Genomic DNA, 56,158 nt, shown 5'->3' on the forward strand with positions numbered 1-56,158 from the left:
GGTGAGGGCCGCAGACTGGGTGTCTGCGGCCCTCACCTGTGGCTGTGATGTCGTCAGCTGAGCTGGCGCGTGCGCATCAGATGTAGCGGATGAACTTCGCTCCGCGTTTGACCATCCAGTTGTAGCTGCGCTCGGATGTGCCGGTGCGGCGTGAACCGGCGTCGATCATCTTGCCCTTCTTGTCAGACACGATGCCGACGTGGCCGGGTGTCCAGATGATGTCGCCAGGCTTGGCTTCGGACGCCTTGACCACCTTGCCCGCACTGCGCTGAGCACCAGACACGCGTGGGATGTTGATTCCGTTCTGGCGGTACACGTGCTGGGTGAACCCTGAGCAGTCCCAGCCCTTTGTGGGGCTGGTGCCGCCCCACACGTAGCGGGTTCCGATGCCATTGCGCGCATGTTTGATGATGTTCTTGCGCAGTTGGGCTTCGGAAAGGTTTGTCGACTTCTTGGCCTTCGGAGCCTTCTTCTTGGCCTTCGGCTTCGGTTTGGGGGCCGATTTCTTCTTGGTCTTGGGCTTAGGTGCTGGTGAGGGCGCCTGCGTCGACGGCGAGGGAGCCTGTGTTGACGGTGTCGGCCGCGGAGCTTGCTTTGATGGTGATTCCGAAGGTGCCTGTGAAGTGCTGGGCTTCGGTGAGGGTTCAGAGCTCTGTTCCGGCGCGCTTTCGGCGGTGCCGCCGGGAGCGGGCTTCGGTGCGGGCGCTGCGGTCTCCTTGCGGCCGCCCTGGAAGTCTTGGGTGACGGAGCCGTCTTCGTGAACGACGGGAGCGTCGACCGGGTAGCCCCAGGAGCTGTCCTCGAAGCCGTTGGCGCGGTACTGCTTCCACATCTCGTCAACAACCGGCTGGGCACCCGTCACCGGCGAGAAGAACAGTGCACCTTTTGCAAAGGCCTGATAGCAGCCGTTGTGCTTGATAGTGCACTTGACTTCGCTGGTTGGCTTGCCGAGCAGCTGAGCGTGCTGCTTGGCTGCGGCACTCATCTGCGCCGGTCCGGCTTCTTCTGATTCAGTTTCTATCTGCGTACCACCCAGGCTGCTGGCCTCGCCAGTGTCTCCCTGGGAAGTAGCGGGGGCAGCGCTGACCGCGGGAGCGGATGCGATGCCCGTGCCGAATAGCATGACGGCCGCTGTTGCGGCGACCGTCACTTTATTCAAAAGAGACATGTTTCCCCGTATAAAACTAACGGCCCGACTCGAAGGAGGAAGAAGGTCGAAGCCTAGGCTGTTCAGTTCGAAAAACCATAATATGACAAAACTGCAACATTGTCACAATGACTTTATGAAACTGTCGGCGTGTCGACTTGAACTGCGCTGAAGGTCTGGAAGTTTTCGCTGGTCGTGGCGGGTTTGATCGTGTTGGGGTTTGTGGTGAAACCTCTTCGTAATCTTTTTGTGAACATGCTGCTGGCGGGTGTGTGGACCCTGCTTGGCTGGGCGGTCTGCACTGGCCCCGCTGGAGCGATTTGCATACGCGCACAGGGTGCTCTAGAGTTATGACTCGTGCTCGTGATGAGCACTATTCCTCCGTAGCTCAGTTGGCAGAGCATTCGACTGTTAATCGAAGGGTCGCTGGTTCGAGCCCAGCCGGAGGAGCGCATCAGCCCCGATCATCTGATCGGGGCTTTCTCGTCTTATCTTTTCCGTGCCGTCCTGCGGTTCTTTGTGCTGGCGAACGGCTTGACGCTGTACAGTGCTGGAGTGAACATTTGGGCAGCCTTGGGGTTTGCGCTGGTATCTGCGGTAGGACTTGCGATCGGAGCGGCTGTGCAGCACTCCGGAGTAACCACTTCGCATGAGTCGGAGCGCTTCGGCGTTCGCTCTTTTTTTCGGCTGTTCACATCGCCCAGGTGGCTGCTGGGCACTGCAGTCATGGGGATCGCCGTCACCGCCGGGGTGCTGTCGCTTGCTCTTGCTCCTGTGATGGTCGTTCAGCCGGTTGGCGCGATCTCTCTCGCCGTCTCCGTTCTCATAGCCCGCTTTGCTCGTGGCCTTATATTCAAGCGACGGGTCTACACCGCTGTTCTCCTCTGCTTTGTCGGCGTTGCCGGTTTTGTCGGCGTATCGTCGCTTTTTGCAGTGTCTCGGGTCAGGTACGGCACGGAGGCTCTTCCGATGGCGTGGGTGTCAGCTGCGCTTCTTGTGATCACTGTGATTGGTCGTCTTGTCCTGCGCCGACCACAGCAGCTTTTCAATGTGGTCAGCGCAGCCGTGCTGTTTGCCTGTGTGGCAAGCAACACGCATGTCTGCGCGGCCCAGTTTCTTGCCGGAGGGCTGCCTGCCATCACCTGGGTCAACCTCGCAAGCGTGGCCGCATGCGGTGGAGTAGGGGCATGGTTCGTCCAGGCAGCGTATGCGTCGGGTCCGCCTGAAATAGTCATTGCAGGGCTTACGGTGATTGACCCGATCGTTGCGGTTATCCTCGGCGCTGCTGTCCTCGATGAGGCCGCTGCTGCACCTGCGTGGGTTCCTGTGATCATGGTTGCGGCGGGGCTGGTAGCGTGCTTGGGAGTTATCGTCCTAGCCCGGTTCCACCCTGATGTGCTGGAGCGCCGAGCGCGCGACGGCAACATCCCGTCCCCGACCACACAGTGAACATGAACCGTCCCCTCACAATCGTCATCCCCGCCGAAACGTACGCTCCGGAAGTCAACGGTGCTGCAACATTTGCCCAGCAGCTGGCCCAAGGGCTGGCCGGGCGCGGTCACAGCGTCCACGTCATCTGCCCCTCACCAAGCGGCATGGCCTACCATCAGGCGGATGAACGCGGGGTGGAAGTTCACTACATCAAATCTCGGCGCTGGCCGCTTCACCCCACGTGGATGATCTGCATGCCGTGGAACGTCGCTCCTGCTTTTGACCGGCTCATCGATCAGATCCAGCCTGACATCATCCACACTCAGGCACATTTCGTCATCGGTCGGCGAGCGTTCACTGCTGCCCGCCGGCGCCGGATTCCCATTGTCGGAACCAACCACTTCATGCCGCAGAACGTTGTGCCGTATGTCACCGCTCCCTCCGCAGTCGTTGCCGCGGCAGAGAAAGCGGCGTGGTGGGATCTGAAAAAGCAGTATCAGTCTGCCGACTACATCACGGTTCCCACTCAGCTGGCCGCGGACCTTCTCCACGAACACGGCTTTGACGCCCCTATTCGCGCCGTTTCATGCGGAATCGATTTGTCTCATTTTCATCCTGGCCAGCCGGCAGACGATGGCAGCAGCGCATCGCCGACCGTTCTCTTCGTCGGTCGGCTGTCGGCTGAGAAGCACATCGAGGACATTCTCGAGGCAATCGCCAAAACTGATCCGAAACTCGGCCTGTGCGCCGAGATCATCGGTTCTGGCGAACAGGAAAAGATTCTCGCGGACCTGTCTGATGAGCTCGGAATAGCCGACCGCGTGGTTCTGCGGGGAAAAGTGAGCGATGCCCAGCTTGTGGCCGCTTATCAGAGGGCTGATGTCTTCTGTATGCCCTCAACCGCTGAACTGCAGTCGATTGCGACGCTGGAGGCCTTGGCGACGGGTGTTCCCGTCGTTCTTGCCGACGCAGTGGCCCTTCCACACCTGTGCGAGGACGGTGTCAACGGCAGGCTTATTCCTCCGCGGGATACCGACGGCTACGCTCAGGCCTTCACGGAGATTGCAACGGCATCAGCTCAAGCGCGACAAAGAATGAGCGAAGCGGCCCAGGCGATTGCAGCTCGTCACGACATTTCAGCGACCCTCGACAGCTTTGAAGAGATCTACTTCGGTCTCCTCGGAAACTGAGTTCCACCTCGGCGGCTGAAGACCATTGATTTTGAAGCAGACGATAGAAAGGCAGCACACAGCGTGAAGCCCGGAAAGCTGACACAGCAGCAGAAGCAGATTCTGTCAGTTGTGCTCATCCCGGTTTTCATGTCTCTGCTGAGCGTATCGATCGTCAACGTCGTTCTGCCGGCCATCGGCCGGGATCTTAACGCCCCGTCATCGGCACTCCAGTGGGTGCTGTCGGGCTACACGCTGTCTTTCGGCGTGCTTCTGGTTGCGGCCGGGCGTGCCGGTGACGTCTACGGTCGCGGCAGGCTGTTCGTCATCGGCGCGATTCTCTTCGGTGCGGCGTCGCTCCTAGCGGGTTTAGCGCCCAATGAAGTCGTACTCAACATCGCCCGCATTTCTATGGGCTTCGGATCGGGTCTGCTCAATCCGCAGACCGTCGGCCTTATCCAACAGTACTTTTCCGGTGCTGAGCGCGGTCGCGCATTCGGCTATTTCGGTTCGACGGTGGGCATTTCAGTGGCGATCGGCCCTGTGCTCGGCGGTGTGTTCATGGCCGGGTTCGGAGACAGCTGGGGTTGGAGGGCCTCATTCCTCATCAATGTGCCCTTTGCCCTCATCGCCGCTGCTGCGGCGCTCCGGCTGTTTCCGGACAGCGCGTGGAAGGGCACCCCGGAGACTGGGCGGGCGGCTGATCGCAGACAGTCCCGAGCCGATATGGACCCCGTCGGCACAGTCCTCTTTGCTCTGGCGATCCTGCTGGTCATGCTTCCCTTCATGGAAAGGGAGCTCGGAGCGTGGGTCTTCTCCCTTGTCGTCGTCGGCGTCGCGCTCATCGTGGTGTGGGCTTTCTGGGAGAAGCGATACAAGACCAGGGGTCGCGAGCCGATGGTTGATCTCAGCCTGTTCAAAATCCCAAGCTTCGCCAACGGCTCGCTGCTCATCGGTCTGTACTTCATGGGGACGACCAGCGTGTGGGTGGTGTCGGCCGTCTTCCTCCAGGGCGGCCATGACTTCTCGCCCCTCCACGCTGGACTCATCGGGCTGCCTGGTGCGCTTGGAACCATCTGGACTTCCGCCTGGGCGGGCCGCAAGGTTCTCGCCTACGGCCGGAGCTTGGTTCTTTGGGGCATGGTGATCGCCATTGCCTCGATTGCCGGTTCGATCGGTGTTGTGCTGCTGGCCGATGCGGGTGGGCTGAGCATCTGGTGGCTCATGCTCCCTCTGTCCGTGCTGGGTGCAGCACAGGGCTGCATTGTCAGCCCGAATCAGACTCTGACCCTGCTCGAGGTGCCGGTGCGGGATTCCGGTGCCGCCGGCGGGGTTCTGCAGACCGGTCAGCGGGTGGGCACGGCGGTCGGCATTGCGGCTATCACCGGAATACTGTTCACGGTCGAAGCAGCTTCGGGCTGGAATACCGCCTTCATCACTGCTTTCACGGTCATCGGAATCGTCATGAGTGCTGCTGCCGCAGTGGCTGTGTGGGACGTGGTCGTGTCTGGCCGAAACGGCGGCAATCAGACCCCCGGTCGGCAGACGGTGCCCTCCAGCTGAACCCTGCATGAGGACTCCGCCCGCATAAGATTTGTCTGATTGCGGCAGCGTGAATATGAGACACTTGCAGCGCCCGCAAAAGGAAAAGGGGAGTAACCTCAGTGTCAAACGACGTCAGCGCCGGCGAACGACCGGATCTTGAGGAGCTTGTGCGCTCCGGGGGAGTGCGCTCACTCTTTTCACCCGTCGTTGATGTCATCACAGGCACCGATGCCGGGTACCGCGTAAGCCACTGCGCACAGACAGATGGCAAGCCGATCAGCTCCCAGGAACTGCGCCGAGCGGTTCGTGCCTCGCACATGGTCGGTGACATCGATTCCTCAATTCGCGAGCAGACTCTCCGAGACGCAGAAACCGCGGGGCTTGCTTCTCACACACGGCTGTTCGTCAATTCCGAGCCCGAATCGCTCGTCACTCTTGAGGACCGCAGTGACCGCGATGCGCGGATCATTCTGCAGCTTGGACCTTCGAGCATTGCGGCTCAGCCCGGAACGGTGCTGCGCTCTGTGCGATCTGCGCGCCAGCTGGGCTGGTCAATCGGAATATCGGGTGTCGGCCTCGATTTGGCGACGACCGCGTATCTGCCTCTGGTCAATCCCGCTGTTGTCGCTCTCCACCCAGACGTGCTCAGAATCGAAGACAAAGAGCACTTGGCGAAGCTCAACGTTCTCCTTCGCGCGCACGCCGAACGCACCGGAGCTGTTGTTGTGGCAGAAGGCGTTGATTCAGACGACGACCTCATGATGGTCAATGCGCTCGGTGCACGATTCGCTACGGGGGAGCTGTATGCGTCTCCCACAGAGCGGCCGAACCCGGTGAACATTCCGCCCGAAGATGCGATGTCGGTCCACAGCACCCGCAATAAGCAGATTCAGGGCACCCCGTACTCGATTGCGCTGGGCCTGCAGGCTGATCCGCTGCTTGTCGACTATGACTTCATGATCGAACACATGGTGCAGCTGCTGGAGCGCGCTTCGGCGGTGGGTTCGTCTGCGATCGTCGTGGGTGTCTTCGGGGAAGAGGATCAGCTGCCCGAGAAGGTTGACAGCGCCTACCGCACTGTAGGCAGGACAGCGGGGCTGGCCGCTGTCCTGTCGGGTGGCTTCGATGAAGCGCCCATGCCAACCGTTCGGTCCGGCCCGGTGGATCATTCCGATGCTCTGCGTGACGAGTACGCGGTGATCGTCATCGGGCCCGACTGGTCGAGTATGGTCAGCGCACACCGTCGCAATGAACTCGGTGCTGACGGTCGGCGTGAATTCGACCTGTTCATCACTACAGAGCGCTACGCCAGCGTTGATGCTGCGCGCTCGGTGCTTTCGCGCATTCGCCTGCAGAAACGCTAGAAGAGCACACGGCCGCCTGACCCCATCGGCCAAGAGGCAGAACCGATGGAGTCAGACGGCAGAGTGCTCGGGTGAGCGCAGACTTCAGACGGCGCGCGACAGCCAGCGCACAGGGGCGCCTTCGCCGGCCAGCCGGAAGGCTTCGAGTTCGTCGTCCCACGCCTGGCCCAGCGCAAGAGACATTTCTGCCTGCATGCGCTCGGAATCGCCTCCGGAACGGGCCATGACAGCGCGAATGATGTCTTCGCCTACGACGATGTTGCCGTGGACGTCTGTCAGGGCATGAAAAATGCCGAGATCAGGGGTGTGGCTCCAACGTGCGCCGTCGAAGCCCGGGGATGCTTCCTCGGTGACTTCGTAGCGAACATTGGCCCACCCCTTGAGGGCAGACGCAATCTTCGCGCCGGAGCCTGCCGGTGCAGCCCAGCAGACCTCAGCGCGCAGCAAACCAGGCGCCGCCGGCTGCGGCGACCAATCGAACTTGGCTTGGGCACCAATCGCACCGCCTGCAGCCCATTCAATATGAGGGCACAGCGCACGCGGTGCGGAGTGGACGAACAGTACGCCCTGGGTGTTATTCACTTTGCCTCCTTGATCGTTCCGAAAACGTCTTCCCCACGAATCGAAACACCAAAGAGGTTCTCAGCCATAATAGTGCAAAACGCGCAGAAGAGAAATACCGCCACAGTGCGCGCACTGCTATGCTGACCATGTTCTGACCCCCTGTAGCTCAGCTGGTTAGAGCAGGGGACTCATAATCCCTTGGTCGCCGGTTCAAGTCCGGCCGGGGGGACTCTCATTCATATGGCCCATCACTGTGTAGCTCAACAGCAGGGCTGATGGCCAAAAGCTTCGGGGTGGGTATCGCAGCGATACCCACCCCGAAGCTTTCTGCAGCTGAAAGTCAGACGCTCTTGAACACGACGACGGCGTTGTGGCCGCCGAAGCCGAACGAGTTTGACAGTGCGGCAATCGGCCCGTCAGGAAGTTTGGCCGGCGTGTCGCGGACGATGTTGAGGTCGATCTTCGGGTCGACGTTTTCGATGTTGATCGTCGGCGGCGCCATGCGATTGTGCAGGGCGAGAACCGTGAAGATCGCTTCTACGGCGCCCGCGCCGCCCAGCAGGTGTCCCGTCATGGACTTCGTGCCAGTCACGAGAGCATCGTGCGTGTGTTCGCCGAGCAGAGCGTTGATTGCCAGCGATTCCGGCACATCGCCGACCGGGGTCGACGTTGCGTGGGCGTTGATGTGCTTGACCGCCTCGGGCTGGAGTCCTGCACATTCAAGAGCCTGGCGCATGGCGCGCAGGGCGTATTTGCCTTCGGGCTCGTTAGCGGTGATGTGGTGAGCATCGTTGGTGACGCCCCAGCCGCCGAGCTCTGCATAGATCTTTGCTCCCCGAGCTTCGGCGTGTTCTTTGGTTTCCAATACCAGAGCACCGGCGCCTTCGCCCATGACGAAGCCGTCGCGGTCGACGTCATAGGGGCGCGAAGCGGTTTCGGGCGAATCGGTGCGGCGTGAAAGGGCGCGCATCGATGAGAAGGCAGACATCGTGAACGGGTGAATAGCGCTTTCAGAACCGCCCGCAATCACAACGTCCGCACGGCCGGACCTGAGCACGTCAAAGGCGTGGCCGATGCTTTCGGTAGATGAAGCACAGGCAGATACGACCGTCTGCACGCCCGCGTGAGCGTGGTACTCCATGCCGATGGCGGCCGCGGGGCCGTTGGGCATGAGCATGGGGACGGTCAAAGGCATAACGCGGCGGGAGCCTTCTTCGCGCAGGGTGTCCCAGCCGTTGAGCAGGCTCCAGACGCCTCCGATGCCCGTGGCCCACGAAACGGCGAGCCGATCAGCATCGACTTCGGCTCCTTCTTCGCTAAAGCCGGCGTCATCCATTGCCTCTTTGGCGGAGATCAGTGCGAACTGGCTGGAAGGGTCGAGGCGCTTGGCCTGCACCCGTGTGAGTTTGTCTTCGACAACTGCCGGGTCAACGGCAGCTGCGAAGTTGACAGGGATGTCGTACTTGTCCTGCCAGTCGTTGTCGAGTGCTTTGACACCGGAGGTGCCAGCGAGAGCTGATTCCCATGTTTCTTCAGCGGTGCCGCCCAACGGGGAGACAGCGCCGATGCCGGTGACGACAACTGTGGAAGTCATGTGGTTACCTCGTCGAATCTTGGGGTAAGCCGCCGGGCTCGTGTAAGCCCGGCGGCTTAGGGAGATCAGGCCTGCTGAGCCTTCACGATGTAGTCAACAGCGTTCTGGACGGTTTCGAGGTCCTTGACGTCGTCGTCGGGGATCTTGACGTCGAACTTCTTTTCTGCGTTGACGACGATGGTCATCATCGAAATCGAGTCGATGTCGAGGTCATCGGTGAACGACTTCTGCGGTTCAACAGCGTCGACAGCGAGGCCGGTTTCTTCGTTGACGATTTCTGCGAGTCCTGCAAGGACTTCTGCTTCGGTGTTAGCCATAGTTTCCTCTTTCTCTTTGACTGCTTACAGTCGTGTGACATTGATTCGACGAATGCCCGAATCGATATTACGTCAGGAGGCGAGCCGTGTCGTCTGACTCAGCGTCCTCCAAGTCAATCAGGGGAGCTGAACGACCTGTGCGCCGTAGACCAGACCGGCGCCGAAGCCGATCTGCAGGCATAGGCCGCCGGACAGCTCCGGATTCTCCTTCAGCAGGCGGTGGGTTGCCAGCGGAATGGATGCCGCCGATGTGTTTCCGTTTTCTGCGATGTCTCGGCCGATCACGACGGAATCGGGAACGCCCAGCTGCTGTGCGAGGTTGTCGATGATCCGCATGTTCGCCTGGTGCGGGACGAATGCGGCAAGGTCGGAAGCCTTAACGCCGGCTGCGTCGAGCGCCTGCTTGGCGATCTCGACCATGTCGTAGACGGCCCAGCGGAAAACCGACGGTCCGTCCTGGCGCAGGGTGGGGAAACCGACTTCGGGGTTGTCGCGGTAGTCGAAGAACGACGCGTGCATTCTGATCGTGTCCCACTTCTGGGGGTTCGACCCGATAACAGACTGTGAAATGCCGGGCGTGTCGGACGACTGCACGACGGCGGCACCCGCCCCGTCTCCGAGGATGAAGGAAATCGACCTGTCTGTCGGATCGATCCAGTCGGAGAGCTTCTCGGCGCCGACAACGAGGACATTGTCGGCCATGCCCGAGCGCACGACAGCGTCGGCCTGCGCGATGGCGTAGCAGTATCCGGCGCAGGCTGCCGAAATGTCCCAGGCGGGTATCGGTCCGGTGCCCAGTTCGGCGGCCAGTTTGGCCGCGGCTGACGGCGTCGGATAGGGGAAGGTCACTGTTGCGATGATGATCGCGCCGATTTCCTCCGGCTTCAGCCCGGCGTTCGCGATTGCCTCCTTGGACGCCTCCAGGCACATGTCGATGAGGCTGGTGTCTTTGTCTGCCCGGCGTCGCGTGATGATCCCAGTGCGCTGTTGGATCCATTCATCAGATGAATTGATGGGCCCGACGATGTCGTTGTTGTGCACAACAACGTTTGAGCGCCCGGCGCCGATGCCGGCGATGCGGGAGAATCCCTGCGAGGTCGCGGTCTTGAGAGTTGCCACGTTCATCCCTTTCTTAGGCGTGGGAGGCGACGAAAGCGCGTGCTTCGTCCAGCTGATCGGCCGATGTGAGCGCGAAGGTTTCCACACCCTTCATGCCGCGGCGGGCGATCCCGGCCAGCGTGCCGCCGGGCAGCAGCTCGAGCAGTCCGGTGACCCCGGCTTCCACGAGAGTCGACTGACACAGGTCCCAGCGGACCGGCGAGGTGACCTGATTGACCAGTGACTGTACGTAGTCACGGCCGTTGTCAACGGGGAGTCCGTCGCGGTTGGACAGAATTGACACGGTCGGATCGCTCGGGTTGAGCGAGTCGGCCAGTTCCTGCAGTTCGGGCTGTGCCGAGGCCATGAAGTCCGTATGGAAGGCCCCGGCCACCTGCAGCGGGATGACCCGCGTGCGCTCCGGAGGGTTGTCTTTGAGCTTGCCGATGTTCTCAAGAGCGCCGGCGGCGACGATCTGCCCACCGCCGTTGACGTTGGCCGGCTGCAGGCCGGCAGCTTCAATGGCGTTGAGAACATCGTCCTGTACTCCGCCGATGACGGCGGCCATGCCGGTGGGCACGGCCTTTGAAGCCTGGGCCATGCCACGGGAGCGAACGCCGACGAAGTTCATGGCATCAGCGTCGGTGAGGACCCCAGCGAGCGCGGCAGCCCCGACTTCGCCCACCGAGTGGCCGGCGTAGTAGCTGGGGGCGGTTTCGCCGAGCACCTCTCGGGCCGACGCGATTGCGGACGCGACAAGCAGAGGCTGCGCAATGGCGGTGTCCTTGATGGTTTCGTCATCCGATGTGGTGCCGTGGGCGATGAGGTCAAGGCCCACCGCTTCGGACGCGCTGGCGATCGTCTGCTTGAAGCTGTCGATCTCAATAAAAGGCGTGAGGAATCCGGACTTCTGGGCGCCCTGACCCGGGCAGGCAACTACTAGCAAAGCTCTCCAACTTTCTCGACTGCGCAACGACGATAGTGTATTTGGCTGAAACCTCAGCGTGAATTGTCGTAGGTGTACAACTGTCCTGCGCTGTGCAGGTGGCCGTATACCAAAGCGATCCGAATGACGAACCCTGAGCGCGCCTCGGTCGGATCTATCCCAAGGGCCTCGGTAAGTTTCTTGAGTCGATAGCGCACGGTGTTCGGATGGACGTCGAGGGCGCGTGCGGTCGTTTCCAGCGCGCCGCCGTATTCGAGGTAGGCGGCGGCAGTGGCCAGAAGCTGACCAGAGCCGGTGGCCAGGGGTTCGTAGTAGGAGGACACGAGGGCATCGACTGCGCTGCGGTCACCGGCTATGGCCCGTTCGGGAAGAAGATCGTCAGCAAAGACCGGGCGCGGGGTGTCGGGTCGGGCGCGCGCGGTGCGCAGACCCCACACGGCGGCGGAAGCGCTTATCCCAGCCTGTGCGAAGGAACTGACCTCCGGGCCGATGACAATGTCGGACGGACCGAAGAACGGCGAAAGGTCCTCAGCGGCTGCTTCGACGTCAGATACTCCGCCGAGCACAATGAGAAGGCGGTCGGAGTGGATGCCGACAAGCGCGTCTTCTGCCCACTTCTTAGCTGTTGAGCGCACTTGCTCTATAGATGCGCGGTCTTTGCGACGGGGTGCCCGCCCCATGATCACGCGAATTGAGCCCTCCGAGTCCCAGCCGTAGGCAGCTGTTCGACTGGCAAGTTCGTCTACGGAGTCGCCCCGCACAAGCGCGTCGATGACCATCGCCTCGAGTCGGGCGTCCCAGCTGCCCCTGGCCTCAGCTGCTCGTGCATAGATATCGGCGGCAGCGAAGGCGATCTCGCGTGAATAGATGAGCACCGCCTCGCGAAGCTCAGCCTGTTCGCCGGCGCGGGCAAGGTCGCTCACCCGCTCCTCGACTACTTCGACGACAACGCGCAGAAGCTGCAGCGTCTGCTGCAGTGAAACAGAACGGACAAGCTCCTTAGGTGCAGATTTGAAGATGTCGTTGATCACCCGAAGGTGGCGGGTGGGGTTTCGGTACCACTCGATAAACGACGAAATTCCCGAGTTCGCCAGCACAACCACCCAGCCCTTGTCGGCAGAGGACAGCTGTGAGAACCAGCGCAGGCGCCCTTCAATGCGCTTGAGGGTCAGGTTCGACAGTGTGCGCTGACCAGCCTCGAGGCGGCGGATGGTGTCAGCGCGAGCAGCGTTCTTCGCGCTGGGCTTGTCATGGTCGGGCATGAGACCAACCATAGCGGTTGAATAACAAAAACCTTGTATCGGGAAAACAAAAGGGGGCCAGGGTGAGCACCCCGACCCCCTTCTATGTGCGGCCGAATCACCGCCGGGCGACTGTATTCGTCATGCGTCTCCGCCGGCAGTGCCGGATAGGCCCTTCCGGGGATCGTCAAGACCGTACTTCTTCGCAGCCTCCGCCGCCTTCGACATGTCGATCTCGCCGGTGTCGGCCAGGCTGATGAGAGCCTGAACGACAACGGAATGAGCGTCGATGAGGAAGTAGCGGCGAGCGGCTGGACGAGTGTCGGAGATGGCGTAGCCGTCCGCGCCGAGGCTCGTGAAGTGGTTCGGCACGTACTGGCGGATCATGTCCGGAACAGTCCGGGTGAAGTCGCTCGTGGCGATGACCGGTCCCTGGGAGTCCAGCAGCCTCTGCGTGACGTAGGGGACCCGGGGCTCTGCCTGCGGGTCGAGCAGACGGGCATCGTCAGCGGTCAGACCGTCGCGGCGCAGTTCCTGCCACGAGGTGACAGACCACACATCAGCACTGACGCCCCAGTCCTTCTCGAGGATTTCCTGGGCTTCGAGGATCCACGGAACACCAACACCGGAGGCCATGAGCTGAACCTTCGGGCCGTCCGTCTCATTGCCGTCTTTGAGCTTGTAGAGGCCCTTGATGATGCCGTCAGTGTCGAGGTTCTCCGGTGCCTTCGGCTGGACCATCGGCTCGTTGTACATGGTGATGTAGTACATGACGTCCGGGTCCTGGCGCGGATCTTCGGGATCGTACATCCGGTGCAGGCCGTCGCGAACGATGGTTGCGATTTCGTAGGCGTAGGCCGGGTCGTAGGACACGATCGAAGGGAAGGTCGAGGACAGAACGTGGGAGTGGCCGTCCCCGTGCTGCAGACCCTCGCCGGTCAGGGTGGTGCGTCCGGCCGTGGCCCCCAGAATGAATCCGCGCGTCATCTGGTCGCTGGCCGCCCAGAACTGGTCTCCCGAACGCTGGAAGCCGAACATCGAGTAGAAGATGTAGAACGGAATCATCGGCTCGCCGTGCGTGGCGTAGCTGGTGCCCGCAGCGGTCAGCGCGGTTGTCGAACCGGACTCGTTGATGCCCATGTGCAGCAGCTGACCGTCGCTTGCTTCCTTGTAGGACAGGAACAGGTCACGGTCGACAGAAATATAGTTCTGGCCGTGCGGGTTGTAGATCTTCTTCGTTGGGAAGAAGGAGTCCATGCCGAAGGTGCGGGCTTCGTCCGGGATGATGGGCACAACCCGCTTGCCGAACTCCTTGTCCCGCATGAGGTCCTTGAGAATGCGGACGAACGCCATGGTTGTGGCGATCTCCTGCTTGCCTGAACCGCGCATGCCCGGTTCGAAGGCCTTGTCGTCGGGAAGTTTGATGTCGACGTACTTCGAGCGGCGTTCGGGAGTGAAGCCGCCGAGTTCATGACGTCGGTCGAGCAGGTATTTGATTTCCGGAGCGTCGTCGCCGGGGTGGTAGTACGGCGGGAGCTCTGGATTCTCTTCGAGCTGCTTGTCGGAGATCGGGATGGAGAAGTGGTCGCGGGCTGCTTTGAGGTCTTCCAGCGCCATCGTCTTCATCTGGTGGGTTGCGTTGCGGGCCTCGAAGTGCGGCCCGAGCGAATAGCCCTTGACGGTCTTGACGAGGATGACGGTCGGCTGACCGGTGTGCTCAAGTGCAGCCTTGTAGGCCGCGTACACCTTGCGGTAGTCGTGGCCGCCGCGCTTGAGGTTCCAGATCTGCTGGTCGGTGTAGTGCTCGACCATGGCCTTCGTGCGCGGGTCTCGTCCGAAGAAGTTGTCGCGGACGAAGCCGCCGGACTCGCCCTTGTACGTCTGGTAGTCGCCGTCGGGAGTGGCGTTCATCAGGTTGACGAGAGCGCCGTCGCGGTCTTTGGCCAGCAGCGGGTCCCACTCGCGGCCCCAGATGACCTTGATGACGTTCCAGCCGGCACCTCGGAACCAGGATTCGAGTTCCTGGATGATCTTGCCGTTGCCGCGGACCGGACCGTCGAGGCGCTGCAGGTTGCAGTTGATGACGAAAGTCAGGTTGTCGAGCTCTTCGTAGGCGGCGTACTGGAGCATGCCGCGTGCTTCCGGTTCGTCCATTTCACCGTCGCCGAGGAAGGCCCAGGTGTGCTGCTGGCTGGTGTCCTTGATGCCGCGGTTGTGCAGGTAACGGTCAAACTGTGCCTGAGAGATGGCGGCCTGGGGGCCGATGCCCATGGACACCGTCGGGTGCTCCCAGAAGTCGGGCATCTGGCGCGGGTGCGGGTAGGAGGGCAGCCCGAAGGGTTTGCCGTTGACGTAGTGGGAGGACTGCTGGCGGAAGCCGTCCATCTGTTCAGCGTTGAGGCGGCCCTCGAGGAAGGCGCGTGCATACATGCCCGGTGACGCGTGGCCCTGGTAGAAGATGTGGTCGCCGCCGCCGGGGTGATCCTTGCCGCGGAAGAAGTGGTTGAGCCCGACCTCGTAGAGAGTTGCGGCCGAAGCGTAGGTCGAAATGTGGCCGCCGACTCCAATGCCCTCGCGCTGTGCACGCTGGACCTGCACGGCGGCGTTCCAGCGGATCCACCTGCGATAGCGGCGTTCTACTTCTTCGTCACCCGGGAACCACGGTTCGTCTTCAGCGCCGATGGTGTTGACGTAGTCGGTGGCTGTGAGGCTGGGGACGCCGATTCGCTGCTGGCGCGCACGCTGGATGAGGTTGAGCATGATGTAGCGTGCGCGGGCGGTGCCGGCCTCTTCGACCAGCGCGTCAAGGGAGTCGATCCAGTCCTGGGTCTCCTGCGGGTCGATGTCGGGGACATTCGCGGGGAGACCATTGAGGATGGGGCCCTTGTTCTTGTTGTCCAAAGCAATTCCTCTCGCGTTTAAGGGACTTCGGATATGTGTCTAGGCTATTGCACTTCGGGCCTGGGTGTCGCCGAACTGGGTGTGAAATGGTCCACCCTGTCGGCCGCTGATTGTCCGAACCGGCCAAATTCTATGTATTTCCCGGAGTATCGGCCCTGTGATTGGCGAAACGCGGCTTTTCTGGTGAGAATAAAGCCATGAGTACAACTCCCTCAGGAAGGACGCTCGATTCCGCGCAGGCAGCGCAGGCGGCAAACCCCCTGTCTCTGTCGAGCGGCCAGTATGTTCAGGAGATCGGCTTTGACGACGACGTCGATTTCCAGCTGCGCGATGACATCGCGGCAGTAACCGGCGAAGAGATGATTGACGGCGACGTCGACGATGTTTTCGACGTGATCGTCATGTGGTGGCGCAGCGATGACGACGACCTGACCGACGGCATCGTCGACGCTCAGACAACTTTGAAGGACGGCGGTGTTGTGTGGCTTCTGACCCCGAAGGCCGGCCGCCCCGGGCACATTGATCCGGTCGACATCAACGATGCCGCGCCCGTTGCCGGTATGCACGTGACGAAGACGGTTCGTGCGGCGGCTGATTGGTCGGCCGTGTGCCTGATGAGCAAAAAGAACTTCGACTGATGACTTTGGAAACCGGTGCCGTCGGACCCCAGGTGGGTGCGGCGGCACCTTCACTTTGTCTGCCTTCCCACTTCGGTGAAGCACTGTCTTTTGGCGAATGCAGGCTGCGTGCCGGTGCCGAGCAGATCCTTGCGGTGTTCTTTCCCTTTGCGTATTCACCCGTCTGCACTGCCGAAATGGAGCAGCTTGCGCAGCTGTACGATGATCTGCTGGCCGGCGGCACAGAGGTAGCCGCGGTGTCATGCGATCCGAAGTACACTCTGGCCGCGTGGGCGCAGGACCTCCGGCTGCCGTTTGTCCTTCTGTCTGACTTCTGGCCCCACGGTGCTGCCTCAAAGGCCTTTGGCGCTTTCGATGAGCGGCGCGGCTTTGCGCAGCGCCTGACCTTCCTTCTGGACGGGTCGGGTGTTGTGGTCGACACGGAGCACTCCTTGGCTGGAAGCAAGCGCGACTTCACTCGCTTCCTTAATCGCTCTGGGGGCTTCTGAGCCTCCTTCGCTGCCGTGTGAGCAGTTAGGGTGGGAGTGACCTGTCGTTCTTCCCAAGGAGGGGTTATGGCGTCCATCTTCACTAAGATCCTCGACGGAGAGATTCCCGGCGCGTTCGTCTATCAAGACGACCGCTGCGCAGCTTTTATGGACATCAGTCCGCTGACCGATGGGCACGTGCTCGTCATCCCGCGTGAAGAGATTGACCACTGGCTCGACCTGCCTGAAGACCTCACAGCTCATCTCATGTCGGTCGCTCAGAAGATCGGGCGGGCACAGAAGAAGGCGTTCTCCTGTGAGCGCATTGGGGTCTTGATTCAGGGATATGAAGTGCCCCACGTGCATATCCACGTGTGGCCCACGAACTCGGTTGAGGACTTCCGTCTGGAAAACACCCGCGGATCGACTGAGGCCGAAGACATCGCAGCAGCTGCGGAGAAGATCAAGGCCGAGCTTGCCTGAAGGCCATTCGATTCACCGCATTGCCCGCCGGTTCAACGCTGATTTCGCCGGGCGCGCGGTGACCGCCTCATCACCCCAGGGGCGCTTTTCTGACGGTGCCGCGCTCATCAGCGGCAGTGAGCTGGGGGAGTGCTATGCCGTCGGCAAGCACCTGTTCCTTCCGTTCGAGGGCGAGCGCACGGTGCGGGTCCACCTGGGCATCTACGGCGCCTGGGATTTTCTCTACGCTGCCGGAATGCCCGAACGCGCTGGGCAGACGGGGGAGTATGCCGGATCGCTTGGGGCGCCTCGTCGGGTGCGCGCCGGTGAGGTCGAGAAGGCAGAGGAACTCGAATCGGTTTGGCCGCCGGAACCGGTGGGGCAGGTGCGTCTGCGCCTGCTGACCGAGGGCGTGTGCGCTGACCTGCGCGGCCCTATGGTGTGTGAGGTCCTCACCCCTCACGAGGTGGAAGCTCAGCTGGCGGCACTCGGTCCTGATCCGCTGGTCGACGGAAATGCTCGCGGCGGTCGCAGATTTGCTGAGAATGTGCGCAGGCGCCGTCCGATCGGCAGTCTGCTCATGGATCAGTCTGTTGTCGCAGGCATCGGCAATGTGTACAGAGCCGAAATGCTGTTCCGTGCCGGGCTCAGTCCGTTCAAACCGGGAACCGAGTTGACCGATGGCGAAGTTTCCGCGCTGTGGCGCGATTGGGTGCGGCTGCTGCCCGTGGGAGTCGAAACAGGAGTTATGCTCACCCGCACGCGTCTGCGGGGCGCAAGCCGTCAGCGGGCAGCAGAAGACAGTGAGTTCCGCCATTTTGTGTATGGGCGCACGGGCCTGCCGTGTCGCGTGTGCAGAAATCCTGTGGCGATGACGGAAATGGAAGGGCGCAAACTGTACTGGTGCCCCGAATGCCAGAAGTGACGAAGGCGAGCCCGGCATATGTTGGGCTCGCCTTCGCCTCACGCTGTCTATGACGGCAGGAGACCGAGGAGGTCGGCCAATTGGTAGCAGCCGAGCCCTATGACGACCAGAGTGATGGCACCGCCGAAGACATTGGCCCAGAGGCCGTTGGCGTTATCACCTACTACCTTTTTGCTGTTCATCGTAACGAGCAGGAAGATCGCAATGATCGGCAGAAGCAGGCCGTTGGCAGCCTGAGCTATGACGATGAGCTGAATCGGCTCGATGCCGGTCAGGGCAATAATCGCCCCGACGGCGAGGACTGAAATCCATACCCCGCGAAACAGCGGGCTCTTCATGTCGGTGCTTTTGCCGAGTATTCCGGTGATGGCATAGGCCGCGCCGAGTGGGCCGGCAAGAGCGGAGGTGAAGCCCGCCGCGAACAGCCCGAGTGCGAACACCCATGTCGAGGCATCTCCCAGCAACGGTTGAAGCGATGTGGAGAGGTCTTCCGCAGTTTCGGCGCTCATTCCGTGCAGGAAAAGTGCGCCGAAAGACGTCGCCATGACCGCCAGTGTGATGAGTCCGCCAAGTGAGATCGAGGCGGCGGTGTCGAGACGAGCTTCCTTCATAGCCTGCATCTTCGGCACACCCTCCCAGTTTTCCTGCACGAGGCTTGCGTGGAGGAAGACATTGTATGGGACCACTGTCGTGCCGATCAGCGCGATTGCTGTCAGCGCAGATCCCGGCGGCAGCGATGGTGCGAAGATCCCTTTGAAGATCTCGCCGACTGGAGGCTGCACAACGAAGGCGGTGATGACGAACAGGATTGTGAGGATGCCGACCATGACCATGAGCACACGCTCGATGGTTTTGTAGCTGCCGGTGATGAGCAGACTGAAGATCGCGACGACTATGAGCGCGACGATGATTCTCATGTCGATGGGTGCGACCGCCGATACGGCTAACGATGTTCCCGTCGTGTCGCCCCCGGCGTAGGCCGCACCGCCGATGCCGATCGCGGCTACCACGAGGATGATCATGAGCGTGCGCAGAATGGGATTGTCAAGCGCGCGGCGCATGGCTTCACCGAGGCCGAGGCCCGCGCCGATGCCGAGCCTGACCGCCATTTCCTGCAGGACGAGAGTGGCGATGATCGAGAAGACAACAGACCATGCCAGTGTGAAGCCGTAGTCTGCGCCGGTGACGATAGCGGTCGTGATTGTGCCGGGGCCGATGAACGAGGCCGCAATGATGAGTCCAGGGCCGAACAGTGATCCCTGGCGCTTCTTTTCTGCTGTGTTTGGTGAAGAGGGGTTCACGAGAGCTCCTCTAGGCCGGGGAGTTTCCCCGATTATGTGACCGTCAGCATAACGATAGTGAGTGAAACGACAGTCGCGGGGATGTTTTCCTGTGTATCGCCTGAGTGCCTTAGCGGGAATGAACGAGCTCGCAGCATATGACGGACGGGCTCTCCGGCCCGGAGCCCGAACGCAAAAATCCCGGGACATCGAGTGAACGATATCCCGGGACTTGGTGGGCCCAGAGGGACTCGAACCCCCGACCCTCTCGGTGTAAACGAGATGCTCTAGCCAACTGAGCTATAGGCCCTAACCGTGATAAGAATACAGTCAGTCGGCGATCCTGCCAATTCGGCTCAGCGTGCTGGCAAGAGCGGCTCTGCTGTCAGCTGGTCCAGCAGTGGAGTCAAACAGGGCTCGATTCTGTTCAAACGCGACTGCCGCGCAGGTGAGCACCACCGAGCAGTGACGCTCCGCCTCGTCGGAAATCTGGGCGCGCACCGCAGCGGGCAGGACAGGGTCACCCGAATGAGCGTAGGCGAGCGAAAAGATGTCCGCACCGTCGCGGTAGCGCAGCAGGACATCGTGCATGCGCAGCAGAATGTCAGCCCCGGTCATGCCTGCGCCCTGTCCGATAGCCTCATCCACTTCAGTGGCGATGCGCCGGGCTACAAGGACGAAGATCTCCTGCTTGTTCTTCACGTGCCAGTACAATGCGGATGGGCCGACACCCAGGTCGCGAGCCAATCTGCGCATAGAAAGGTCGCCCATGCCGTAGTCGGTGAGGATGGCTACCGCAGCATCGGCAATGCGGTGAACAGACAGGCTCATGGAGTCAATCATGGCAGGTCGGAAGCCGGATTTCGCAATCAGTCCGCGGTGGGCTATAGTTGTCCCCGTTGCCATTCACGGGATATGGCGCAGTTTGGTAGCGCGCCTCGTTCGGGACGAGGAGGTCGTGGGTTCAAATCCCGCTATCCCGACGAGTCCTCGGGTCCATCCGAGGACTTTTGCTTTAGAGGAAGGCAACCACAATGAAGTGGACCGCAGTACTCGCTGCCGCCGCTGTCTTGACGCTCACCGCATGCGGTGCCCGCCCCCTGTCTGAACTTGAAGATGTGCAGGGCACAGTCTCTGAAACATCGGTGCCGGAAGAAGAAAAAGCAAAAGACGCCCTCGATTCGATCCAAGAAGACGCTGAGCTCAAAGCCCTGCTTCCTGACGATGTTCGCCAGCGCGGGCTGAAATGGGCTACGTCCGTCGGCTATCCGCCCATGGAGCTGTGGACATCCGATAACTCTGAAATCATCGGGGTCGATCCGGCGATAGCGCACGCAGTATCAAAGAAGCTCGGTGTGCCGATGTCTTTGGAGAACCAGGAGTTCGCATCGCTCATCCCCGGCCTGATCTCGAAGCGCTATGACGTGATGATCAGTTCGACAACAGACAACGAAGAGCGCCGCAAGACCACAACTTTCGTCGACTACGTCCAAGCCGGAAACGCTTTCCTCGTCTACGAAGGAAACCCCGAAGGGATTGCCCGTCCCGATGACCTCTGCGGCAAATCGGTGGCCCTGGTCGCCAACGGATCGTCGTTCGAAAAGGCCAAAGAGTTCTCCAAGAAGTGCGAAGACAACGGCAAACAGCCCTATAAGATCCTCAGCTTCGAAGACGACAACAACGCCAACCTCGCTGTTCAAAGCCGACGGGCCACTGCCACGGTGACTGATTTTCCAGTCGCCGCATACCGGGCAGCCGATAAGAAGAACAAGATGGCAGTCGTGCCGATCGACGGCGACGAAGCCGTGTGGGGCATCGGCATTGACAATTCCCGCACAGAGCTGGTTGACCCCATCTACGGGGCGCTGAGTGCGCTGATAGAAGACGGCACCTACGGGGAGATCCTGAAAGCGTGGGACGTCGAGCGCATGGCGGTGGACAAGGTCACAGTCAACTTGGAGGAGCACACGATCGGCGGTGACGACTGATGCGCACAGAGCCATTTGTCGACGCGGACGGCACACAGCGCAGAATCATTGCGCCTGTCCCGTGGGGCAGGATTGCTGTGGGGGCTCTGGCCATCCTGTTCGTGGTGTGGGTGCTGTCGTTGTTCGTCTTCAACGAAAGAATCCTCTGGTCTGAAGTTGCCCACTACTTCTTCTATTCGACAATCCTCAGCGGGATTGCCAATACGCTCTGGATTTCTGTCATCGCTACGCTGGTGGGCCTCGTCCTGGGCGTGCTGCTGGCCATTATGAAGCTGTCCCACAACCCGGTGCTGCGGGCCATTTCCGAGGTCTATCTGTGGATCTTCCGCGGAACGCCGGTTCTTGTGCAGCTGGTCTTCTGGTTCAATCTGGCTTTTCTGCTGCCGTACCTGATCGTCAAGATCCCGTTCACCACGATCGGCGTATTCTGGGAAACCAATGCGCTTATAGGCCCAACCGAAGCCGCAATCCTCGGGCTTGGCCTCAACATGGCGGCGTACTTCGCGGAAACCGTGCGGGCGGGTATTCAGGCAGTCGATGTCGGCCAGACCGAGGCAGCGCTTGCCGGCGGACTTACACGCCGCCAGACCATGCGCTTGGTGGTCTTGCCGCAGGCCCTGCGGATAATCATTCCACCTACTGCCAATGAGTTCATCTCGATGCTCAAAACCACGTCACTGGTGATGATCGTCGCGGGACACGACCTCATGACAAATGCGGCGATCATCTATAAGCAGAACAACCTCATCATCGAACTGCTCATTGTGGTGAGCATCTGGTACATGATCATGACCGCAATAGCCACCTTCCTCCAGAGTCTGCTGGAGAAGCGGTTCGGCAAGGACCGTGTGCGCAGCGCCCGGGGTGCTACGTGGGCGCAGAATCTTGTCGGGCGGATGAGCCGCTCTTCTTCTGAGAAAACTCCCGAATCATCGGCCGCGCGCCGTACAGCGGAAGGATCCGGCCGTGCCAGCTGAAGACGTCATCGTCCATGCGGAGGGTGTCAAGAAGTCCTACGGGGAGCACGAAGTCCTGCGGGGCGTGGATTTCCAGGTTCGATCGGGCGAAGTCGCCTGCATCATCGGACCTTCTGGTTCTGGAAAGTCGACGTTTCTGCGCACCCTCAACGGTTTGGAGTCGGTTGATTCCGGCAGTCTGACAGTGATGGGGGAGCAGGTGGGCTTCAGTCGGCGCGGCGAAGACTACCTGCGCTGGTCCGACAGGCGCTACGCGCAGTTCCGACAGCACATCGGCATGGTGTTTCAGCGATTCAACCTGTACGGACACCTTGATGCAGAAGAAAACGTCATGCTCAGCATGCGCCACGTCAAGGGGCTTTCTAAGTCGAAGGCCGAAAAGCGGGCAATTGAGGAACTTGAACGCGTTGGACTAGCAGAACACCGCCACAAGAAGGCGCACCAGCTCTCAGGTGGGCAGCAGCAGCGGGTTGCGATTGCGCGCAGCCTCGCGATGGATCCCGCGCTCATGCTTTTTGACGAACCGACCAGCGCATTGGATCCAGAGCTCGTCGACGAGGTGCTCTCGACTATGCAGCGGCTCGCTCTGGAGGGCATGACTATGGTCGTGGTCACGCATGAGCTCGGCTTTGCTCGAGAAGTCGGCGACACGCTGGCGTTCTTCGACCAGGGAGTCGTCGTTGAAAAAGGAGCGCCGGAAGCGCTCTTGGACAATGCCGACAGCGACCGGGTCCGCGCGTTCATCGAGCGCGTCCGCCACGCGTAGTCTGCCGTCTTCGGTGCGCTGATCTGGAATCCGCAAGCGCGGCGGCAGACAGCAAAAAGCGGGGGTGCCTCAACCAGGGGCACCCCCGCTCGTCGCCTCAGATCAGGCCTGCGAGCCTTCGCGCAGTGAGCGCTTGAGGATCTTGCCCGCCGAGTTCTTCGGCAGGGCGTCTACGAAGTGCACAGCCTTGGGGACTTTGAACCCTGCGAGTTTGCCCTTGACGTGCTCGATGACAGCGTCTTCGGTGAGGCTTGCGCGGCCGGCGTCGGCGCGGACGACGTAGGCGGTGATGGCCTCAATCCACTTTTCGTCGGGCATGCCGACCACCGAGACTTCTTCCACACCGTCCATGGCGAAGATGGCGTCTTCAACTTCGCGGCTTGCCACAAGAACACCGCCGGTGTTGATGACGTCCTTCACGCGGTCAACAACCGTGATGTAGCCCTCTTCGTCGGCGACCACAAGGTCTCCGGAATGGAACCAGCCGTCAACGAACGCTTCGGCGGTCTTCTCCGGCTTGTTCCAGTAGCCTTCGGCCAGCTGTGGGGAGCGGTAGAGGATTTCTCCGCGCTGTCCGACCTCGACGTCGTTGCCGTCGAGGTCGACAATCCTGGTTTCGACGAACAGCGCTGGGCGGCCGGCCGATGCCGGACGGTCTGCGTGCTCTTCGGGGCGCAGCACGGTGCACAGCGGTCCCATTTCGGACTGTCCGAAGCAGTTGTAGAGGCCGAGTTCCGGCAGCTGCTTCTGCAGGCGCTCAACAATCGGGCCGGGCATGATGGATGCCCCGTAGTACGCCTTCTTGAGCGACGAAAGGTCGCGCGTGGTGAAGCTCGGGTTGTTGGTCAGCGCAACCCACACGGTCGGAGCAGCGAAGAACGCGGTGATGCGCTCCTTTTCGATGAGTTCGAGAAGCTCCTGCGGAACCGGGGTGGGCACGATGATGCTGTATGCGCCGCGCATGAGGGCGGGAATGAGCAGCACGTGCATCTGAGCCGAGTGGTACAGCGGCAGGGCGTGGACAAAGCGGTCCGAGCTTGTGAAATCCAGAGACGTCAGTGCGGACAGGTACTGGTGCATGAGGCTGCGGTGCGTCATCACGGCACCCTTGGGCGACGAGGTGGTTCCCGAGGTGTAGAGCAGCTGCACACGATCGGTGTCGACGGGAGAGAATTCGCCGTCGCGGGCCGGGCCGTCGACTTTGAGGGCCGGTTCCACGAGGTCTTCCATGAGCATGCGCTCACGCTTCTGGCCGGCTTCAGTTTCCTCAATGAACGGCATCAGGGCTTCTTCGGCCAAAACCAGCTTGGGGTCCGAGTCTGACAGGATGTAGTCGAGTTCGTCCTTCGTCAGCTGATAGTTGACGGGCACGTGGATGAGTCCTGCGCGAGCGCAGGCTAAGAACACAATGGCGAAAATGTCAGAGTTTTTGCTGTAGGCGGCAACGCGGTCGGCTTTTTCCAGGCCCCGTTCGGTGAACAGTCGGGCGATGTTGGTAACTGCCTGGTCGAGCTGACTGTAGGTCCAAGTCCGTTCCTGGAAGACGATGGCGGTGGCCCCGGGAGTGCGCGCGGCGCTGCGCTTGACGATATCTCCGATGGTGGAGCGATTCTCTTCTGTGAGTTGTGTCATAGCAGAATCGTGGCACAGTTCAAACGATCATTCAATTTTCGGGCGCTGTCTTATATTCCCCGTTGATGCGTTAGTTTGAAGACATGACGAATGTGCGCGACGTAATGGGCGTCTGTGAACAGCTGTGGCCGAAAAACCTCGCCGAGGACTGGGATTCCGTTGGGCTGGCAGTAGGTGATCCTGAATCTGCCGTGACCCACGTTCACTGCGCCCTGGATCCATCTGACGACGTCATCGCAGAAGCGGTTGAACTCGGCGCGGACTTCCTCTTCACGCACCATCCGCTGCTGCTTCGCGGCGTGACTTCCGTTGCCGCCGACACCTTAAAAGGAGGGGCTGTTCATACTCTGATCCAGTCTGGCATCGCACAGTTCAATGCGCACACGAACGCAGACTCCGTGCTCGGCGGCGTATCCGATGTTCTGGCCGACATCCTCCAGCTGCAGGATGTCCAACCGCTTGTCCAGCACCCGGAAGCCGACGAGGGGGTAGGCCTGGGCCGGGTCGGGACCGTTGAGCCGACCAGCGTTGAAGACATCGCCGTGCGCTTAGCTCAGGGAGTTGATCTGTCTGTCCGGGGTATCGCCATCGGCGGTGACCCCAGTGCTGAAGTCACCCGCATCGCCGTTCTCGGAGGGGCCGGCGACTCGATGTTCGGCGCTGCGCGAAAGGCGAGGGCTCAGCTCTACGTCACATCGGATCTGCGTCATCACCCCGCATCGGAAGCTCTCGATACGGGTGCTCGCGGTGGCCCTCTCGAACACCTCATCGACATTTCCCACTACTCAGCGGAGTCGGCGTGGATTCCACGCGCTGCCGAACAGCTCGACGAAGCCCTGCGCTCTGGCGGCCACAGCGTCACGGTGACAGTGTCAGATGTCTGTTCGGACCCGTGGAGCGCGGTCGTTCTCCCTGATTCAGAGGAGTGGCAGTGGAACTGACTGAACAGCAGCACGCGGCCGCGCTGGAGTATGCGTCGCTGAGCGCGCAGATTCGCCGCAATCGCGCCGCGGCGCAGCAGAAAGAGCGCGTGGCACGTCTGCAGGAACTGGCAGAGGACCACCGCACCCTTGCCGCACAAGCCAAAGACGTGCGCGCCGAAATTGAAAGTCACCAGAAGGAAGCCCGCGCGGCCGGGGCACAAGCCGCCGACGGTCGGACGAAGGCTGAGAGCATGGAGAGCAAACTCAATGCCGGGGTAGGACTCACAAGCCGGGATCTCGTGGCGCTGCAGGCAGACATCGAATCTGTGCGCGCTGCTGTCGGTCAGGCGGAAGACAGGGAGCTGCAAGCTCTCGAGAGTGCTGAATCGGCCGAGGCCCAGCTGGAACAGCTGCGCAGGCGTGCTGAGGAAATCGCGTCGGAGGGAAAAGCCGAGGGGCAGCGCCGACAAGAAGAAGCTGCCCGCCTGGACGGTGAACACGCCCAGCTGGTCGAACAGATTCAGGCGAAACTTTCTGAGCTTCCCGCCGGAGCAGCCTCGATTATCCGCTCTTCCGGCATCGGAGTGCTGGCGGCGGGCGCCTGCGGAGCGTGCGGGGCCGCGCTTTCCGGTGTGCAGGCGGATGCAGTCCGCAACGCGAAGCGCACCTGGGCGTTTCAGTGCGAAGACTGCGAGAGCCTCGTCGTTCAGGCCTGATCGAACGGGCTGCCAGCGGTAGGCCGGTGCGCTGTCCCGTTGCTGCGGTCAGGCGTCAGGCAGAACAACAGTGAGGACCGCAGACTGTTTTCCGCTTGAGGGCCCAAACTCGACTTCGAACCGTTCTGCAACAGCTTCCGCAATGGCTTCGGGCGACGTCGGCAGCGGGCCGCGGCGCTGCAGAAGGTGCGCCGCCACCAGGCCGCGCGTGTGCTTAGCCCAGTGCGACACGATTTTGCGCTGTCCGGCTGTCTCCTTGACGACATTGACAGCAACCGTGTTCTCCGGGATGCCGGGCCAGGGCCTGCGATAGTTGCCCGAACGGCAGTCGAGGACCGGCGCATCGCCGAAGTGCTCGGCGAGAGGTTCCTGCAGAGCCTGCTTCCACAGTTTCGCCAGCGGACCCAGATCGCCCAGTGAGGTCTTCATCGACAGACGGTAGGCGGGGATCCGATCGAGCGCGCCGACAATGCCGAAGAGAGCCGACGCAATGAACACTCGCTCGACCTTTTCGCGCGGAGCCTGCAGAACAGAAGGAACATCGAGGGCTTCGAACAGGACGCCGGTGTAGACCGTCAGCGCGTGCGCGGCAGGCTCAGTATCGAGGTCGATATTGCGGGCGACTTCACCGGCAATCCGTTCACCGACGCCCAACTGCTCCAGTGCATCCGGCGCGGCGCTGACTTTCTGCAGCTCGGCAAGCACCTCACGCCTCGTTTCATTGAGTTCCGGCAGCGACAGAGACGACAGGTCGAGAGGCGCTCCGTCTTGCGCCGGTGTTTTGCCTTCGGACGGCGGCAGAAGAATGAACATGATGCTCATTCTAAAAGCCCGCACATATACACTTGGCCGAGGACAGGCCACCAGACGGTCGCGTTCGGACCGCGTGTCCGGCCGAGGAAAGTCCGGGCTCCGCAGAGCACGGTGGTGGCTAACAGCCACCCGGGGAAACCCGCGGGAAAGTGCCGCAGAAAGCTAAACCGCCAGCCTGCTGGTAAGGGTGAAAAGGTGGTGTAAGAGACCACCAGGGCCCGCGGTGACGCGGGCCGCTGGGTAAACCCCACCGGGAGCAAGATCGTGCAGACGGCCACACGGCTGCTCGTCGTGCCGTCGGGTGGATTGCTTGAGGCCTGCAGCAATGCAGGTCCTAGACAGATGACCGTCGCTTAGGCTTCGGCCTGAGAACAGAACCCGGCTTATCGGTGGCCTGTCCCCACCACGGTTTTCGCCTGCTGTCAGCGCTGCGCGCCGGTGGGGACAGAAGCACCGTGCACTGCCGCGCCGATGATTCCGGCATCATTTTGCATCTTCGCCGGGGCAGCGGGCGTGCTGATATCGAGCAGGTGCAGCCAGTCGGCATGATCCTGCGAAACGCCTCCGCCGAAGACAAATGCATCCGGGTTGATGAGCTTTTCGATTTCCCTGCAGTAGCGGCTGAGCTTGGCCGCCCACGTGGGATAGTCCAGGCCGAGCCGCACTTTGGCACTGGCAGAGGCGCTCAGCTCCGCATCTTCGCCGCCTATCTCAACGTGGCCCAGTTCGGTAAACGGCACCAGCCTGCCGCGCGTGAACAGCGCGGTTCCAATGCCAGTGCCCAGGGTCAGCATCATGACGGTCCGGTCGTGCCAGCCTCGGCCAGCGCCGAAGGTCATTTCGGCAATGCCGGCTGCGTCCGCGTCGTTGAGAAACACACACGGCCGACCGAGAGCAGCGCCCATGGTCTGCTCGATGTTCGTGCCCAACCACGAATCGTCGAGGTTGAAAGCGAACGTGACAAGACCCCTCTTGACTACCCCGGGGAACGCGATGCCGACCGGGACAGGGAGCGTCGTCGACGTCTCGTCCGCAGATTCGGCTGCCGAGGCGCCGACGGGACTCTCTGCCAGCACTTCGGCTGCCGCACCGCAGACTGCATTCGTGAGGGTTTCTGGGGTGGCGGGCTGTGGCGTCGGCACGACGACACGTTCGCCGATGACTCGCCCGCGTTCGAGGTCGACCAGTCCGGCCTTGATGGACGATCCGCCGATGTCAATGCCCAAAGCACAGGAGCGTGCTCCAGCCGAATCGTGCAGCTCGCCGCGGTCAGTCACGGCCGGCCACGAGTTCGACATCGGGGAGCGTGAGGATTTCCGCGCCGTCTTCGGTGACCACGAGAGTGTGTTCGAACTGTGCGGAGCGGCGACGATCGGCTGTCACGATCGTCCAGCCGTCATCCCACTGTTCCCAATTGATGGTGCCCAGGTTGAGCATCGGCTCGATCGTGAAGATCATGCCCGGCTGGATTTCGTCCGCGTAGTTCGGCGCGGCGTCGTAGTGGGGGATGATGAGCCCGGAGTGGAATTCGCGTCCGACGCCGTGGCCGGTGTAGTCCCGGACAACTCCGTAGCCGAATCGCTTGGCGTATTTCTCAATGACGCGGCCGATGATGTTGAGCGACCGTCCGGGTTTGACGGTTTTTATGCCGCGCATGAGCGATTCGTGGGTTCTTTCGACCAACAGGCGAGACTCTTCGTCGACGTTGCCGGCCACAAAGGTGAAATTCGTGTCGCCGTGCATGCCGTTCTTGTACGCGGTGACATCGAGGTTCACAATGTCACCGTCTTGAATCACGGTGGTGTCGGGGATGCCGTGGCAGATGACCTCATTGATCGAGGTGCACACCGACTTGGTGAAGCCCCTGTAGTCAAGAGTTGACGGGTAGGCGCCGTGGTCCAGAAGGTATTCGTGAACCACGACGTCGATTTCGTCAGTTGTGCGTCCGGGCTCAACGAGTTTGCCGCCCTCGGCCATGGCATTGGCCGCGATGCGACCGGATTCGCGTACGAGCTCGATTTCTTCGGCCGTGTAGAAGTTGCTGCCGTTGCCCTCGTTCGGTTCGGCTTTTCCAACGTATTCGGGACGTTCAATGTGAGGCGGAACGGCGCGCATGGGCGCTACTGTTCCTTTTGTGAGAGTTCCAAGGGGCGCAGAATTCGTCATGATGACATCATTGTAGACAGCTAGAGTTGTACCCAGGGAGGTGCGCTATGTCGTACGAAGAAGATAAGTACTGGTTCAACACCAAGACCGGCCAGGTTGAAAAGGGACGCAAGAGCCCCTTTTGGAACCGCCTGGGACCCTATGACAGCGAAGCCGAGGCGCAGGCCGCCCTTGCCACTGCCAGCGAGCGCAACCGCAAATGGGAAGAAGACGACGAGGCCTGGCGCTGATGGGCCTAACAAAGCAGCAGGAAGCGGTTCTTCGCGATGTCGACGACCGTGATGTCCGGTTTGTGCGCTTGTGGTTTCCGGACATTCTGGGCGGTTTGAAGTCCGTTGCGATCGTTCCCGACGAACTCGAGGGGGCGTTCACCGAAGGCATAGGCTTTGACGGTTCGGCACTCGAGGGCTTTTCGCGGGTCATTGAAGACGACATGGTTCTTCGCCCCGACCCGTCAACCTATTCGCTGCTGCCGTGGCGCGGCGAAGCGGAGCCGACGGGCCGGATGTTCTGTGATGTGCTCACTCCCGACGGAGAACCGGCTGCTTCCTATCCGCGCAATGTGCTGGCCCGCACTCTGGAGAAAGCTCGCGAGCGCGGCTTCACCTTTGTTGTGCATCCCGAAATGGAGTTCTACCTCTTCCGTTCGGCTGAACTGAGCGGCAAGGCCCCCGTGCCGGTCGACAGCGCCGGATATTTTGACCACGTCAACGGAGGCACCGCCAACGACTTCCGGCGCAGTGCAGTGCAGATGCTCGAATCCATGGGCATTTCTGTGGAGTTCTCACATCACGAAGCCGGCCCCGGGCAGAACGAGATCGACCTGCGCTACGCGGATGCGATGACCATGGCCGACAACGTCATGACGTTTAAGGCTGTTGTGAAAGAGGTCGCGATCTCCCGGGGCGTGCACGCCACGTTCATGCCCAAGCCGCTGGCTGATCAGCCCGGCAATGGGATGCACACGCATTTGTCGCTGTTCGAAGGCGAAGACAATGCATTCTTCGAAGCCGGCGCTGAATACCAGCTGTCGGCCACCGGCCGCCAGTTTGCGGCCGGCCTGCTGCACTACGCCCGTGATATCGCGGCGGTGACCAACCAGTACGTCAACTCCTACAAACGGCTGTGGACCGGGCACGAAGCCCCCTCCTACATCAGCTGGGGCAAAACCGGGACAGCCCTTGTGAGGGTTCCGCAGTACAAGTCCGGCAAGGAATCGTCTGCGCGCATCGAATACCGCGGCATGGATTCCTGCGCCAACCCCTATCTGGCCTATTCGGTGCTGTTGGCAGCGGGGCTCAAGGGCATTGAAGAGGGCATGGAGCTGCCACCGGAAGTTGAAGACGACGTGTGGGATCTCAGCGGGCGCGAACGCAGCGCTATGGGCATTGAGCCTCTTCCGGCGAGCCTGTCGGAAGCCCTCCAGACCATGGAGAACAGCGAACTTGTCGCCGACACCCTCGGCGAAGAGGTGTTCGACTTCTACCTGCGCGACAAAGCACGGGAATGGACGGAGTACCGCGCTCAGGTGACGGCCTACGAACTCGATGAGCTCTACACGAGAACATGATCCGGCGGTTCGATCTGGGCAGGCGGCAGGACCCCACTCGCACGCGGCGCGGAAAGTTCGACGCTCGCTTTGAGCGCTTTCTCTCCCAGTTCTGTGAACTGACCGGGCTCGAAGGGCGCGAATCCGCGGTGCGGGAGTTCGCCCGGTTCACGGGTGACCCCGGTTCGGTTTCACTGGGTTTGGTGCGGGTTGCCGAAGCGGCAGCTGACAATGAGGTCGATCTCGGTGCGCTCCTGCGAGAGTCCCAACACCTTCTTGACAGGCTCGTTCGCCTTGCGGGGAGTTCTGAAGCCTGTATTGACCACATTGTCCGGTGGCCCGACTCGCTGCGCCTGCTGGCCCGTGACGAAGACTTCCTGCGTTCTCAGCGCCGACGCGAGGTGCGCGGACGCATTGCCCGTTCGGTGTATGACGCCGATGGCCAACTGCTCTTAGGCGAAGACGGCAGAACAGCGCTGCGCCGGGCCTACCGGGACGAACTGATTCAGCTGACAGCCGCTGACCTCGGCAATCCGGAGCCGACCGCGGTCTACGACGCCGTCAGCAGGACGCTTACGGAAATGGCCGAAGGAGCGCTCATAGCCGCCCACGACATCGCCGCGGCGGAGTCAATGCCCGACGGATGCGCTGAACTGTCCGTCATCGCCATGGGCAAATGCGGTGCCCGTGAACTCAACTACGTGTCCGACGTCGACGTAGTCTTCGCCTTCAGCCCCGGGCCCACAGCGGCAGGCGAAGAGGCCGAACGCGCCCGCAGCTGCGCCTCGTCAGCGGCCCTGCGGATCATTGACCTCATATCAGCCGCCGCCGCAGAGCCGGCCCTATGGGAAGTCGACGCAGCGCTGCGCCCGGAGGGCAAAGCGGGGGCCCTTGTGCGCACCGTTGACGAGTTCGAGAACTACTACAGCGAAATTGCCGAAAACTGGGAGTTTCAGGCGCTGTTCAAAGCCCGCCCGGTCGCCGGTTCGGAACAGCTGGGCCAGCAGTGGGCCGAGGCGTGTCTGCCGCAGGTGTGGAGTGCTGCCCATCGCGACGACTTCATCCCGGAAGTTCGCGCTATGCGCCGCAGAGTTGTCGACCTCATTGATCGGTCCGAAGCTGACCGGCAGCTCAAGCTGGGGCCCGGCGGCCTGCGCGATGTTGAATTCTCCGCCCAGCTGCTCCAGTTGGTGCACGGCACAGAAGACCACGACATTCGAGAACCGAACACGCTCGAAGCGCTGCGCAGCCTAGAGCGCGGCGGCTACCTATCAGGAGAAGACGCCGCTGTGCTGGAAGAGGCGTACTCGTTCATGCGGGTGGTTGAACATCGTCTGCAGATTCCGCGCATGCGACGGGCCGCTGTTCTTCCAGATAGTCCAGAGGATCTGCGGGAACTGGCTCGCATGGTCTACCCGACGGGAGACCGTTCCGAGCTTCGGCTCAAACGCGAGCGCGACGACTACTCCAGACGAGTGCGGGCTCTGCACGAACAGGTCTTCTACCGCCCGATTCTCGATGCGGCGGTTGGCAGCGGCGCCGTGAGATTGCTGCCGGAGAAGGCTGCTGAAAGCCGCCTGCGCGCTTTCGGCTTTGTCGATCCGCGGTCGGCTATGCGCCACATTCACGACCTCTCCGCCGGAGTCAGCCGGGCCTCCCGCGTGCACCGGCAGGTTCTGCCGGCCATGCTCAGCTGGCTGTCAGAAGGTGTGGATCCGGATTCGGGTCTGCTCGCCTACCGCAGGCTGTCAGAACAGCTCGGCACATCTACGTGGTACCTCAAGCTGCTGCGCGATTCCGGTCAGGGCGCAGAAGCTCTTGCCCGGGTGCTGTCGCTGTCGCAGTACGCCACATCACACATCATGCACTACCACGGCTCCGTGCGGTGGCTTGCCGACCAGGACATGCTTCAGCCGACTCCGCTTGAATCGCTGCGCCAGGAGATGTCGGAACTCGTCGGCCGGGGCAGGGGAGTGCCGGGCGTGCGCGCCGTCCACGGGCGAGAAAAGCTCAGAATCATCCTCGCGGACATTCTCGAGGTGATCCCCCGCAGTTCAGTTCCGCAGGCTCTGTCTGATGTGATGAGTGCAGCTGTAGAAGCTGCCCTGCTGTCGGTGCGGCGTGAGCTCGACACTGAACACCGGCTGTACGACTATGATTTCGCGATAATCGCAATGGGTCGACTGGGAGGCAGGGAGATCGGCGTGTTCTCCGATGCCGACGTGTGCTTTGTCTACCGCCCGGCAAACACAATGGGCGATGACGACCGCGAGGCACTGGCCAAGCACGCCCGGCGGGTGGCACTCGGACTGACCTCCGCTCTCAAAAGCCCACAGCAGGACCCCGCCATCGAACTCGATGCCGACTTGCGGCCCGAGGGGCGCAGCGGCCCCTATGTGCGAACCCTCGAGTCCTACCGGCGCTACTACAGTGCGTGGAGTGAACCGTGGGAGGCCCAGGCTCTGCTGCGAGCCCGCCCGATTGCCGGCGACGAAGAGCTCATGAACGACTATGTCGACATGATCAACCCCCTGCGCTATCCGGAGAGTCTGCCGCAGCGATCTGTTATGCAGGTGCGTCGGCTCAAAGCGCGCATGGAAGACGAACGACTGCCGCGGGGAGCTGACCGGCGTCAGCACGTCAAACTGGGAACCGGGGGACTGAGCGACGTCGAATGGACCGTGCAGCTCCTGCAGCTGCAGCACGGGGCTGAGTTCTCAGGACTGCGCACGACTTCGACCCTGCCGGCTCTGCGCACTGCCCGAGATGAAGGTCTCATCGGCGCTTCCGAGCACGAAATACTGAGAACCGCTTGGCTTATGGCAACGGAAGTGCGCAACGCCATCACGCTGCACCGCGGCAAACCCAGCGACAGTCTGCCCAGCGACATTCGCGAACTCGAAGCTGCGGCCAGGCTCATGGGATATCCGCAGGGCAGCGCACAGCAGCTCGTCGATGACTATCTGCGGGTGACGCGTTGGGCGCGCTCGACGATGGAAGTCATCTTCTACGGAGACGATCCGGCAGACTAGCAGTCGGATCGACCAGCAGAACGTCAAGGGCCCGGTTTCTGCCGGGCCCTTGACGTTCAGCGATGAAGATCAGAGATCAAAGTAGAGTTCGAATTCCGTCGGCGTCGGACGAAGACGCGCAACCTCGATTTCGTTTTCATACTTGTAGTCGATCCAGGTCTCGATGAGGTCCTGGGTGAAGACATCGCCTTCCATGAGGAACTCGTGGTCTTCTGCGAGAGCTTCGAGGGCGCTTTCGAGCGAGTTCGGCACCATCTTGATGTTCTCGGTTTCCTCCGGAGGAAGCTCGTAGAGATCCTTGTCAATCGGCTCCGGCGGTTCGATCCGGTTCTTGATCCCGTCGAGCCCTGCCATCAACTGAGCGGAGAATGACAGGTACGGGTTCGCCGATGGGTCGGGAGCTCGGAACTCGAGGCGCTTGGCCTTCGGCGAGGAACCGGTGATCGGAATGCGGATGGCCGCAGAGCGGTTGCGGGCAGAGTACACCAGGTTGATCGGCGCCTCGAAACCGCGGACCAGACGGCGGTAGGAGTTCATGGTCGGGTTGGTGAACGCGAGAACAGCGCCGGCGTGCTCAATGAGTCCGCCGATGTACCAGCGAGCGAGATCCGACAGCCCAGCGTAGCCGGTTTCGTCGTAGAACAGCGGCTTGCCGTCCTTCCACAGCGACTGGTGGCAGTGCATACCAGCACCGGCGTCGCCCAGCAGCGGACGGGGCATGAACGTGGCGGTTTTGTTGTTTGCCGCGGCAACGTTCTTGATGACGTACTTGAAGTCCAGCAGCTGATCCCCGGCCTTCTTCAGCGTGTCGAACTTGTAGTTGATCTCCTGCTGACCCGCAGTCGCGGTTTCGTGGTGAGCCCGCTCCATTTCGAAGCCGATCTGCTCCAGCGTCAACGACATTTCGTCGCGGATGTCTGCGAACTTATCGCGCGGGGGAACGGGGAAGTAGCCGCTGGTGTGCGGGGTTTTGTAGCCGAGGTTGTGGCCGTCTTCCTTAGCTCCGGTGTTCCAAACGGCTTCGAGCGAGTCGATTTCGTAGAAGCTGGTGCGCGTCGAGTTTTCGTATCGGATCGAGTCAAAGAGGTAGAACTCTGCTTCGGCCCCAATGAAAGCCGTGTCGGCAATGCCCGTCGACTTCAGGTAGGCCTCGGCCTTTGCAGCAACCTGGCGGGGATCGCGCGAATAGGGCTCGTTCGTGAACGGGTCGACGATCGAGTGGATGACCACGAGGGTTTTGGCTTTGCGAAACGGATCGATGTAGGCGCTCGTCACGTCCGGAATGAGCTTCATGTCGGATTCGTGAATCGACTGGAAGCCGCGGATAGAAGAACCGTCGAAGAGCAGACCCTCCTCAATCACATCTTCCGTGTATGCCTTGCCGGGAAGATTGAAGTGCTGTACTACGCCGGGAAGATCGCAGAATCGGATGTCGACGAAATCGATCTCGTTGTCGCGGATATACGAAACGAGCTCGCTTGCGGTGGAAAACAACTTTTCTCCTGTATTGAGTCGTCGCGACGGTGCGGTGCTGGCCGCCGGTGTCTTCATTTTAGCGGCTACACTCGTTTCCGTGTTCGACAGAGACAGTTTAGGTTCTTGGCTTCAGGGCCCGAAGCTCGAAGAGGGGACATACGCCGGCCAGCGTCTCGGGCTTCCCAAAACCGGGCCGGGATCAACCGCATCTTTGATTCGCAGGGTGGGAAGTCTCCTCATCGACTGGGCCCTGTGTGTTCTCATCGCGCAATGGCTTGCGCCTGATTTCATGTTTGCGCCGCACTTGATCTTCGTGATCGAATCGCTGCTGCTGCAGTCTCTGCTGGGATACACGGTCGGCCAGCGGATCTGCGGTGTGCGCATCATCAACCGCACAGGACGGCGCCCGAACCCGCTGCGTCTGCTCGTCCGGATCGCACTGCAGCTGCTCATCATTCCCGGTCTTCTGTACAACCCTGACAATCGGGGACTGCATGACCTTGCAGCGGACACAGCGGTCGTGCGCATCTGACCAACACAAAACACTGAGCCCTGCTGCACCGGTCGTGGTCGCATGCCCACCCGTCCGCTTCTCGGACGAGCAATGCATTCGGTCGGCTGCGACCGCTGCGAAACGTGCGGGCATACAAAAGCGCCGACCTTCCGGTCGGCGCTTTCAATGTGTTCAGAATCAGCGTCCCCGCAGCGCTCGGCGGTTCGGCCGTGCCCGGTTGGGGTCCATGCCCTTGGGAATCGGCTGGTTCGTCGTCATGGTGCCCAGCGCTGCCAGACGCTTGCGCACCTGCAGCACTTCGGCCTTCGTCAAGGTCTTCGGCAGCTTGTACACGCTCGAAACCAGCCGGTTCATGGGAACCTGATTCTTGCCCTCGCCGCCCTGGATGACATGGACGGGAACGGAAGGCAGAATGCGCTCGTGTCGCTTCTGCTCCTTGGCAAGCAGCTTGGCAACACGGCCGGTCGGCCCCTCAGACACCAAGACGACTCCGCCTCGGCCGGTGGCGCGGAATACCAGGTCCTTGGTGCGCGGGTCTCCGGCGACCGGCTGGTCGTCAGCCAGCCAGCTGCGTCGTACAGTATTGAGCACCGCGCCATAGGCGCCGGGCTGGTCTTTCATTTCGGCAAAAGCCGCAGTTTCGGCGTAGCGGCCGAGAATGAAGATTGCGAGAGTCAAACCGCCCAGCAGACCGATGATGGTCCACAGCCACACCGGCGGCAACAGGAAGAAGCCCACGAGGAAGCCAACGCCGCCCAACCCCAGAATCGCGGCGAGCATGAGCCACGGCACAGCGGGGAAGTGTTTGCGGGCAAGTTTGAAGACCTGAAGCATCTGGCCGATGCGGCCGGGCTTCGAGGGGTCCTTGGGACGCCGACGGAACAGTCCGCGGCGGCGGGGTTCTTCAGTCTGAGACATTCTGCTTTTCTGCTTGTTTTCGGTCAGTGATCGCTCAATGGCGGGTCAGGAGAATTTTACCTCGTCGCCTGGACCAAAAGTATCCACCACCGCCTGTGCTTCCTGCCTGGCGGGAGCTTCGCTGTCCAGGTGGGCAAGATGCGCGGGGATCTCATCACCTCGGCGACGCATTGCCTGGGCCCACAGGCGACCCGCGCGGTAGGACGAACGGACGAGGGGCCCGGACATCACACCGGCGAAGCCGATTTCTTCGCCGATATCGCGCAGTTCGACAAAGTCCTGCGGCTTGACCCACCGGTCGATGGGGTGATGCAGGGCGCTGGGGCGCAGGTACTGAGTGATAGTCAGCAGGTCACACCCGGCTTCGTACAGGTCCTTCATGGCTTCGACTACCTCGTCGTTTGTTTCGCCCATTCCCAGGATGAGGTTTGACTTCGTCACCAGACCGGCTTCGCGGGCCTTTGTGATGACCGACAGCGAGCGTTCGTAGCGGAAACCGGGGCGAATGCGCTTGAAGATGCGCGGAACGGTCTCAATGTTGTGGGCAAGTACTTCCGGACGGGATGAGAAGACCTCCGCCAGCTGATCATCATCGGAGTTGAAGTCCGGGATGAGCAGTTCAACACCGGTGCCGTTTCCGTCACCGTGGTCGATTTCGTGGATGAGCCGAACCGTCTCAGCGTACAGCCAAGCACCGCCGTCATCCAGGTCATCGCGCGCAACACCGGTGATCGTCGAATAGCGCAAGCCCATGGTCGCAACGGAGTCGGCAACGCGGCGCGGCTCGTCGGCGTCGAAATCTGCCGGTTTGCCGGTGTCGATCTGGCAGAAGTCGCAGCGGCGCGTACACTGCTCACCCCCGATGAGGAACGTGGCTTCGCGGTCCTCCCAACACTCGAAGATGTTGGGGCAGCCCGCTTCTTCGCACACGGTGTTCAGTCCGGCAGTGCGGACGAGCGACTTCAGCTGCGAGAATTCGGGACCGATCTTGGCCTTCGCCTTGATCCACTTCGGCTTGTCTTCAATGGGAGTCTGCGAGTTGCGAGCTTCCACTCGCAGCAGCTTGCGTCCTTCCGGGGCGATTGTCATGTCCTGGCCTTTCGTGGGGATCAGGCAGTGATGTGCTTATCCAGCAGCTCCAGCAGGCGCGGGGCGGCTTGCTCAGGAGTCGTCTGGCTGCCGGTTTCGATGGAAATGCTAGTGGCTGCAGCATCCGGAATGCCGCAGGGGACGATGTTTTCGAAGCCCGCAAGTTCGTTTGAGCAGTTCAGCGCCAGCCCGTGCATCGCCACGCCGTTGTGGATGCGGATGCCGATGGCGAGGATCTTCCTGTCCGGTCCCGAACCGTCGGTGATCCACACACCGGAACGCCCCTCTACCTGCCGTGCGTTGATTCCGTATTCTGCGAGCAGTTCGATGCCGGCTCTTTCGATCTGATCGACGAACAGCCATACTTCCTTCTGGTCATTGAGTCGGTAGATGGGGTAGACGACAAGCTGACCGGGACCGTGCCAGGTGATCTTTCCACCTCGGTCGATGTCGATGACTTCAGTGCCATCGCGGGGACGTTCGTGGTCTTGTGTGCGCTTGCCCGCGGTGTAGACGGGGGAGTGTTCCAGCACGAGGAAAGTCGAGCTCTTCTTGCCGTCGACAACATCAGCGTGAGTCCGGCGTTGGATTTCCAGCGCTTCGGTGTAGTCGACGAAGTTGGGTGCGAAACCCAGGTGTTCGATTTTCCAAGCCATCCTATGACCATAAGCCCAGTGAGGGCGAAGCGGCAAAAGCGCTTCAAGAGTTATCCACAGATTGTGATTTGGGGGTTTCGCTAAGCCTGCCCACATGGTCGAATTCTTGGCTAAGGAGGCTGATATGCAGGACTGCGAGTGGATCTACGATGCTGAAGTTCGTCCCGGACTGTGGCGCGTGTTCAATGCGCGGGAAGTCAAATGGTTTGTTCCGTCAGCAAAGACATCCAACGGTGGCGGACTGCCGGTGTCGGTCCTTGGCCCGGATATGCACAGCGTTGACGGCCTGCTGATCCCCAGATACCGCGGCGGGATGCTCGAAGACGCAGTGCTCGGCCTGGCACCCCTGAAGGCTGAGGAGCTGGTCTGTCTGCTGCGGGGTGCGATCGAGGCCGCCGGCGGACAGTTGGGCAATGTGCCCATCTCGAGGTCGAACCTGGCACTTGACGACGACGGTACGGTAGCCGTGCTGCCGGGCATCGACATTGCCGAAGGTGAATCAGAAGCGCGAGAACTGGGCGAACTGCTCTACGCAGCTGCGCAGGGTGCGGAATTCGAAGAGACCGCGGTGCCGTTGAAGAATCGCGAAAGCGGTCTTCCCGCCGACCTTGTTGAACTCGTTGATCTGCTGTTGTTGGACAGCGATTCCAGAAACCCCTCCCGTGCCGACATGCTGGCGGCGGTCAATGAGCACACTGCCTCTGACAGGCTGCCTTTCTATCCGGGCGAACCGGGTGTTCCCCTCAACGACGCGCCAACTGCTGGCCTGCGGCCCATCACAGCAGCTGCGCACAATCAGCACAATCCGCCCGGAGCAGGAAAAGCGGCGAAGTCTGGACAGGCCCTCGGAGACAGTGCAATAGCGACTCTCCGTGGGAGCAAGGCGAACACGCGCGAAAGAAGCAGAGGTGCTGGTGCTGAGCGCCGTGGCCGAGAAATCGACAGGGGAAAGCGCAAGAGCGGCAGCAGACACAGGGACCGACCCATGGCTGTGTTTGCCACGATGACCAGCCGACGACTGCGGGTTGCCGCTGTCGGCGCGGCTGCAGTCGTGGCGCTTGGCACCGGCATCGTGTTCATCGTCGGCGGCTCCCAGCCTGAGACGACGCAGCCGACAGCCGTGGGTGAGCACAAAGCAGAAGGTGACGAACCCCGCAGTCCCAATGCTGCGGAAAACGCACCAGAAGAGCCAGCCGCACACGAAGAGAACGCGAAGAAGATCCCCAAAGCTCAGGCAGACGGTCCTTGCGAAGGCTTCGAAGCGTTGACCCAGGCACGGGCGGCTGCGTTTGCCGCAGGAAACCCATCCGACCTGACAGGCCTGACAGTTCCCGGCTCGAAGGCTGCGAAAGCAGATGCGGCATCCGCACAGCAGCCAACACGGCCCATGGAGGTGACAATGAACGTCACCGAGTGTGAAGTTGAGCACGGCAGCACCGAAGCTGCAACAGTTCGCGCAGTCGTCACTGCAGAAGCCGACGGCTCCGCGGTCCCCGATGCCCGCATCCGCGTGAGCCTGGAAAAGCACGATGGTAAGTGGAAAGTCAGCCGCACAGAAGAAGCGTCGGACGGGCTCGACTGATCTGCAGCTTCCACCCTTTGTCGCCGACGGCCAAAGCAAACAGCGCCCGCGGACGAATCCGCGGGCGCTGTTTGATCAGAGTCGATCAGAGGTCGAGATCAGCCTCAAACGAACCCTGCTCAAGGCGGTTCTTAATCGCCTTGAGGAAACGACCGGCATCTGCGCCGTCAACCAGTTCGTGGTTGTAGGTCAGCGGCAGGTACACCATGTCGCGGATTGCAACTGCCTCGGCACCGTCTTCGGTCGTGATGACTTCCGGACGGCGCTTGATGGCACCGGTGCCGAGAATGCCGACCTCGGGGTGGTTGATGATCGGCGTGTCGAACAGCGCACCGAACGAACCGATGTTCGTGATCGTAAACGTGCCGCCGGACAGCAGCTCGGGGCTGATCTTGCCGTCCCGAGTCTTCGACGCGACATCGTCGATAGCCTTAGCCAGACCGGCAATCGACAGGTCACCGGCGTTCTTGACGACAGGAACCAGCAGGCCTCGTTCAGTGTCGACCGCGATGCCGAGGTTCTCTGAGTCGGGGTAGGAGATCTCTCCGGCTTCGACATCGAACGTGGCATTGACGCGCGGGTATGCCTGCAGGGCTTCTGCGACAGCCTTGGCGAAGAACGGCAGGAAGGTGAGCTTAACGCCGTGCTTCTGCTGGAATTCGTCCTTCTTGGCCTTGCGGAGTGCTGCCACGGCAGTCATATCGACTTCCGTCACCTGCGTGAGCTGAGCGGAGTTCTGCAGCGATTCGCGCATGCGCTGTGCAATCGTACGGCGGATGCGCGATGCCTTCTGCGTGGTTCCGCGCAGCTTCTTGGCTTCTTCGGAAACCTCGATGACAAACGGCTCGCGGTTGGCAGGAGCGCTCGAAGCGGGAGCAGGCGCACTGCTGGTGCTCTGCGCAGCGAGGACGTCCTGCTTGCGGATGCGGCCGCCGACTCCCGAACCGCGCACGGCGGACAGGTCAACGGCGTTTTCGCGTGCGAGCTTGCGCACAAGCGGGGTGACGTAGGGCGCCTGGCCCGACGTCACAGTCTGTGCGGCCGAAGAAGCGGACTCACTCGAGCGGCTTGGTGCGCTGCTGGACTCTCCAGCGGCCTGCTTGGCTGCGGCAGCCTGAGCCTCTTCGTCGGAAGAAGATGATTCTGCAACGGCGGAACCCTTCTTGGGCTCTTCCTTCGAAAGGTCCTTTTCGGACTCTTCGATGGCTTCTTCTTCAACATCGGCTTCAGCTTCGGCAGCCTGGTCGGCGTCCTCAGAGTCATCTTTCGTCTCAGCAGAAGCCGGGGCGTCGCCGTCGCCGATGCGTGCCAGGGGCGCGCCAACTTCAACGTCTTCATCCTCTTCTGCAAGAAGCTCCAGCACAGTTCCCGCAATCGGGCTGGGGATTTCAGTGTCTACCTTGTCAGTCGACACCTCGAGAAGCGGTTCGTCGACCTCGACGGTGTCGCCGACTTCCTTCAGCCAGCGGGTGACGGTGCCTTCCGTCACCGATTCGCCGAGAGCCGGCATGGTGACTTCCTGTGAGTCGCCGGAGCTTCCGGAGGGAGCGTCATCCGACTTCGCGGCAGGAGCTTCCTCATCTTCTTCGGCAGCGTCGCCTTCGGGCTCTTCGTCTGCTTCCGGCTCTTCGGATTCTTCGGTGTCGGCAGAGTCTTGTTCGGCATCCGCAGCGTCAGCAGAATCTTCTGCGTTGCTGCTGCCAGAACCTTCTCCGTCGCCGATGACAGCGAGGTCGCCGCCGACCTCGACATCGTCGTCTTCCTCAGCCAGGATCTCCTGCAGAACGCCGGAGTACGGGCTGGGGATTTCAGTGTCAACCTTGTCAGTCGACACCTCGAGAAGCGGTTCGTCGACCTCGACGGTGTCGCCGACTTCCTTCAGCCAGCGGGTGACGGTGCCTTCCGTCACCGATTCGCCGAGAGCGGGCATCTTTACGGTGTTGGCCATTGTGTCAGTCTCCCTATGGCTCGATCAGCGGAAGTGCAGCGGTTTGCCGGCGAGTGCCAGCGCTGCTTCGCCGATGGCTTCGTTCTGGGTTGGGTGTCCGTGGATGAGTGATGCGACCTCTTCGGGGAAGGCCTCCCAGTTCACAATGAGCTGGGCTTCGCCGGCCTGCTCGGACAGGCGAGCGCCAAGTCCGTGAACGCCGACGATGGGGCCGTCCTTTTCGCGGATGATCTTGATGAATCCCTGCGTGTTGAGGATGGCCGACTTCGCGTTGCCCGCAAGCGGGAACTCGACCTTTTCGATCTGGTCTTCTCCGTACTTTTCAGCGGCCTTCTTTTCGGTCAGCCCGACAGAGAAGATTTCGGGGTCGCAGTAGGTGATGCGCGGAACGCCGGTTTCATCCAGCGGTGCTGGGCTCTTGCCGGCGATCTCTTCGGCGATGAAGATGCCGTGTGCAAAGGAGCGGTGGGCAAGCTGCAGGCCGGGAACGATGTCGCCGGCGGCGTAGATGTTGCCGACACCGGTGTGCAGGCGGTCGTCGGTGATGACGAAGCCCCTGTCGAGCTTGACACCCTGATCTTCAAAGCCGAAGCCTTCGGTCACGGGGCCGCGGCCAACAGCCACCAGAAGCACTTCGGCTTCCAGCTCAGTGCCGTCTTCGAGAGAGACCTTGACACCGTCGGCGGTCTGTTCGACCTCCTTGAAGAAGACACCGAGCTTCTGCTTGATCTTGCGCTTCTTGAATGCGCGTTCAAGACCCTTCGACACGGAGGCGTCTTCGTTGGCGACGAGGTTCGGAAGTCCTTCGACGATCGTGACGTCGGACCCGAAAGAGTTCCAGATGCTTGCGAACTCAACGCCGATCACGCCGCCGCCGAGCACGATTGCGGACTTGGGAACGCGGTCAAGGTTGAGAGCTTCGGTGCTGGTGAGGACATTTCCGCCGATTTCGATGCCAAGCGTGCGCGATGTCGAACCGGTGGCCAGAACGATGTTCTTGCCCTTGAGTTCGACGTCGCCGTCGTCGGTTGAGACGGTGACCGTGTCCTTGCCGGTCAGCTTGCCTTCGCCGATGACGGTGTCGATTCCGGCCATTTTGATCAGGCCCTGAAGGCCCTTGTGGTTTTTGTCGGTGATGCCGCTCTTGAACTTCAGAACGTCGTCGACGTTGATGTTGTTGAGAGTGGCATCGATGCCGAACACGCTTGCTTCGCGCGTGGCGTCTGCGACTTCGGCAACGTGGAGGAGGGCCTTGGTGGGGACGCAGCCGCGGTGAAGGCAGGTGCCTCCGACCTTGTCGCGCTCAATGAGAGCGACCTTCATGTCAAGCTGCGTCGCGCGGAGAGCCGCGGCGTAGCCGGCTGTGCCACCGCCGAGAACGATGAGGTCGTAGTTGTTTTGCGAATCGCTCACGAAATGTGCTCCTAGCAAAATGGTCGGTTGAGGACCGCTGTGGCGGCTGGTCCTATCTTTTCACTTAATTCTCATAAAGTCCCGCAGCGCTCAGACAGTGTGATCACCGTCAAACCGGGGACCGCTGTGTTCAGGTGAGGTTTTCAGCTACCTGGACCAGGGTGCGCACGGGTACTCCGGTGCCTTCGGCCGGGGTGTAGCCCCACGGGGATTCCGAGTTGAACGACGGGCCTGCGATGTCGATGTGCGCCCAGTCTTGTTCTTCCGCGATGAACTCCTGAAGGAACACCCCGGCGCTGAGCATCCCGCCGGGGCGCTTGCCGGCGTTCTTGATGTCGGCGGTCTCGGAATCGAAATAGCTCAGGAGCTCTTCCGGGAACGGCATGGGCCACATGGCTTCGCCGGTCTTCTCGGATGCCAGGACAACGGCGTTGCGGGCGTGTGCCCGGCCCATGACGCCGGAGGTGCGGTTGCCCAGAGCGACGATCTGTGCGCCGGTGAGGGTTGCGATGTCGATGATGAGGTCGGGGTTTTCATTGCCTGCGGCTACGAGAGCGTCAGCCAGGACCAGGCGGCCTTCCGCGTCGGTGTTGGTCACTTCAACGGTCTTGCCGCCGTAGATGGTGATGACGTCACTGGGGCGCTGTGCTTGGGAGCCCGGCATGTTCTCGGCCATTGCAAGCCACCCGGTGACTTTGACCGGCAGCTGCAGACGCGCAATCGTGATGATCGCCTGCGCTGCCGCGGCGGCTCCGCCCATGTCTGACTTCATGTCTTCCATACTCGCGGCCGGCTTGAGCGAAATGCCGCCGGAATCGAAGGTGATTCCCTTCCCAACGAGCGCGAGGTGCTTCGACGCACGGCGCGGTGCGTACTCGAGCTTGACAAGGCGGGGGCCGCGCTTGGATCCGCGGCCGACACCGATGAGCCCGCCGAAGCCCTCGGCCTCAAGCTTTTCGGGGTCCCACACGGTTGCCTTGATCTTTTCGGCCTTTGCCTGTTTCACGACCTCCGCGGCGAATGTTTCGGGGTAGAGGTCCAGGGGAGGCTGATTGACAAAATCACGGGCACCGCAGGTGCCGCGGGCAATGACTGTTCCCCGTTCAACAGCCTTCAGATTGGACTTCGCCGTGAGCACCTCGATGCCGGCAACGAGAGTCTTGGCCTTGTCTTCGGAGCGGTAGGCGCTGTAGCGGTAGGCGCCGAGTACGGCGCCCGTGGCAACCGCCTCGGCGGCTGCGGCATCCGGGCTCGGCAGGGCGACGGCGACAGAGCGCGCCTTCGTGATGCTGCGCAGAGCCGAACCGGCAGCACGACGCAAAGAATCGAGAGCAGCGTCGGCCTTGGCGGAGTCGGTCAGGTCGGCGGGGGAGAAGGAGCCGAGCCCAGCGAACACGACAGAGTCTGCAGTGAAGCCGGCAGGTGCGGGTACGCGCGCCGTCGAGTCGAGGCGACCGGAGGCGTCGACGCTGACTGCGGCCTTTTCGAGGTCCTTGGCCAGTGCGGGCTTGAGGTCTTCTGCCAGGATCGTGCCTTCGGCAGTCAGTCCGACAATCAGCACATCGGCTTTGGCCTTGTGGGCGGCCGCGGCGCGTCCGACTGCGGATGGAATCGACTGGGTCATGCGAAACCTTTCTTCTGCTGTCACTTGTTCCCACGCGTGCCAGGCGGTAAAGATGGCTCTATGTACAAAGCCCTCTACCGCTCAGTTCTTGTCCGCTCTGATGCGGAGCTGGCGCACAGCGCGAGCTTCTCACTTCTAAACCTACTTGATTCTCTCCCCGGGGGCGGAGACCTCATCGGATCCCTGTTCGGTGCCAGGCCCCAGCCGACCACCGTGATGGGGCTGAGCTTCCCCAACCGTTTGGGGTTGGCAGCCGGGTTCGACAAGAACGGCGTCGGAGTTCGGGCGATGTCTCGTCTGGGCTTCGGCCACATAGAGGTGGGCACCGTCACCGCGGAAGGCCAGCCGGGAAATCCGAAGAAGCGCCTGTTCCGTCTGACGGAGTCTGAGGGCGTGCTCAACCGCATGGGCTTCAACAACGACGGATCAGAACAGGCGCAGCGCAATCTGCAGCGTGCTCGCCGACAGATTGCGGAGCTTCCCGAAAGTCGCCGTCCCATCATCGGGGTCAACATCGGCAAGACGAAAACTGTTCCCCTGGAGCAGGCCGCTGAAGACTATCGGGTGTCTGCATCGCGGCTTGCGAAGTATGCCGACTACCTCGTGGTCAATGTCTCCTCGCCCAATACACCGGGCCTGCGGGACCTGCAGACGGTTCAGGCGCTGCGTCCGATCCTCACCGCGGTGCTTGACGAAACAGCGGCTGTTGATTCTTCTGACGTGCGGTCGAAGCTCGGACACGTTCCGGTCCTCGTCAAGATCGCACCTGACCTAGTCGATGACGATGTCCTGGCAGTGTGCGATCTCGCCTCAGATATCGGTCTCGATGGGATCATCTGCACCAACACGGTTCTGGACCGCACGGTTCTGACCGGATCTGACCTGGAATTCGCCGAATCGGAAGCCGGCGGGATCTCGGGCGCTCCCGCTGCTGTGCGATCGTTTGAGGTTCTGCGCTTGGTTCGTTCGCGGGTGCCCGAGGGCATGACTGTCATCTCCGTCGGGGGAGTGCAGTCTCGGGCTGACTATCTTGCCAGAATTGCGGCAGGCGCCGACCTGGTTCAGGTGTACACGGGGCTCATTTACGAAGGGCCGCGTCTAGCTCAGATGATCCTCGGCCGCTGAAGACGGTTGCCTGAGTGCCCTGCCCAGCACGGTCGGGGCCCGAAGACGGTCAGTTGGGGTACTCGCGTCGGCCGACGAGTGCGCGAGGAGTGCGGAGCATACGCAGCTGAATGCTGCGCATCACCGCATAGAAAGTGTTGCCGCGCTGCAGGTTTTCGGCTCCGAACTTAGCCGTCATCTTCTTCTTCAATGTGAAGTGCATGATGAAGCCGTCCAGCACCACAAGGCCCAGAAGGACGTAGATGATGTAGGTCGAATAGGCCTGCACCTGCACGTTCTGAATGAACAGGCTCACCAGCAGGATGACGAGTGCAATCGGAATGAGCAGCTCTCCGAACGAGTAGCGAGCATCCACATAATCCCGGATATAGCGGCGCTGCGGGCCTGAATCACGTGCTGGCAGGTAGCGTTCATCGCCCTCCATCATCCGTTCGCGGATGTAGTTGCGCTCACGGCGCATTTCGGCGCGTGCCTCGGCTTTCGCCGCTTTGCGGTCTTCCGGCACGAGGGGTCGTCGGCGGGCCTGCTCCTGCTGGCGCCGGGACGGGGGGGGGCGGTTCTTCTTCGCCTCGGGGTCCCTGTGCTGCTCGTGGGCTTCTGGCTTGTCCGACATGACCTGGTTCGTCTCCTGACAGTGCTTGCCGCACGTGTGCTCCGTGCGGTGCTTTCGAGGGCTGTACGGCGCTAATAGTATCGGAGCATGACCATTTCTGAATCTTCACAGCGCGAATCCGCTGGACCCGAAGCTCTGCACGAGCGTCTGGACGCCATCTACTCGGATGTTCTCGAAGACCTCACCCGGCTGGTTGCAGTGCCGTCTGTTGCGTGGCCGAACGCCGATCCGCGGCACGTCGCCGATTCTGCTGCACTCACGGCTGAGCTTGCTGAGGAAGTCGGCTTCGACACGGTGGAAATCCTGCACGGTGCCAACTCTGATGGCAGCGAGGGCTACCCTGCCGTAGTAGCCCGCCGCGCGGCACCGGAAGGACAGCCCACGGTTCTGCTCTATGCCCACCACGACGTTCAGCCCGCAGGCAGCAGGGAGGACTGGGACACGAGTCCGTTCGAGCTGACCGTGAAGGGCGACCGCGCCTACGGGCGGGGCTCAGCAGATGACAAGGCGGGAATCCTCGTTCACCTGACTGCGCTGAGGCTGCTGGCCGATGAACTCAACATCGGTGTGACGCTGTTTGTTGAAGGAGAAGAGGAAGCGGGGTCACCAAGCTTCCGAGACTTCATTGAGCGCTACCGGGACCGTCTGGCTGCCGATGTCATCATCGTTGCCGATTCCGGCAACTGGGCGGAAGGCACACCTGCGCTGACCACGAGCCTGCGCGGCATGGCGGCGCTGGAATTCACGGTCAGAACAATGAAGCACTCCGTGCACTCGGGCATGTACGGGGGAGTGGCGCCGGATGCCCCGCTCGCTCTCATTCGCCTGCTCTCCAGCCTGCACCGCGAAGACGGTTCGCCTGCCGTTGAGGGGCTGGTCGCTTCCGAAGAAGTCGCAGTTGACTACAACGAGGACGACCTGCGTCGTGACTGTGGGGTTCTGCCCGACACACGGTTCATCGGCAAGGGCCCACTTGCTTCGCGTCTGTGGGCGCAGCCGGCCCTGACGATCATCGGCATTGACATGCCGAGTGTTGCAGACTCTTCGAACACTCTGCACGCCCGGGCAGGAGCAAAGGTCTCCATGCGGCTGGCGCCGGGCCAGGACCCCGAAGACGCTTTGAACAGGCTTCGCGAACATCTTGAAGCTCATGCGCCCTTCGGCGCGCAGATCGAATTCGGCGCCTCTGAATACGGCAGCCCGTGGCGGGCAGACGAATCGGATCCGATTCTCGGAAAGGCACTGGAAGCGCTGACCGACGGGTTTGGGACAGATGCCGTGAAGATGGGCTTGGGCGGGTCGATTCCGTTCATTGCTGACCTCCTCGATGTGTTTCCCAAAGCCTCGATCCTCGTCACCGGGATTGAGGATCCCGACACGCGAGCCCACAGCGCCAACGAGAGTCTCTATCTGCCCGATTTCAAACGGGCCATTGTGGCCGAAGCTCTTCTGCTCAGGCGTCTGGGGGAACAGGTCTGACTCTCCCGCCCCAGCGGCTCGGGGGAATACTATGCTTGCCTCAGCCGTTTTCACACGTACCGTAGGCTCTACCGACTAATTGGAGTGAATATGACTGTTGCAGAACAGGCGTCGCACGGAGTTGACCTTTCCACTGCGGCGGCAGACAAGGTGCGCAGCCTCCTCGAACAGGAAGGTCGCGACGATCTTCGCCTGCGTGTTGCTGTTCAGCCCGGGGGATGCTCCGGCCTGATTTATCAGCTGTACTTTGACGAACGCGTCCTCGACGGCGACGCCGTGCGCAGTTTCGACGGGGTCGAAGTCATCGTCGACCGTATGAGCGTTCCCTACCTCGACGGGTCCACCATCGACTTTTCAGACACCATCGAAAAGCAGGGCTTCACGATCGACAACCCCAACGCCGCAGGCTCGTGCGCCTGCGGTGACTCCTTCCACTGAAGCTTCGCAGCCAATGGGAATGGAACCGGCCGACCTCGCAGCTGTCTCGCCGCAGCTGGAGGTCGGCCAGATCATTTCTGCCTACCGAGCCGGGCTCTTTCCCATGGAGCTTGGACTGGAGGGCACGACCGGCTTCGGCTGGTGGTCTCCCAAACGGCGCGGCGTTCTTCTGCCCGGAAACCTCAAGATTTCCAAAAGCCTGCGCAAGTCAATGCGCCGTATGCGAATCACGTGGAACACCGCCTTCTGTGAAGTCCTGGAAGCCTGTGCCGACCCTACGCGCCCGGGGGCGTGGATCACCGATGAAATCAAAGCCGTCTATACGGAGCTGGCAGTCGCAGGTTGGATGAAGTCCGTCGATGTCTGGAACGGTGACGGCCGGCTCATCGGGGGTCTCTTCGGTCTGGATCTGGGCAGTGTTTTTGCTGGAGAATCGATGTTTCACAGGCAGACCGACGCGTCGAAAGCCGCGCTTGTCGGCCTCGTGGAGCACCTGGACCGCAGGTGCGCGGACGGGCAATGGCTTATCGATACGCAATGGTCGACGCCGCACTTGGAGACGCTCGGCGTGTCGGAAATTTCCGAGTCAGAGTATGCGCAAGCCCTAGAAATGCGGCTTTGAAGGATCGGCACACAGGATTTTCTCATGCAACGAGCAGGCGAGTATGAAATTCCACCCCCGTTAGCGGTAGGGTAGATGAGACAAAGTCAGAGTTGGGTGTCTCCCGGTGGCGGGCTGCGGATGTGAATAGGCAGTCAAACCGCTGGGAAGCATCCGTTAGGTATCCGAAAGGCTGCACGTGGATTCTCCGAACCAGTCAGCACGCAGGTCTCCGAAGGCCTGGGCGAAGAAAGTGGGCGTCGCAGGGGCGCTTGCCTCTTCCGCACTTCTGGCCGGCTGCTCCAACGGCGCTCCGGAGCTGGGCTTTCTGCCCGCCGCTTCTAAAGGCGCCACGTCACACACAGACGCGTACACCGCTCTGTGGACCGGAGGCTGGATTGCTGCTCTTGCCGTAGGCGCCATCACTTGGGGCCTGATGCTCTTCTGCATCATCGCGTACCGCCGTCGTAAGAACGACCGCGGACTGCCGGTGCAGCTGCAGTACAACATGCCCGTCGAAATCATGTACACGGTCATCCCGATCATGCTCGTTGTGGGCTTCTTCTTCCACAACATGGCGCTGTTCGACCAGACCACGAACGACAAGACGCCGGGCGAAGAAAAGATCGAAGTTGTCGGCAAGCAGTGGGCCTGGGACTTCAACTACACATCCCAGGACGTCCACTACGCAGGTGTTCAGGCAAACCTGGACGGTACGGAGAAGCCCGGCGAAGAAGCGCCGACGCTGTACCTGCCTGCGGACACGGATCTCGAAATCCAGCTCCGCTCGCGCGATGTCATTCACTCTTTCTGGGTTCCCGCGTTCCTTGAGAAGCGCGACATGACCCCGGGCCGTGTGGAGACCCTCCACCTCAAGGCTCTGAAAGAAGGCGAATACCTCGGCAAGTGTGCAGAGCTCTGCGGCGAATTCCACTCCGAGATGCTCTTCAACGTCAAGGTTGTGTCCAAGGACGAATACCTTGCCTACACCAAGGAGCTTCGTGAACAGGGCAACACCGGTGTGCTCGGCGAAGAATACGACCGTACGCACTGGTACTCCAACCCATACCAGAAAGAAGGTGCTGACAAATGACGGCGGTAGCTGATCGCCCCGTCGACCTCGGTGCTGCACCGAAGGTTCCGGTGAGTAAGGGCAAGGTCATAGTCAACTGGCTGACCTCCACCGACCACAAGACGATCGGGTACATGTACCTGATTGCGTCGTTCCTCTTCTTCTGCGTCGCCGGTGTTATGGCTGTGCTCATCCGTCTTGAGCTCTTCGCCCCCGGCATGCAGATCATCGAAACGAAGGAACAGTACAACCAGCTGTTCACCATGCACGGCACGCTCATGCTGCTGATGTTTGCTACGCCTCTGTTTGCAGGCTTCTCGAACGTCATCATGCCGCTGCAGATCGGTGCTCCCGACGTTGCGTTCCCACGACTCAACGCCTTCGCGTTCTGGGTATTCCTCTTCGGTTCGCTTATCGCCTGCTCCGGGTTCCTCACCCCGCAGGGTGCCGCATCGTTCGGCTGGACGGCGTACGCGCCGCTGAGCAACACGACCTATACGCCCGGCTTGGGCGGTCACCTGTGGACTCTCGGCATTGCTTTCCAGGGCTTCGGCACGATCCTCGGCGCCGTGAACTTCATCACGACCGTGATCACGATGCGCGCACCGGGCATGACGATGTTCCGCCTGTCGGTGTTCTCCTGGAACGTTCTGATCACCGGTATCCTCGTTCTGATGGCGTTCCCGCCGCTGGCTGCTGCTCTGTTCGCAGTTGCCGCAGACCGCGTGCTCGGCGCACACGTCTTCAGCCCCGAGAACGGCGGACCGATTCTGTACCAGCACCTGTTCTGGTTCTTCGGCCACCCCGAGGTCTACGTGATTGCACTGCCGTTCTTCGGCATCGTGTCTGAGATCTTCCCGACCTTCAGCCGCAAGCCGATCTTCGGCTACAAGATGCTGGTCTACGCAACAATCGCAATTGCCGCTCTGTCGGTGACCGTTTGGGCACACCACATGTACGTGACCGGTGCTGTGATGCTCCCGTTCTTCGCGTTCATGACGATGCTTATCGCTGTCCCGACCGGTGTGAAGATCTTCAACTGGATCTTCACGATGTTCCGCGGTTCGCTCACCTTCGAAACTCCGATGCTGTGGTCGATCGGCTTCCTCGTCAGCTTCGTCTTCGGTGGTCTCACCGGCGTCGTTCTGGCAAGCCCGATCATGGACCAGCAGGTGTCTGACACCTACTTCGTTGTGGCTCACTTCCACTACGTGATCTTCGGTACCGTCGTCTTCGCGATGTTCGCCGGATTCTACTTCTGGTGGCCGAAGTTCACCGGCAAGATGCTCAACGAAACCCTCGGCAAGATCCACTTCTGGATTCTGTTCATCGGCTTCCACGGCACCTTCCTCATTCAGCACTGGCTTGGTGTTGAAGGCATGCCGCGTCGTTACGCCGACTACCTGCCGCAGGACAACATCACGTGGCAGAACCAGCTCTCGACCGTTGGCACGATTATTCTTGCGCTGTCGATGATCCCGTGGTTCTGGAACGTGTGGATCACTGCTCGTAAGGCACCGAAGGTGACGGTGAACGACCCGTGGGGCTACGGCGGTTCGCTCGAGTGGGCCACCTCGTGCCCGCCCCCGCGTCACAACTTCACATCGCTGCCGCGTATCCGCTCGGAGCGTCCTGCTTTTGATGCGAACCACCCGGAACTGCTTGAACTGGCAGGTCACCCGGCTGACGCCTACTCGCTGCCCGAAAGGAGCACCAAGTGAGAACCTCGGGTCTGATTATCGGAGCGGGAATCTTCTTCTTCATTCCCATTGCGTTTGTCTACGGCTACCTGACGGACTTTCAGGAACTGGTCGGTTTTCCCGCCATTGCACTTGTTGGTCTCATGTCGCTCATGATCGGCGGCTATGTGTACCTGCAGGATAAGCAGATGGGAAAGCACCCCCAGGATATTGATTCCGCTGAGATCAGCGACGAAGCCTACGAATACGGCTTCTACAGCCCCTGGAGCTGGTGGCCGCTGGCACTTGCTGCAGGCATCGGTCTCTGCTTCCTTGGAGTCGCTGTCGGCTGGTGGATTATTCCGTTCGGCGGTGTTCTTTGCCTGGTGGCTCTGATCGGACTTGTCTACGAGTACGACCGCGGCGATCACGCGCACTGATTAACTCTGACTGAAGCGCCCCCGTGCAATACGCACGGGGGCGCTTTGCTGTGTTCAGCTGCAATAGGTACGCCGTCAACACCGCAGACAGTCTCAATTCTGATCCGCGGGCACTTCGAGACGACTGAAGCCAATATGCAACCCAAAAGGTGGCAGCACAGCACCTATAGGTCGCTTGAATCGGCTGAGCAGCGTCATTGTCCAGGTGGTGGGTGTGCATGTTCGCCCACGAGGCGTGTCCCGGACCGAGTAAGGCCAATGATGCAGCTCTGGCGAGTGGGTAGCAATCGGCGGCGGGGGAGCACACAAACGGAACGTTCAAGCTTGAAGTCCGGGAACTCGTTTCACCTTCGCCGGCGAGGGTCCTCGCAGCTGGCCCCCTCGCCGGGTCTTGTGGTCACATGTGCTGCTTCGCGTCAGGTTAAGCAACTGGCCCTACCGGGAGGGGCAATGGGAGGGTGCTCCTATGGTTTTCGTCAAGCTGCTGGGGCTTGTTGCGTGGAGCGGGCTTTGCGGATATGAGGCTTTGCCGACGACTTCTGTGACGATACGCGCGGCTGTCCTGACCCCGATGCCTGGCATAGTAGAGGTCAGGACTTCGCTAAGAGGGTGGCAGGCGCGGTCCCAGTACCCGCTGGAGGGCAGGATGTATCTGTGTGAGCAGGACTGGCAGCCGATAGCGTACCCCGGTCAGCTGGGCTGCCAGATCGTCATCGAAGCCACACAGCATTGACAATTCGGCGATGTGTTCGTCCGCGACAGTGATCCCACGCAGTGTGTGGGGCATGGTGCGGGCTGCATCAGCGATGATGTAAGCATCCCGGGCATCCGTCTTCGCCTGGCCTGGATGAAGATCAGCGACACGGCGCATGGTCAGCCCCGGCAGGTAGGCAACGGCAATCCCCATTTGTTGGCCTACCACAATGACTAACGCGCCAATGGTTGCTGGCTGGTCCACCACGACCAGCAGCTGATCATGCTTAGCTGCATCCGAACGAACCAGACTGGTCCCAGTGACAACACCCCCGGATCAAGAGCAACTGGGGCCAGACATCACGCCGGAACCAGCCGGTTCCCAGCACTGCCCTTCCTGACGGAAAGCAGTGATACCTAAAAGGTGGCGGGGGAGAGTAGCTTTCACTAGCTATGTCGACACGGGATGAGCTTCTGAAAGCATGGAAACTGGGTGTACTACCGGAGGTTAACCTGTCTGGCAGGAGCCGCGTGCACACGGATCGACACCGGCAAAGCAGAAGCCCCGCAGCCAACGTGGCTGCGGGGCTTCAAGCGCCTAGTGTCAGTTCAGCTTCTTGTTGTCGTCTGCCTTGACCTCTTCGTGGTCGTCGTGCGCGGCGTCAAGCTCAGCCTTCGTAACAGGGGCGACTCGGTCTTCGTAGAAGAACCGTGCAACACGTGCGCGGCGCTTCTCGGCCTTGGTGATAACACCGTCCTCGTTCGGCTGTGCGGGTACATAACCCGGAGCTTCGAAGGCGGTCAGCTTCCACAGCTTGTCTTCAGACAGCGGCTTGTGGCGTTCCTGGAACTCACCGTGCGGCAGGCGAATGATTTCACCGGACTCGAAACCGTGGAGAGCGATCTCGCGGTCCTTGCGCTGCAGGGCCAGGCAGATTCGCTTAGTCACGATGTAGCCGACAATCGGACCGAGGAAGAACAGTGCTCGGAAGATGTAGATCATGTCGTTGAGTGACATGTGGAAGAACACTGCGATGAGGTCACCCGAAGCGGCAGCCCAGAGATTCAGGTACCAGATGGCTGCTGCGACACCGAACGCGGTGCGCGTGGGGTTGTTGCGCGGGCGTTCGAGCACGTGGTGTTCGCGGGTGTCCTTGGTCAGCCATTGTTCGAAGAACGGCCAGATAATCATTCCAACGAACAGAACCCCGGTGGCAAGAAGCGCGGTGTTGATGTTGACGGAGATAGGGTAGCCGAAGACGTAGAACTCCATCCAACCTGGCATGATTCGGAGGAATCCGTCGAGCCAACCGATGTACCAGTCGGGCTGTGTACCAGCCGAAACGGGGGAGGGGTCGTACGGTCCGTAGTTCCAGATCGCGTTGATCGTGAACACACCGGAGATCAGGGCCAGCAGGCCGAAGATCATGAAGAAGAAGCCGCCGCCCTTCGCAGCGAAGGTGGGCAGAACGGGCTCGCCCACAACGTTGCGGTTGGTGTGGCCGGCTCCGGGCCACTGGGTGTGCTTGTGGATGACGACGAACATCAGGTGAGCGCCGATGAGTGCGATTAGCAGTGCGGGCACAACCATGATGTGCATCGAGTACAGACGCGAGACGATGTCTTCGCCCGGGAATTCGCCCCCGAACAGGAAGAACGAAATGTACGTTCCAACCAGCGGGATGGACTTCAGCAGACCGTCGATGATTCGCAGACCGTTACCGGACAGGAGGTCGTCCGGCAGCGAGTAGCCAGTGAAGCCGGCAGCCATGCCCATTGCAATCAGGCCGACACCGATGATCCAGTTGATTTCACGGGGCTTGCGGTAGGCGCCGGTGAAGAACACGCGCATAGCGTGGATCGAGAGAGCGGCCATGAACAGCAGAGCGGCCCAGTGGTGCATCTGGCGAATGAAGAGTCCGCCGCGGACCTCGAAGGAAATGTAGAGGGTCGAAGCGTAGGCCTCCGAGATCTGCACGCCCTTAAGAGGGACGAACGGACCTTCGTAGATCACGTGTCCCATAGCCGGGCGGAACCACAGCGTCAAGAATGTTCCTGTGAGGATCAGGATGATGAAGCTGTAGAGTGCGACCTCGCCGAGCATGAACGACCAGTGGCTCGGGAAGATCTTCCGGCCGAATTCTTTGACGGCCTTGGAAGCGCCGGTGCGGGACTCCACCCAGCGGCCACCGGCAATCAGTGCTTTGTTGTCAGTGAGTGTGTTGCTCATCAGGCGTCAGTCTCCCTCGTGTTGATCTCCCAGAAGGTCGGACCAACGGGCTCGCGGAAGTCGCTCTGGGCGACAAGGTAGCCTTCGCTGTCGACTTCGATCGGCAACTGCGGAAGCGGACGCTTAGCAGGGCCGAAGATGACCTTGCAGTGCTGAGTCACGTCGAACGTCGACTGGTGGCAGGGGCACAGCAGGTGGTGCGTCTGGTGCTCGTACAGAGCAACCGGGCAGCCGACGTGGGTGCAGATCTTGGAGTATGCAACTACTCCGTCAACGCCCCAGTCTTCCTTACCGGGTTCGGTGTTGAGCTCATCAGGGCTGATGCGCATAAGCAGAACCGCGGCCTTGGCCTTTTCGTTCAGCGGCTCTTCCGACTTGTGCATGCCTTCTGGCACAACGTGGTATGCAGAGCCGATGGTTACGTCAGCGAGCTTGATTGCGCGCTCTTCGCCCTCTCCGGGAACGCCGCCGGGGTCGAGGACCAGGCGGACACCCTTCTTCCACAGCGTGGTGAAGAGCTTGTCGCCGGGCAGCGGCCCAAGGTCGCGAAGGACGAGAACCGCGGGGAGGGGAGCGATCGCAACAGCTGCGATGAGCATGTTGCGCAGAAGCGGTCGGCGTGCAATGCCGGACTCTTCCTTCGCCTGATTGAGGATCTCCAGAGCGATGGCCTGGTCCTCTTCGGAACCGGCGATCGAGTGGCGCTCCTCAACGATTTCGGCGTCGGGCAGAAGCGTGCGTGCCCAGTGGACAATGCCGATGCCGAGGCCGAACAGTGCAGCCGCTGCGCCAAGTCCAAGCATGAGCGTTTGGAGACGCAGGCCTGCGTGTGTGGGTTCTTCTCCCTTGGGGCCGAAGAGGAAGAAGGAGACGATGAACCAGATGGTTCCGATCATCGACAGCAGGAACCACAGAGC

At 61.3% G+C, this 56,158-nt stretch carries 49 protein-coding genes, 4 tRNA genes, 1 other RNA gene and 1 pseudogene (1 of these 55 cut by a window edge); 29 read left to right on the plus strand and 26 right to left on the minus strand.

Features of this window, described 5'->3' with window-relative positions; translation table 11 throughout:
* Positions 1 to 76: 76 nt before the first annotated feature.
* Positions 77 to 1,168: an NlpC/P60 family protein gene (locus tag HMPREF3162_RS12090; RefSeq protein WP_218079175.1), complete on the minus strand. Its 1,092-nt coding sequence runs from the start codon at positions 1,166 to 1,168 to the stop codon at positions 77 to 79.
* A gap of 356 nt (positions 1,169 to 1,524) precedes the next feature.
* Between HMPREF3162_RS12090 and HMPREF3162_RS05890 the strand changes: the two genes are divergently transcribed.
* From HMPREF3162_RS05890 to HMPREF3162_RS05910, 5 genes are all read left to right on the plus strand, one after another.
* Positions 1,525 to 1,597: transfer RNA gene (locus HMPREF3162_RS05890), tRNA-Asn, on the plus strand.
* Between the two features lie 105 nt (positions 1,598 to 1,702).
* Positions 1,703 to 2,596 (plus strand): DUF2070 family protein, encoded by an 894-nt coding sequence (locus HMPREF3162_RS05895; protein ID WP_226829155.1) that lies wholly within the window; start codon positions 1,703 to 1,705, stop codon positions 2,594 to 2,596.
* 2 nt (positions 2,597 to 2,598) lie between these two features.
* Entirely contained in the window at positions 2,599 to 3,768 is a 1,170-nt protein-coding gene (locus tag HMPREF3162_RS05900; protein WP_070777212.1) for a glycosyltransferase, read from the plus strand.
* A 63-nt stretch (positions 3,769 to 3,831) separates the two neighbouring features.
* Positions 3,832 to 5,310, plus strand: coding sequence for an MFS transporter (locus HMPREF3162_RS05905; protein ID WP_070777214.1), 1,479 nt, complete (start codon positions 3,832 to 3,834; stop codon positions 5,308 to 5,310).
* A 101-nt stretch (positions 5,311 to 5,411) separates the two neighbouring features.
* Entirely contained in the window at positions 5,412 to 6,656 is a 1,245-nt protein-coding gene (locus tag HMPREF3162_RS05910; RefSeq protein WP_070572887.1) for an EAL domain-containing protein, read from the plus strand.
* Positions 6,657 to 6,740: 84 nt separating this feature from the next.
* On the opposite strand, the gene HMPREF3162_RS05915 is transcribed toward HMPREF3162_RS05910, so the two are convergent.
* Positions 6,741 to 7,238, minus strand: a complete 498-nt coding sequence (locus HMPREF3162_RS05915; protein ID WP_070572885.1) for a DUF3145 domain-containing protein — start codon at positions 7,236 to 7,238, stop codon at positions 6,741 to 6,743.
* Positions 7,239 to 7,375: 137 nt separating this feature from the next.
* On the opposite strand from HMPREF3162_RS05915, the gene HMPREF3162_RS05920 reads away from it, so the two are divergent.
* A tRNA-Ile gene (locus tag HMPREF3162_RS05920) sits at positions 7,376 to 7,449 on the plus strand.
* 111 nt (positions 7,450 to 7,560) lie between these two features.
* Here HMPREF3162_RS05920 and fabF read toward each other — a convergent pair.
* The 6 genes from fabF to aceE form a co-directional block, all read right to left on the minus strand.
* Positions 7,561 to 8,814, minus strand: coding sequence for a beta-ketoacyl-ACP synthase II (gene fabF, locus HMPREF3162_RS05925; RefSeq protein WP_070572883.1), 1,254 nt, complete (start codon positions 8,812 to 8,814; stop codon positions 7,561 to 7,563).
* 65 nt (positions 8,815 to 8,879) lie between these two features.
* A complete protein-coding gene (locus tag HMPREF3162_RS05930; protein ID WP_019175348.1) occupies positions 8,880 to 9,131 on the minus strand; it encodes an acyl carrier protein in 252 nt (83 codons plus the stop codon).
* Positions 9,132 to 9,248: 117 nt separating this feature from the next.
* On the minus strand, positions 9,249 to 10,256 hold the full coding sequence (locus tag HMPREF3162_RS05935; protein WP_070572881.1) for a beta-ketoacyl-ACP synthase III: 1,008 nt from the start codon (positions 10,254 to 10,256) through the stop codon (positions 9,249 to 9,251).
* A 7-nt stretch (positions 10,257 to 10,263) separates the two neighbouring features.
* Complete coding sequence (locus tag HMPREF3162_RS05940) at positions 10,264 to 11,175, minus strand: ACP S-malonyltransferase (protein WP_070777215.1); 912 nt, start codon at positions 11,173 to 11,175, stop codon at positions 10,264 to 10,266.
* Positions 11,176 to 11,228: 53 nt separating this feature from the next.
* A complete protein-coding gene (locus HMPREF3162_RS05945; protein ID WP_226829157.1) occupies positions 11,229 to 12,437 on the minus strand; it encodes a PucR family transcriptional regulator in 1,209 nt (402 codons plus the stop codon).
* 120 nt (positions 12,438 to 12,557) lie between these two features.
* Complete coding sequence (aceE, locus tag HMPREF3162_RS05950) at positions 12,558 to 15,317, minus strand: pyruvate dehydrogenase (acetyl-transferring), homodimeric type (RefSeq protein ID WP_070777217.1); 2,760 nt, start codon at positions 15,315 to 15,317, stop codon at positions 12,558 to 12,560.
* A 197-nt stretch (positions 15,318 to 15,514) separates the two neighbouring features.
* Here aceE and HMPREF3162_RS05955 point away from each other — a divergent pair, with 197 nt between their 5' ends.
* From HMPREF3162_RS05955 to HMPREF3162_RS05970, 4 genes are all read left to right on the plus strand, one after another.
* Complete coding sequence (locus HMPREF3162_RS05955; RefSeq protein ID WP_070572873.1) at positions 15,515 to 15,955, plus strand: DUF3052 domain-containing protein; 441 nt, start codon at positions 15,515 to 15,517, stop codon at positions 15,953 to 15,955.
* A complete protein-coding gene (locus tag HMPREF3162_RS05960; RefSeq protein ID WP_070777219.1) occupies positions 15,955 to 16,443 on the plus strand; it encodes a redoxin domain-containing protein in 489 nt (162 codons plus the stop codon). The genes HMPREF3162_RS05955 and HMPREF3162_RS05960 overlap by 1 nt, the downstream gene beginning before the upstream one ends.
* A gap of 66 nt (positions 16,444 to 16,509) precedes the next feature.
* Entirely contained in the window at positions 16,510 to 16,905 is a 396-nt protein-coding gene (locus HMPREF3162_RS05965; protein ID WP_070572869.1) for an HIT family protein, read from the plus strand.
* On the plus strand, positions 16,898 to 17,809 hold the full coding sequence (locus HMPREF3162_RS05970; protein ID WP_070777221.1) for an Fpg/Nei family DNA glycosylase: 912 nt from the start codon (positions 16,898 to 16,900) through the stop codon (positions 17,807 to 17,809). The genes HMPREF3162_RS05965 and HMPREF3162_RS05970 overlap by 8 nt, the downstream gene beginning before the upstream one ends.
* Positions 17,810 to 17,856: 47 nt before the next feature.
* Here HMPREF3162_RS05970 and HMPREF3162_RS05975 read toward each other — a convergent pair whose 3' ends face one another.
* The 3 genes from HMPREF3162_RS05975 to HMPREF3162_RS05985 form a co-directional block, all read right to left on the minus strand.
* The gene (locus tag HMPREF3162_RS05975) at positions 17,857 to 19,110 is read right to left on the minus strand and encodes an Nramp family divalent metal transporter (protein ID WP_070777222.1); all 1,254 of its coding nucleotides are present in this window, start codon (positions 19,108 to 19,110) and stop codon (positions 17,857 to 17,859) included.
* Positions 19,111 to 19,322: 212 nt separating this feature from the next.
* A tRNA-Val gene (locus HMPREF3162_RS05980) sits at positions 19,323 to 19,399 on the minus strand.
* Positions 19,400 to 19,419: 20 nt separating this feature from the next.
* Positions 19,420 to 19,920, minus strand: a complete 501-nt coding sequence (locus HMPREF3162_RS05985; protein ID WP_070777374.1) for a TetR family transcriptional regulator — start codon at positions 19,918 to 19,920, stop codon at positions 19,420 to 19,422.
* 78 nt (positions 19,921 to 19,998) lie between these two features.
* Here HMPREF3162_RS05985 and HMPREF3162_RS05990 point away from each other — a divergent pair.
* The 4 genes from HMPREF3162_RS05990 to HMPREF3162_RS06005 all read left to right on the plus strand — a co-directional run bounded on the left by HMPREF3162_RS05990 (position 19,999) and on the right by HMPREF3162_RS06005 (position 22,820).
* Positions 19,999 to 20,072 (plus strand) — tRNA-Pro (locus HMPREF3162_RS05990).
* Positions 20,073 to 20,123: 51 nt separating this feature from the next.
* A complete protein-coding gene (locus HMPREF3162_RS05995) occupies positions 20,124 to 21,077 on the plus strand; it encodes an ABC transporter substrate-binding protein (protein WP_070777224.1) in 954 nt (317 codons plus the stop codon).
* Positions 21,077 to 22,054: an amino acid ABC transporter permease gene (locus HMPREF3162_RS06000; protein ID WP_070777226.1), complete on the plus strand. Its 978-nt coding sequence runs from the start codon at positions 21,077 to 21,079 to the stop codon at positions 22,052 to 22,054. Before HMPREF3162_RS05995 ends, HMPREF3162_RS06000 begins: the two co-directional genes overlap by 1 nt.
* Positions 22,044 to 22,820 (plus strand): amino acid ABC transporter ATP-binding protein, encoded by a 777-nt coding sequence (locus HMPREF3162_RS06005; protein WP_305366992.1) that lies wholly within the window; start codon positions 22,044 to 22,046, stop codon positions 22,818 to 22,820. The genes HMPREF3162_RS06000 and HMPREF3162_RS06005 overlap by 11 nt, the downstream gene beginning before the upstream one ends.
* Positions 22,821 to 22,922: 102 nt before the next feature.
* On the opposite strand, the gene HMPREF3162_RS06010 is transcribed toward HMPREF3162_RS06005, so the two are convergent.
* Positions 22,923 to 24,452, minus strand: a complete 1,530-nt coding sequence (locus HMPREF3162_RS06010) for a fatty acyl-CoA synthetase (protein WP_070777227.1) — start codon at positions 24,450 to 24,452, stop codon at positions 22,923 to 22,925.
* An 83-nt stretch (positions 24,453 to 24,535) separates the two neighbouring features.
* On the opposite strand from HMPREF3162_RS06010, the gene HMPREF3162_RS06015 reads away from it, so the two are divergent.
* Positions 24,536 to 25,393, plus strand: coding sequence for a Nif3-like dinuclear metal center hexameric protein (locus HMPREF3162_RS06015; RefSeq protein WP_070777229.1), 858 nt, complete (start codon positions 24,536 to 24,538; stop codon positions 25,391 to 25,393).
* Positions 25,384 to 26,091: a CT398-like coiled coil hairpin domain-containing protein gene (locus tag HMPREF3162_RS06020; RefSeq protein ID WP_070572856.1), complete on the plus strand. Its 708-nt coding sequence runs from the start codon at positions 25,384 to 25,386 to the stop codon at positions 26,089 to 26,091. Before HMPREF3162_RS06015 ends, HMPREF3162_RS06020 begins: the two co-directional genes overlap by 10 nt.
* A 48-nt stretch (positions 26,092 to 26,139) precedes the next feature.
* On the opposite strand, the gene HMPREF3162_RS06025 is transcribed toward HMPREF3162_RS06020, so the two are convergent.
* Positions 26,140 to 26,904, minus strand: coding sequence for a YaaA family protein (locus HMPREF3162_RS06025; protein WP_070777231.1), 765 nt, complete (start codon positions 26,902 to 26,904; stop codon positions 26,140 to 26,142).
* A gap of 42 nt (positions 26,905 to 26,946) precedes the next feature.
* On the opposite strand from HMPREF3162_RS06025, the gene rnpB reads away from it, so the two are divergent.
* Positions 26,947 to 27,306: RNase P RNA component class A (gene rnpB, locus HMPREF3162_RS06030), an RNA gene on the plus strand.
* A gap of 20 nt (positions 27,307 to 27,326) precedes the next feature.
* Here the strand turns inward: rnpB and HMPREF3162_RS06035 are convergent.
* A complete protein-coding gene (locus tag HMPREF3162_RS06035; RefSeq protein WP_256282683.1) occupies positions 27,327 to 28,181 on the minus strand; it encodes an ROK family protein in 855 nt (284 codons plus the stop codon).
* Positions 28,174 to 29,070 carry a type I methionyl aminopeptidase gene (map, locus tag HMPREF3162_RS06040; protein ID WP_070572852.1) on the minus strand — a complete coding sequence of 299 codons (897 nt, stop codon included), beginning with the start codon at positions 29,068 to 29,070 and terminating at the stop codon, positions 28,174 to 28,176. Before map ends, HMPREF3162_RS06035 begins: the two co-directional genes overlap by 8 nt.
* 47 nt (positions 29,071 to 29,117) lie before the next feature.
* Between map and HMPREF3162_RS06045 the strand changes: the two genes are divergently transcribed.
* The 3 genes from HMPREF3162_RS06045 to HMPREF3162_RS06055 are packed head-to-tail and all read left to right on the plus strand — an operon-like array spanning position 29,118 to position 33,651.
* Positions 29,118 to 29,300, plus strand: a complete 183-nt coding sequence (locus HMPREF3162_RS06045; protein WP_070572850.1) for a hypothetical protein — start codon at positions 29,118 to 29,120, stop codon at positions 29,298 to 29,300.
* The gene (locus HMPREF3162_RS06050) at positions 29,300 to 30,640 is read left to right on the plus strand and encodes a glutamine synthetase family protein (RefSeq protein ID WP_070777233.1); all 1,341 of its coding nucleotides are present in this window, start codon (positions 29,300 to 29,302) and stop codon (positions 30,638 to 30,640) included. The genes HMPREF3162_RS06045 and HMPREF3162_RS06050 overlap by 1 nt, the downstream gene beginning before the upstream one ends.
* Positions 30,637 to 33,651, plus strand: coding sequence for a bifunctional [glutamine synthetase] adenylyltransferase/[glutamine synthetase]-adenylyl-L-tyrosine phosphorylase (locus HMPREF3162_RS06055; RefSeq protein ID WP_070777235.1), 3,015 nt, complete (start codon positions 30,637 to 30,639; stop codon positions 33,649 to 33,651). The genes HMPREF3162_RS06050 and HMPREF3162_RS06055 overlap by 4 nt, the downstream gene beginning before the upstream one ends.
* 69 nt (positions 33,652 to 33,720) lie before the next feature.
* On the opposite strand, the gene glnA is transcribed toward HMPREF3162_RS06055, so the two are convergent.
* Positions 33,721 to 35,145 carry a type I glutamate--ammonia ligase gene (gene glnA, locus HMPREF3162_RS06060; RefSeq protein ID WP_070777237.1) on the minus strand — a complete coding sequence of 475 codons (1,425 nt, stop codon included), beginning with the start codon at positions 35,143 to 35,145 and terminating at the stop codon, positions 33,721 to 33,723.
* A gap of 205 nt (positions 35,146 to 35,350) precedes the next feature.
* Between glnA and HMPREF3162_RS06065 the strand changes: the two genes are divergently transcribed.
* Positions 35,351 to 35,659, plus strand: coding sequence for an RDD family protein (locus HMPREF3162_RS06065; RefSeq protein WP_226829162.1), 309 nt, complete (start codon positions 35,351 to 35,353; stop codon positions 35,657 to 35,659).
* 159 nt (positions 35,660 to 35,818) lie between these two features.
* On the opposite strand, the gene HMPREF3162_RS06070 is transcribed toward HMPREF3162_RS06065, so the two are convergent.
* Genes HMPREF3162_RS06070 through lipB form a run of 3 tightly spaced genes read right to left on the minus strand, consistent with a single transcriptional unit; the run spans position 35,819 to position 38,304 of the window.
* Positions 35,819 to 36,559, minus strand: coding sequence for a DUF4191 domain-containing protein (locus HMPREF3162_RS06070; protein WP_070777240.1), 741 nt, complete (start codon positions 36,557 to 36,559; stop codon positions 35,819 to 35,821).
* Between the two features lie 45 nt (positions 36,560 to 36,604).
* Entirely contained in the window at positions 36,605 to 37,648 is a 1,044-nt protein-coding gene (gene lipA / locus HMPREF3162_RS06075; RefSeq protein WP_070777242.1) for a lipoyl synthase, read from the minus strand.
* 20 nt (positions 37,649 to 37,668) lie between these two features.
* A complete protein-coding gene (lipB, locus tag HMPREF3162_RS06080; RefSeq protein ID WP_070777244.1) occupies positions 37,669 to 38,304 on the minus strand; it encodes a lipoyl(octanoyl) transferase LipB in 636 nt (211 codons plus the stop codon).
* Between the two features lie 94 nt (positions 38,305 to 38,398).
* Here lipB and HMPREF3162_RS06085 point away from each other — a divergent pair, with 94 nt between their 5' ends.
* Positions 38,399 to 39,886 carry a hypothetical protein gene (locus HMPREF3162_RS06085; protein WP_141759555.1) on the plus strand — a complete coding sequence of 496 codons (1,488 nt, stop codon included), beginning with the start codon at positions 38,399 to 38,401 and terminating at the stop codon, positions 39,884 to 39,886.
* A gap of 85 nt (positions 39,887 to 39,971) precedes the next feature.
* Here the strand turns inward: HMPREF3162_RS06085 and sucB are convergent, their stop codons facing one another.
* The 3 genes from sucB to HMPREF3162_RS06100 form a co-directional block, all read right to left on the minus strand.
* The gene (sucB, locus tag HMPREF3162_RS06090; RefSeq protein WP_070777248.1) at positions 39,972 to 41,834 is read right to left on the minus strand and encodes a 2-oxoglutarate dehydrogenase, E2 component, dihydrolipoamide succinyltransferase; all 1,863 of its coding nucleotides are present in this window, start codon (positions 41,832 to 41,834) and stop codon (positions 39,972 to 39,974) included.
* Positions 41,835 to 41,858: 24 nt separating this feature from the next.
* Entirely contained in the window at positions 41,859 to 43,247 is a 1,389-nt protein-coding gene (gene lpdA / locus HMPREF3162_RS06095) for a dihydrolipoyl dehydrogenase (RefSeq protein WP_070572833.1), read from the minus strand.
* A gap of 130 nt (positions 43,248 to 43,377) precedes the next feature.
* Positions 43,378 to 44,871 carry a leucyl aminopeptidase gene (locus HMPREF3162_RS06100; protein ID WP_070777250.1) on the minus strand — a complete coding sequence of 498 codons (1,494 nt, stop codon included), beginning with the start codon at positions 44,869 to 44,871 and terminating at the stop codon, positions 43,378 to 43,380.
* Positions 44,872 to 44,931: 60 nt separating this feature from the next.
* On the opposite strand from HMPREF3162_RS06100, the gene HMPREF3162_RS06105 reads away from it, so the two are divergent.
* Positions 44,932 to 45,996 carry a quinone-dependent dihydroorotate dehydrogenase gene (locus HMPREF3162_RS06105; protein WP_070777252.1) on the plus strand — a complete coding sequence of 355 codons (1,065 nt, stop codon included), beginning with the start codon at positions 44,932 to 44,934 and terminating at the stop codon, positions 45,994 to 45,996.
* 49 nt (positions 45,997 to 46,045) lie between these two features.
* Here HMPREF3162_RS06105 and HMPREF3162_RS06110 read toward each other — a convergent pair whose 3' ends face one another.
* A complete protein-coding gene (locus tag HMPREF3162_RS06110) occupies positions 46,046 to 46,609 on the minus strand; it encodes a DUF3043 domain-containing protein (protein WP_070777254.1) in 564 nt (187 codons plus the stop codon).
* Between the two features lie 87 nt (positions 46,610 to 46,696).
* Here HMPREF3162_RS06110 and HMPREF3162_RS06115 point away from each other — a divergent pair, with 87 nt between their 5' ends.
* The 6 genes from HMPREF3162_RS06115 to HMPREF3162_RS06140 all read left to right on the plus strand — a co-directional run bounded on the left by HMPREF3162_RS06115 (position 46,697) and on the right by HMPREF3162_RS06140 (position 52,318).
* Positions 46,697 to 48,088: a dipeptidase gene (locus HMPREF3162_RS06115; RefSeq protein WP_070777257.1), complete on the plus strand. Its 1,392-nt coding sequence runs from the start codon at positions 46,697 to 46,699 to the stop codon at positions 48,086 to 48,088.
* 90 nt (positions 48,089 to 48,178) lie between these two features.
* Positions 48,179 to 48,526, plus strand: coding sequence for a HesB/IscA family protein (locus tag HMPREF3162_RS06120; protein ID WP_070572824.1), 348 nt, complete (start codon positions 48,179 to 48,181; stop codon positions 48,524 to 48,526).
* A 19-nt stretch (positions 48,527 to 48,545) separates the two neighbouring features.
* Positions 48,546 to 49,148 (plus strand): leucyl/phenylalanyl-tRNA--protein transferase, encoded by a 603-nt coding sequence (gene aat, locus HMPREF3162_RS06125; RefSeq protein WP_070573030.1) that lies wholly within the window; start codon positions 48,546 to 48,548, stop codon positions 49,146 to 49,148.
* A gap of 178 nt (positions 49,149 to 49,326) precedes the next feature.
* On the plus strand, positions 49,327 to 50,220 hold the full coding sequence (coxB, locus tag HMPREF3162_RS06130) for an aa3-type cytochrome oxidase subunit II (RefSeq protein WP_070572822.1): 894 nt from the start codon (positions 49,327 to 49,329) through the stop codon (positions 50,218 to 50,220).
* The gene (ctaD, locus tag HMPREF3162_RS06135) at positions 50,217 to 51,920 is read left to right on the plus strand and encodes an aa3-type cytochrome oxidase subunit I (protein WP_070572820.1); all 1,704 of its coding nucleotides are present in this window, start codon (positions 50,217 to 50,219) and stop codon (positions 51,918 to 51,920) included. Before coxB ends, ctaD begins: the two co-directional genes overlap by 4 nt.
* Positions 51,917 to 52,318, plus strand: a complete 402-nt coding sequence (locus HMPREF3162_RS06140; RefSeq protein WP_070572819.1) for a cytochrome c oxidase subunit 4 — start codon at positions 51,917 to 51,919, stop codon at positions 52,316 to 52,318. The genes ctaD and HMPREF3162_RS06140 overlap by 4 nt, the downstream gene beginning before the upstream one ends.
* Positions 52,319 to 52,931: 613 nt before the next feature.
* Here HMPREF3162_RS06140 and HMPREF3162_RS06145 read toward each other — a convergent pair.
* From HMPREF3162_RS06145 to HMPREF3162_RS06155, 3 genes and pseudogenes are all read right to left on the minus strand, one after another.
* A pseudogene (locus tag HMPREF3162_RS06145) lies at positions 52,932 to 53,300 on the minus strand (IS110 family transposase); the annotation flags it as partial.
* Positions 53,301 to 53,615: 315 nt separating this feature from the next.
* Positions 53,616 to 55,241, minus strand: a complete 1,626-nt coding sequence (locus HMPREF3162_RS06150; protein WP_070572815.1) for a cytochrome bc1 complex cytochrome b subunit — start codon at positions 55,239 to 55,241, stop codon at positions 53,616 to 53,618.
* Positions 55,241 to 56,158, minus strand: partial view of a cytochrome bc1 complex Rieske iron-sulfur subunit gene (locus HMPREF3162_RS06155; protein WP_070572813.1) — the 3' portion only. 138 nt of this gene lie beyond the right edge of the window; only the last 918 of its 1,056 coding nucleotides appear in the window; its start codon lies off the right edge, out of view — the gene reads right to left on this strand; the stop codon is at positions 55,241 to 55,243. The genes HMPREF3162_RS06150 and HMPREF3162_RS06155 overlap by 1 nt, the downstream gene beginning before the upstream one ends.

It is taken from the genome of Brevibacterium sp. HMSC07C04 (genome assembly GCF_001815905.1).
Classification (GTDB): Bacteria; Actinomycetota; Actinomycetes; order Actinomycetales; family Brevibacteriaceae; genus Brevibacterium.

Excerpts from the sequence above, each read along its gene's own strand:
- HMPREF3162_RS12090 (WP_218079175.1), bottom strand. The coding sequence starts at position 1,168 with ATGTCTCTTTTGAATAAAGTGACGGTCGCCGCAACAGCGGCCGTCATG.
- HMPREF3162_RS05900 (WP_070777212.1), top strand. The coding sequence starts at position 2,599 with ATGAACCGTCCCCTCACAATCGTCATCCCCGCCGAAACGTACGCTCCG.
- fabF (WP_070572883.1), bottom strand. The coding sequence starts at position 8,814 with ATGACTTCCACAGTTGTCGTCACCGGCATCGGCGCTGTCTCCCCGTTG.
- HMPREF3162_RS05930 (WP_019175348.1), bottom strand. The coding sequence starts at position 9,131 with ATGGCTAACACCGAAGCAGAAGTCCTTGCAGGACTCGCAGAAATCGTC.
- HMPREF3162_RS05935 (WP_070572881.1), bottom strand. The coding sequence starts at position 10,256 with ATGAACGTGGCAACTCTCAAGACCGCGACCTCGCAGGGATTCTCCCGC.
- HMPREF3162_RS05945 (WP_226829157.1), bottom strand. The coding sequence starts at position 12,437 with ATGCCCGACCATGACAAGCCCAGCGCGAAGAACGCTGCTCGCGCTGAC.
- HMPREF3162_RS05955 (WP_070572873.1), top strand. The coding sequence starts at position 15,515 with ATGAGTACAACTCCCTCAGGAAGGACGCTCGATTCCGCGCAGGCAGCG.
- HMPREF3162_RS05960 (WP_070777219.1), top strand. The coding sequence starts at position 15,955 with ATGACTTTGGAAACCGGTGCCGTCGGACCCCAGGTGGGTGCGGCGGCA.
- HMPREF3162_RS05965 (WP_070572869.1), top strand. The coding sequence starts at position 16,510 with ATGGCGTCCATCTTCACTAAGATCCTCGACGGAGAGATTCCCGGCGCG.
- HMPREF3162_RS05985 (WP_070777374.1), bottom strand. The coding sequence starts at position 19,920 with ATGAGCCTGTCTGTTCACCGCATTGCCGATGCTGCGGTAGCCATCCTC.
- HMPREF3162_RS05995 (WP_070777224.1), top strand. The coding sequence starts at position 20,124 with ATGAAGTGGACCGCAGTACTCGCTGCCGCCGCTGTCTTGACGCTCACC.
- HMPREF3162_RS06000 (WP_070777226.1), top strand. The coding sequence starts at position 21,077 with ATGCGCACAGAGCCATTTGTCGACGCGGACGGCACACAGCGCAGAATC.
- HMPREF3162_RS06010 (WP_070777227.1), bottom strand. The coding sequence starts at position 24,452 with ATGACACAACTCACAGAAGAGAATCGCTCCACCATCGGAGATATCGTC.
- HMPREF3162_RS06015 (WP_070777229.1), top strand. The coding sequence starts at position 24,536 with ATGACGAATGTGCGCGACGTAATGGGCGTCTGTGAACAGCTGTGGCCG.
- HMPREF3162_RS06025 (WP_070777231.1), bottom strand. The coding sequence starts at position 26,904 with ATGTTCATTCTTCTGCCGCCGTCCGAAGGCAAAACACCGGCGCAAGAC.
- map (WP_070572852.1), bottom strand. The coding sequence starts at position 29,070 with ATGACGAATTCTGCGCCCCTTGGAACTCTCACAAAAGGAACAGTAGCG.
- HMPREF3162_RS06045 (WP_070572850.1), top strand. The coding sequence starts at position 29,118 with ATGTCGTACGAAGAAGATAAGTACTGGTTCAACACCAAGACCGGCCAG.
- HMPREF3162_RS06050 (WP_070777233.1), top strand. The coding sequence starts at position 29,300 with ATGGGCCTAACAAAGCAGCAGGAAGCGGTTCTTCGCGATGTCGACGAC.
- HMPREF3162_RS06055 (WP_070777235.1), top strand. The coding sequence starts at position 30,637 with ATGATCCGGCGGTTCGATCTGGGCAGGCGGCAGGACCCCACTCGCACG.
- HMPREF3162_RS06070 (WP_070777240.1), bottom strand. The coding sequence starts at position 36,559 with ATGTCTCAGACTGAAGAACCCCGCCGCCGCGGACTGTTCCGTCGGCGT.
- lipA (WP_070777242.1), bottom strand. The coding sequence starts at position 37,648 with ATGACAATCGCCCCGGAAGGACGCAAGCTGCTGCGAGTGGAAGCTCGC.
- lipB (WP_070777244.1), bottom strand. The coding sequence starts at position 38,304 with ATGGCTTGGAAAATCGAACACCTGGGTTTCGCACCCAACTTCGTCGAC.
- HMPREF3162_RS06085 (WP_141759555.1), top strand. The coding sequence starts at position 38,399 with ATGGTCGAATTCTTGGCTAAGGAGGCTGATATGCAGGACTGCGAGTGG.
- sucB (WP_070777248.1), bottom strand. The coding sequence starts at position 41,834 with ATGGCCAACACCGTAAAGATGCCCGCTCTCGGCGAATCGGTGACGGAA.
- HMPREF3162_RS06100 (WP_070777250.1), bottom strand. The coding sequence starts at position 44,871 with ATGACCCAGTCGATTCCATCCGCAGTCGGACGCGCCGCGGCCGCCCAC.
- HMPREF3162_RS06105 (WP_070777252.1), top strand. The coding sequence starts at position 44,932 with ATGTACAAAGCCCTCTACCGCTCAGTTCTTGTCCGCTCTGATGCGGAG.
- HMPREF3162_RS06110 (WP_070777254.1), bottom strand. The coding sequence starts at position 46,609 with ATGTCGGACAAGCCAGAAGCCCACGAGCAGCACAGGGACCCCGAGGCG.
- HMPREF3162_RS06115 (WP_070777257.1), top strand. The coding sequence starts at position 46,697 with ATGACCATTTCTGAATCTTCACAGCGCGAATCCGCTGGACCCGAAGCT.
- HMPREF3162_RS06120 (WP_070572824.1), top strand. The coding sequence starts at position 48,179 with ATGACTGTTGCAGAACAGGCGTCGCACGGAGTTGACCTTTCCACTGCG.
- aat (WP_070573030.1), top strand. The coding sequence starts at position 48,546 with ATGGAACCGGCCGACCTCGCAGCTGTCTCGCCGCAGCTGGAGGTCGGC.
- ctaD (WP_070572820.1), top strand. The coding sequence starts at position 50,217 with ATGACGGCGGTAGCTGATCGCCCCGTCGACCTCGGTGCTGCACCGAAG.
- HMPREF3162_RS06150 (WP_070572815.1), bottom strand. The coding sequence starts at position 55,241 with ATGAGCAACACACTCACTGACAACAAAGCACTGATTGCCGGTGGCCGC.